This is a genomic window from Tumidithrix helvetica PCC 7403, assembly GCF_965232925.1.
Classification (GTDB): Bacteria; Cyanobacteriota; Cyanobacteriia; order Pseudanabaenales; family Pseudanabaenaceae; genus Tumidithrix; species Tumidithrix helvetica.
Genome location: NZ_CBDDRA010000006.1, coordinates 115343 through 173013 on the forward strand (window position 1 = coordinate 115343; position 57671 = coordinate 173013).

Genomic DNA, 57671 nt, shown 5'->3' on the forward strand with positions numbered 1-57671 from the left:
CGATCGTTGCAGGTAGCTGCTTAGCAGGTATTGGTGGTGCTAGTCTTTCGCTTTACTATCCTGGGATTTGGTCTGAGACCATCTCTAGCGGACAGGGTCTGATGGCTGTGGGTCTGGTGATTTTTGCCAGATGGAATCCGATTCAGTGTTTGTGGGCAGCTTTGTTGTTTGGGGGAGCCCAAGCGATCGGTCCTGCGCTGCAAGCGGTCAGAATCAATGCTTTTCCCTACCTGTTCAACGCCGCTCCCTATATCTTTACGCTAATTATCATGATTATCACCTGCTCGCCCAAACGAACCCTTGCAGGTTCGCCGGGTGCTTTAGGTACAAATGAATAATCGTTTTGAGTAGGGGCAATTCATGAATTGCCCCTACTCAAAACCCAAATCCAAAAACTGAACTCCGTAATTCCGAATAGATTATGTTTGTTGAAGCCGATCCCTACCCCTATCCCTACAATGGCGATCTCAGACCAGAGAATACCGTCTTTTTGATCATCGATATGCAAACGGACTTTTGCGGTATCGGTGGCTATGTAGACAAGATGGGGTATGACATTTCTTTAACCCGCGCCCCGATCGAGCCGATTAAAAACGTGCTCAAAGTCATGCGCGAAAAAGGCTTTCATGTGATGCACACGCGTGAGGGGCATCGTCCCGATCTCTTGGATTTGCCTGATAACAAACGGTGGCGATCGCGTCGCATTGGTGCAGGCATTGGCGATCCTGGTCCCTGCGGCAAAATCCTAACTCGCGGCGAATTGGGTTGGGAGATTATCCCCGAACTTGCCCCTTTACCCAATGAGGCAGTGATCGATAAGCCGGGAAAAGGCTCGTTTTATGCCACCGATCTGGACTTGTTACTAAAACGTAACGGCATTCAAAATATTATTCTGGCAGGGATTACCACGGATGTCTGCGTGCATACGACCATGCGAGATGCCAACGATCGCGGCTATGAGTGTTTGTTACTGTCAGATTGCACCGCAGCCACCGACTATGGCAATCACCTTGCCGCTTTAAAAATGGTCAAAATGCAGGGTGGCGTATTTGGAAGTGTGTCTGATTCTGAAGCATTAATTACAGCGATTACCTAAGTGAGGCGATAGATTGAATATATTAGATTAAATGCATAAACTGAAAACGATACTGAAAACGATTCAGTTACGAGATCGCAGTGGTTGGAGGGAGATTTTTTAACTAAAGGAGAAAAGCAATGTCAGGCAGTATACCCAATGAATCAGCAGATTTTGTGAGTCAGATGACGAGTGAGGTTGTAAGTCCTGTAACGACCAGTTCAGAGACTAGGGCAACAACAAATCCATCCGATCTCCCTCCAGAAGTTGAGGTTGTCAATCTGACCAAGCGGTTTGGTAATTTTACTGCTGTCGAACAAGTTTCTCTCAAGCTAAAACCAGGAACCTTTCATGCACTACTTGGTGAAAATGGGGCTGGTAAAAGTACTTTAGTCAAATGCATCATGGGCTATCACCCAGCGACGCTTGGTGAGATCTTGATCGATAAACAATCCCGTGAAATCCATAGTCCTCGTGATGCTTGTAAATATAGCTTGGGTATGGTGTATCAGCACTTTACCGTCGTGCCAGCCATGACCGTAGCTGAGAACTTGCTGCTCGTGCGACCTGACACGCCAATGGTAATCAATTGGGCAACTGAGTTTGCCAAGTTGGAAGAATTTATGGCGACCTCACCCTTCCAAATCGATCTGAACATGCCCATTTCTCAACTGGCTGCTGGACAAAAGCAAAAACTAGAGATTCTCAAACAACTTTATCTAAAAAACCGCGTTTTAATTTTAGACGAGCCTACCTCTGTGCTTACGCCTCAGGAAGCCGATGAAGTTTTAGGGCTATTACGAGAAGAAGTTACGGCAGGACGCTTAAGCGTGCTTATGATTAGTCACAAGTTCCGCGAGATCATGGCATTTGTGGATGAAGTCACCGTTTTGCGCAAGGGTAAATTTGCAGGACATGGCTATGTCAAAGACCTCACCGTTGCTGACATGGCAGCGATGATGTTGGGCGAACAACGCGACCCCAAAGAAGTTGCGAAAACCGAAACAAATCCTGAAACACCAGTTCTAGAAGTCAGAGAATTGTGTGCCAATAAAGACAATGGTTTTCCGGCTTTAGAAGGATTAGATTTAACCATTCGTGGTGGAGAAATCATCGGAATTGCTGGAGTATCTGGGAATGGGCAGAGAGAACTGGTGGAAGTCCTTTCTGGGCAGCGCCCTCCTACGGGTGGTCAGATTTTAGTCAATGGCGAAGTCTATGGTGCAACAAGGGCAGAGATGCAAAAGCACCATGTCTATGCCTTACCCGAAGAACCCTTGCGGAATGCCTGCGTCCCCCATATGAGCGTCGCTGAAAACCTTGCTCTACGAACATTTGACCGTCCTCCACAGGCGAAAGGCATCCTGTTAATATTTAAAGCCATTCGCGATATGGCAAAAAACCTGATCGGTGTGTTCTCCATCAAAACTCCCTCCCCTGACACCCCAATTGGAAACCTGTCAGGTGGAAACGTGCAACGGGCTGTGTTAGCGAGAGAACTTTCGGCAAACAAGATTAATCTCTTGATTGTAGCGAATCCTGTGTTTGGACTAGATTTCAACGCAGTAGAGTACATTCACGGACAGCTCGTGGAAGCTCGCAATCGTGGGGTGGCAGTGCTGCTTGTCAGTGAAGATCTCGATGAAGTTCTCGCTTTATCCGATCGCTTTATGGTGATCAGTGATGGTAAATTTACCTATGAGAGCACACCAGCGGAAGCTGATTTTGCCACCATTGGTCAAAAGATGGCAGGACATTAAATTTAAAATAAAATTGTAATGCTAAACCTAGAACGAGCTTTGATTTTCAAAGATCTATTCAACATCCAGACGAACCATCACAATCTACCTTGGCAGACCTTTCGCGAAGGTGTAGACATCTATCGATTGTACGGAGATGGCACAGCAGCGGGAGCTGCACTGCTACGTTATCAAAAAGGTGCAAGCGTTCCCACTCATAACCATTCTGGCTTTGAACATATATTTGTTCTGTCAGGGGAACAGACCGATCGCAACGGAACCCATATCGCAGGCACTCTGGTAATCAATCCCCCAGACTCTAGCCATAGTGTTTCCAGCGAGTCTGGTTGTATTGTTTTGGCAATCTGGGAAAAACCCGTCGTGATGCAAGCAGACCCATAATATCCCTTAACTAACTACCTCTATGACTTCAATCGCGGCTCAACCCTATGATTACGAACTTCCTACTTCAGGGAAGGTTGCCTTGGTAATTATCGATATGCAACGGGATTTTTTGGAACCTGGTGGTTTTGGCGATGCCTTAGGAAATGATGTTAGTTTATTGCAAGCGATCGTTCCCACCGTAAAGAAATTGCTAGAAGCATTTCGGAAACTCGGACTCCCTGTAATTCATACGATTGAGTGTCACGCTCCCGATCTGTCAGATTGTCCACCCTCAAAGTTACATCGAGCCAAATCTGGCTTAAAAATTGGCGATGAAGGCCCCATGGGAAGAATTCTCGTCGTCGGAGAGAAAGGGAATGGCATCATTCCAGAACTGGAACCTAAAGAGGGAGAGATCGTAATCTTGAAGCCCGGTAAAGGCGCATTTTGTCGTACCAATTTGGAATCAATTCTGCAAGAGAAAGGCATTACACATCTTCTGTTTACGGGAGTAACTACGGAAGTGTGCGTCCAGACAACGATGCGTGAAGCCAACGATCGCGGCTATGAATGCCTGATAATTGAAGACGGTACAGAGAGCTATTTCCCAGAATTTAAGCAAGCAACTATTGCCATGCTTCGCGCTCAAGGTGGAATTATCGGCTGGACAGCGGATGCTGCATCTGTCCTGCGATCGCTTGGGGCATAAGCTCTAGCACATGCATTCAGCCTAGTTCGCAGGGGCAAAATAATTTCACATCAATTTCTTAAGTAACTCGACAAATGCTGCCTTGATGGCTCCATCAAGGCAGCATTTGTTCTATCTATCAACAAATCTGTAATAATTGATACATCTGTATTACAAAACTGTATAAGTAAACAAAGAACTAAAAGAGTCAATAGTCGCTATTCAGGATAATATCAATGATATCAACTTACATTACCCACACGTTCAGTTTAGGCTTTTTTACATAGGTGTCACGAAATCTTTGACACTTGCAAAATGTAATCTTAGGGCGATCTTGTTGTAAAGCAACAGCTCTATTACTCTGAATTTTTTTCATGAGTGTGGTAATTTTGTCGCCTCTTTCTGTTAGAGAGCGTGATTTTGACTAGCCTCACAGGAATTGCCCATATTCTCTCTCTATGACATGACAAGTTTGACATGAAGATTTTGCTCGTAGAAGACGAACAATCCTTAGGAGAGTTGCTCAAGAAATCTCTCATTTCCAGTCATTATACGGTGGATTTAGCTACGGACGGGGAAACAGGATTGGAGCTAGCTGGATTACAGAAATACGACTTGGTGATTTTAGATATTCAGCTTCCCAAATTGGATGGACTCAGTATTTGCCGAAAACTGCGATCGCAGGGTTTTGCTTTGCCAATTTTGATATTAACCAACTGTGGCTCTAGCCAAGACATCGCCGCTGGACTGGATGCGGGAGCTGACGATTATCTAACCAAGCCCTGCAATATTACCGAATTACAGGCAAGAATTCGAGCTTTGTTGCGCCGAGGAAATCTAGAAACTACTTCCACAATATTGACTTGGGGAAATCTTTCTTTAGATCCCGCATTACCCCAAGTGACTTATCAACAAAAGATTGTTGCCCTTCGCCCCAAAGAATATAGTTTGTTAGAACTCTTTCTACGTCATCCCCAGCGAATTTTTAGTCGCGATGCCATTATCGATCGCCTCTGGACAATCGATGATGTTCCTACGACCCATGCTGTCACTAATTTAATTAAAGATTTACGTCACCGATTGCATACAGCAGGAATGACGCAAGAACTGATTGAAACAGTCTACGGGATTGGGTATCGAGTCAATCCTCAGCCGCAGGATGCCCCAAAAGATAGGGAAATGGAGCTAGGCGATCGGCAGAGATCGAGAGAGAAAAATTCACCAAAAAATTCAGTATTAGAACTTATCCCTCAGGAAATCGCTAAGATTCAGGAAAGATTCGCCGACTCTCTAGATCGGCGAGTTGAAATTTTGCGATCGGCAGGACGAGCGCTGCAAACAGGCGAATTGACTGCCGAACGACGAGCTGCCGCCCAAGCAGAAGCCCATCGGCTAGCAGGGAGTTTGGGAACCTTTGGCTATCCAAGAGGCTCAGACCTAGCGAAATTGATCGAATATTTGTTAATGGGCCCTACCACGCCAGAAAGCCAGCATTCGGTACAGATGAACCAACTAATACTTGAATTGGAGCAAGAATTAAATAAGCCCCCCAATGCAAGAATGTTGAATTCAACGACCGATCCGTTGGTGCTTTTTGTTGGAGACGATCTCAATTTTGCCGATGCGCTATATAAAGAAGCCGTGGAGCGAAAATTCCAATTTGCCTTAGTGGAAGAGGAAAAAATCTTACATTGGCTGACAGAGAAAAAAACAGCAGCTGTTGTGCTTACGCTCAACAGTTCTTGCCCTGAAATGGATGGACTTTCTTTACTACGAGTCTTAAAGCAGCAGTTCTCAACCATCCCAGTACTGACCCTCGCTCCCGATCGCCAAAGCGATTCCTCCATTGATTCGATCCAAGAGAGTCTCCACCAACGCGTCCAAGTTGCCCGCTTGGGAGGCGATCGCTATCTACCACTGCCTGTCCCCCCCAAGCAAGTATTTGATGCGATCGCCCAAATGCTACCGCAACCAGCAAAACCTGAAGCCAAAGTCATGATTGTGGACGATGACCCCATGATTTTGGCTTACCTATCCAATTTACTGCGATCGTGGGGAATGCAAGTGACTTGTTTAGAGAATCCCAGTCAGTTTTGGGGCATCTTGACCGCGATCCAACCTGATTTGCTGCTGCTAGATCTGGAAATGCCTACTTTTAACGGTATCGAACTATGTCAGGTCATTCGCCAAGAACCCAAGTATGACGATTTAGCAATTTTAGTCGTTACCGCCCATACCGATCGCGCCTCTATACAGCAAGCATTTGCCGCAGGAGCCGATGACCTCATTAGTAAACCCGTGGTAGAGCCAGAGTTGGTAAACCGCGTGCTGACTCAGATCGAACGCCTGCGCCTGCGCCAACAGCAAACCTATGAATGGCAAAAACAGGCAACCATCGATACCCTGACACAAATTACCAATCGCCGTGCCTTTAACCGATATCTCCAGCAATCGTGGCAACGCCTCCAATCCAAACAGTTACCGCTCTCCCTAATTTTGTGCGGTGTAGATGAGTTCAAACTCTATAACGATTTCTACGGGTATCCCGCTGGAGACCTTTGCTTACAACAGATTGCCAGCACAATCGTGCAATGTATCAAACTAACTACCGATCGGGCTGCTCGCTTTGGCAGCGATGAATTTGCGATCCTGCTACCTAATACGATGCTAGAAGGTGCTTTAAGTATTGCCGAACGCATTCAACAGGCGATCGCCCAGCTACAAATTCCCCATAGCAACGCTGCCACCCACCCTTATGTCTCGCTGAGTCTAGGAATTACAAGTACTGTTCCTGCCACAGATAAAAAATCCTGTGACGATATCATTAACGCTGCCTGCCAGTCACTTTATGCTGCCAAGGAGAAAGGTCGCAATACCTATTACCTATACTCCCTATAGTGATACGAACGCTCATGACCCCATCCCTTTTCCTAAAACGTTTCCATCTTGACTCAGGCGTAATTTCCTTGCGGTGGGTGTTAATTATTTTCTTTGTGCTGCAAACGGCGGGCACAGTAGGACTAGTAGGCTATTTGTCTTACCGTGGCAGTCAACAGGCCATAGAAGATATGGCAGATCAGGTGATGGATCAGGCAACCCATCGCGTTCGCGATCGCCTCAATATCTCCCTGCAAACACATCAGCAAGTCGTAGCGGTTAATCAATTCGCTGCCCAACAGGGGCGTCTCGACCTAGAGGACTTTGAGCAATTGCGGGGCTACCTTTGGCAACAGATACAGTTATCACCATCATTGACCTCTACAATTTTTGCCAACGCACGGGGAGAGGAGGTTGGCTATACACAACTGCTCAGTCAAGAGATTGTCGAGCAAGCCAAAAAAGTATCTGGAGAAAATTTAAAGAGCGGTATGCCGATCCTAAATGAGGTTAAACCTGCACACTCAACCCAGCGGAAATATTATCTAGTTGACGAACGCGGCAAAGCCAAAAAATTAATTTATACGCTGCCGATCGATAATCGGACAACACCGTGGTATCAAGCAGCGACAACTACCCAAAAACAAAGCTGGTCGCCAATTTATGTTTACCGATCCGTACCAAGCATGGGTATGAATGCTGTAGTACCTGTCTATGATGCCGCAGGAAAATTTGAGGGTGTTTTTACCAGTAATGTGGGGTTGTCTGAGATCGGGACTTTTTTAAACAAGCTCAACTTCTCACCTTCAGGGCAAACATTTATCCTCGATCGCGCTGGCGATCTAGTTGCTACCTCCACATTAGAAATTCCTTATATCAATCAAGACAAAGGAAATCCGACCCGTTTACCTGCAATCCAAAGTCAGGACGCTCGCACAAGAGCGATCGCCGCACAAATACAGCAGCAATTCGGAGCACTAGATCGCATCAAAACAGAGCTGCATTTTAAAGTCCCCATGGATGGAACTACGCTATTTGCTGAGATCGTTCCCTACCGCGATCGCTACGGCTTAGATTGGTTGCTGGTAACGGTAGTTCCAGAGTCTGACTTTATAGCAAAAATTCAAGCAGATACAAACTGGACAATTCTCTTATGCGGACTGACACTCTTGGTTGCAACTGGAATCAGTTTGTTAATAGCACATTGGATTTCAACTCCGATTTTGCGACTGAGTCGTGCCAGCCAGTTTTTGTCGCGTGGAGTTTGGCAGGAGCCTTTGTCAGAAAAAATCGCGATCGCTGAGTTAAACGTTTTAGCAAAATCCTTTAACCAGATGGCGAATAAGCTCCAAAAATCCTTTCAGGAATCGGAAGAGAAATTTGCGAAAGTATTTCGCACCAGTCCAGATCCGATTACGATTGTCAATATTTCAGACGGCTCTTATCTGGCTGTAAACGACCAATTTCTTGCCCTTACTGGTTACACCCATGCCGAAATTATCGGTCATACCGTGGATGAGTTGAATTTCATCGCTCGACCCGAACAGGGAGCGGAAATTTACCACCTACTCCAAACTCAGCAAAAAACTCGCAATTATGAAGTGGATTTGCGGATCAAATCAGGCCAGATCGTAACTGGATTGCTATCTTCTGAGTTGATCGAGCTAGAAGACCAGATGTTCTCCATTTCCGTATTCAAAGACATCAGCGATCGCAAACGTCTAGAGACATTCCTCCGTCAGTACGAGCGCATTGTTTCTGCCACCACCGATGGGATTTCCCTCGTCGATCGCAACTACATGTATCGGGTCGTTAACCAAACCTACTTAAATTGGGACAGAATCCAGAGCGAACAAATTGTTGGACATTCTGTGAGCGAGATGCGTGGTGAAGAGATCTTCCAAGCAGTAATTAAACCTCAGCTCGATCGTTGTCTTGCTGGAGAAATCGTCCAATACGAGGCTTGGTTTGACTATCAAGATACAATCCGTCGGTTCGTAAGAGTAACCTATTCACCTTACTTTGAACTGGATGGTGAAATTTCGGGAGTTGTTGTCAATACCCACGATCTAACCGATCGCAAACAAGCAGAAATGGCATTGAGGGAAAGCGAAGAAAACTATCGGTTTATTGTGGAAACTTCAATAGATGGCATATGGAAGCTCGATCGCGATAGTAAGACTACATTTGTCAACCAAAGCATGGCAAATATGCTGGGCTACAACGTTGATGAAATGCTCGGAACATCTTTATTTGAGTTTATGGATGAGGAAGGTCGAGAGATTGCCATGAGAGGCATCGAAACTCGCCGTCAGGGTACACGGGAAATCCATGATTTTAAATTTCGGCGTAAAGATGGCTCTGACCTATGGGGCATTGTTTCCGCGAATCCTATTTTCGATGCATCAGGTCTATATGGCGGCGCACTGGCAATCATTACAGATATTACCAAACGCCAAAAGACAGAGCAAATCAAAGATGAATTTATTTCCGTGGTCAGCCACGAACTGCGTACACCGCTGACGGCAATTCATGGTTCCCTCGGCATTTTGGAATCTGGCGTTTACAGTAATCGTCCCGAAAAAGCCAAACACATGCTTAAGATTGCTTTAAATAACAGCGATCGCTTAGTGCGTCTAGTCAATGATATTCTGAACCTAGAACGGTTAGAATCGGGGAAAGTTCAATTAGCGATCGGCACCTGTCATATTTCCGAGCTGATGCGGCAAGCCATAGAGTCGGTGCAACAGCTCGCCATTCAGGTTTCTGTCACTCTAGACTTTACGCTCCTTGATATAGAAGTCCGAGCAGACTCTAATGCCATCGTTCAGACCCTCACGAACCTCCTTAGTAATGCCATAAAGTTTTCTCCACCCGAAAGCACGGTTTGGTTACGTGCAGAAATTAGAAATCCAATCTTAGAACCCTCGGCTCCCTACATTCTTTTTTCTGTCAAAGATTGCGGACGCGGCATTCCCGCCGATCGGTTAGACAAGATCTTCGATCGCTTTTATCAAGTGGATATTTCTGATTCTCGTCAAAAGAGTGGTACTGGTCTGGGGCTAGCAATCTGTCGGAACATCGTGCAACAGCATGGCGGGGAAATTTGGGCAGAAAGCACCTTAGGAAGAGGAAGTACGTTTTATTTCACATTACCGATCGCGCAAGAAAATATATAATCCATACCTTTTTCATATCGATGACAAATAAACTGTCTGGGACGCGATCGAAGCATTCCCAAATCTCCTAATTTTATTATTACCCCATCATATAAGCTTCTTACTTTTGTGGTTTATGGTTTACGCAATACCAATTCGATCGAGAATCGACGCAGATGGGCATATGGGCGTAAACCGACATCCAACGATGAAAGTCCCAACTCATTCGAGCTGTTATACCAATTTCTCTTGAAATTGCGACAGATCGGGTTTTGTGTTCCACGCGGAGCGCGGTCTTTTCAAAAAGATGCGTTGCATCACTTTTTGAAAATGGTATTAAGTTTATCGTTCAAATTGGCATAGCAAAGCGATCGCTAGCTGAGCTACTTAACCTCACACTGCGTTTGTAGCTTCTTTCAAGCAAGTACATTTTATTTTATATCCGCATCTAACGGAGAGAAGATCTATGACCAGACGTCTTTTAATTGTGGATGACGAACAGGATATCCGAGATGTCATTCAAGCATCATTGGAAGAGTTTGCAGGCTGGGAGGTAGTCACCACTGCCTCTGGTAAAGAAGGACTGCTCATCCTCAAAGCAGGACATTGTGATGCCATTCTTCTAGATGTATCGATGCCAGATATGGACGGGTTATCCGTGTTCGAACAACTGCAAACCGATCCAGAAACCCAAAAGATTCCAGTAGCCTTGTTGACAGCAAAAATATTGCCTAGCGATCGTCGCCACTTTGCCAAATTAAATATTGCAGGAGTGATCGACAAACCCTTCAATCCAGTCATCGTCTGGCGGCAGATTGCTGAAATTTTTGGATGGGATGTTTAGAAGATATTTTAAAAGTATCCGTAGTAAATCTTATAACACTCTGCCCCAAGCATGATTTTGCAGGCTGGTGAATAATTTAGTACTGGTAAATTTTAGTCAATCTTTATCATTCATATAAGTTTCTTATTTTTGCGGTTAATAAATTTTTGTCACTCATATAAGTTTCTTATTTTTGTTGGTTATGGTTAAAGGGTGATTGAAATCTTGTTATGAGGAGGGCAGTAGACAATATGGCTTGAAAATCTCTACTCGATCGAATTAGTAGGTGAGCAATGCAGAGTTTAGCAATGGAAGTAAATAGCGGGATTGGAAATATTAACCTTTCAAAAAAATCATCGCTTCGGTTAATCTTAGCTGAGTCTTCAGAATCAGTGAGTCAACCCCTTGTAGACGAGTTAAGGAAAGATAATCACGTCATCTCTATCTGCAAAAAATCAGGAGAATTATTTCAAACATTATCCAATCAAAAAACCGATATTTTGATGATCGGGACTCTAGAGGACTCAAGTTATCTGGAGGTCTATCGTCGATGTTCTGAGCAATTGCCAGGACTACGAGTTATCCTGCTATCACCTCAACCCGCTGTTAATGACTTTTTCAGAAATTGGGTAATTGCTAAAGGAATTTATGATGTTCTGAGCAGTCATGTTGACAGACTCTATATCTTACGAGAAGTCATTCAAAAAATCAGCACTGGCACTGAACCAACAGCAGAGCTTGCGACCTTAGAAACTAGCAAGAATGAGCTGGAAAACATTCCAGTTTCTACTAATAGCCCAACTGAACTTCAAGTCTTCGCTCACAAGCAGCCCCCATCAACGCCTAAGCCGATTTCACCTGTTGCAGTTCCTGCAACCTCGAAAACCCTTAGTTACGAGCAAGTTCTTTCTGCGCTAAATCAGATTACTGATTGCAGTATGAACTATTTTGGTGGAATGGCGATCGGGAATTATTGGAAAAAAGCTCAAGTTGCCACGATCGCTGAGTATCCTTGGTTGCAAAGTTGGGTTGTAGATTATCGCGGTGGAATCGCATATTTCAGCGAATCAATCCCCCAAGAACAAATTACATCCGAGCAGTTAAAAAGTTTGCAATTGTGGGTGGGGCTCTTTTTAAAGGAGTGCGATCGCATCATTGTGGACTACACCCAAATGCTCTCTCAAATGGGTGTCTCCGAGCAAGTTAAGCAAATCATTTCTTCCTAATCGCTGAATCAACCCAAGCGATCGTTGTATGAAAATAGGAATAAACCATGAAAACGCATTCTCTCACTGCCCCATCTAAAAGACAACATGAATACTGAGAATTCGCTTTTAGCTCTGCAAATTGATGGGCAATTAACGTCTACCCCAAAAGGAACTCGATTGCTCGGGGTTTTGCTAGCTAACAATATCAATGTTTTGAAAGCCTGTGGGGGACAGGGACGCTGTGCAACCTGCCATGTATTTATCCACAAGGGAATGGATAGTTTAACCCCACCGACAGAACAGGAACTCATGACATTGAGCTTGATGCGGATCGAGCAGTCTAATGCTCGTCTTGCTTGCCAGTGTATGGTTTTGGGAAGTGGAGTTTCCTTAGAAGTACCTAAGGGCAAATATGTTGACTCGGATACCGAATTAGAATCTCAAGTAGGGAAAAAAGCAGAGCAGTCCCTTATTCATCCTATTACAGGGGAGGTCTTGGTATATGAAGGAAAGCTGATCTTGCGAACAGCTCTGCAAAAAATGCAAACGGCGACTCAAGAATTCGAGCAAGAAATGAAAGTTTATTTAACACGCAATTCTAAAAAGGAGAAGTAACTTATGAAGGAAATCGGGAACTTACAGGCTCCACAAATATTCATGCATTCGTCTTTGGATGTGTGCCATTACAGTCGCTACACTTTTTTCGACTTTGACATGCAGAAAGGCGAAGTAAATGACTACCATCAGCAGCGCAATCTAATTGTTGGGGAAGACTTTATCGTTTCTCTGCTTAAAGGATTAGAACATGAAGTTGGTGAATCAGCTGGATTGCTACTTTACATGATCGGAGAAAATTGGGGTAAGCAGGATGCGATCGCTTTTGAGGGTTGGTTTAAGCAATACTATAACCTGACCTTAGAAACATCCAATCTTGCTTTTGCGATGGAGACATGGTGGTGGCCGCTCACTGCTCAAGGTTGGGGAACTTGGAGTCTAAATCTCAGTTCCCTCAAAGAAGGTTTTATCTTTGTGGATCTGTTTGATTCCGCCGTAGCGAAAACACTCGGCTATGTGGGTAAACCAGTATGTCATCTGTATGCTGGACTGCTATCGGGATTTTTTAGCGTCGTGTTTGCAAAGGGTTTGAGCAGCACAGAAATACAGTGCTATGCCATGGGAAATGAGTTCTGTCGTTTTTTGATTGGCTCCGAAAAGCGTATTCGAGCTACAGAATTTTGGCTTTCTTCAGGGGCAACCGCATCTGAAGTGGCAAATCGATTTATGGCGGAAGAAATTCCTGCTGAAAACGATTTATTGGTAAGAGATTAATTATTAAGGTGTATCAATCATGACAAGGAATCAAGAGCGAGGATCTACAGGCTTTTTAAGCTGGATTAAAGGGATTTGGGGTAGTTTTAGCAGATTTATAATGCGATTGCTTCGTCCAAAACGAGGTAGACGTAGCAGCCCAGAAAATTCCACTAAGCCTTTTCAAACATGCTCCCTTGTGGGAGTAGAACAATTCCATAATGTAGGCTCTTTAACAATTGGCAATCTGATGGCAAAAGTGCAGTGGCGTTCCTCAAAACAAATCCCTAAACTTTCTTCATCTTCAAGTGTTAAATCGGTTCGCAATCAGATTGATTGGGAATAAGTCTTGTGAAATCAGCCTAAATACTACGATTTTGTAACTGTCTCAAAATTACCGCAATAAAAACAGGAGCTAAGGAATTAATGATTACTTTATTAGAAGATGTGTTGAAGCGTTCATATGGCACCTACGTGAATGCTCAGGACTTTCAACTGTTAGACAATGTACTCTCTTCTTGGCAGTCTAGGAAAGCGGCTTACAATGCAGTAAAGCAAAAAGAAACGGAGATCGTTGAGGATGCGCTTAACTCTATGAGAAGCGGAAATCGCTCTGATTCTAAACTATTGGATGATCTGGGATCGGAAAAATGCCAGAGAGACTTGACTCTAGGATTGCGCTATTGTGCTCTTGCCATGCTATTACAAGATGATGAACTCCTCAAGGATCGTTTTCTGTATTGGCAGCAAAATATTTTATCGGCAATGCAACACAATTATCCAGGTTACAAACTTCTGGGACAGGCAGTAAAGTCCAAATTGCCAATTAAACAGGCAGAGTTTCTCGTCCCTTACTTGGATATGGCGGAAGAAATGATTAATGGCAAATGATGCAGCATGAGGTCTTTAAATTTCAATCTATCGTAAATGTAATTGGTACGATCGTTTTTAACAGGAGAGAAAAGATGAAACTAACCAACATTCAAAGTGAAGTAATTCCTTCCAATTACTTCGCGCCAAGGGCATATCTTCAATCTGAACCTTCTACAGGGTTACTATCTACCAGACAAGGAAATCGCTTGCTTGCAGTACCCTCACTGTTACTCGATAGCATTCAAAAAACTTTGTTATTAGAGGCAGGAGAAGCCGCATCAATGGCTTTTTATACGTTTGGTTTTGGTTGGGGCAAGTCCTTTTATGAAAGAGTTCGCAAAGAGATCGAACTCTATTACGAAACATCCATTTCGCTGATGAATGCCCCTGAATTTTTTGCTACCCTTCAGCAAATCTGGGGAGTGCATGGGTTAGGGAGAATAATTGTCGATTTTTCCTTTGCCAAAGAAGGGCTTTTGCTTGTCACCATTGAAAACTCGGGTATATCGACAGTTCAAGAGGCATCAGTATCGAAATCGTTCAGTTTAGAGGCAGGATTGCTAGGAGGATGGTTTTCTGCTCAAACTCATCAAGATTTAAGTGCTTGTGCTACTGACTGGTTTTCTCAGCCTCAACGCACCCAATATCTAATCGGGGCAAAGCCACAAATTCAACAAATTGAGGAAAAACTTATTACTCAAGGCATGAGAACTACAGCTATCTTAAAAAAAATTAGCTAAAACCCTCTAAGGCTTCAATTGAGAAGTCATAAGACGAACATCTCATTGAGATAAATGATTTCGTTCTAAAGCCCTTACTTATCTCCATATATAGTTAAATTACTCACTCAGTATAAGTTCGCCGAATCTGAATGATTCTCCAACCCTACGAATCTATCAATCAGGTATGTTCCATCAGTAGTTTTTCTCCTTTCTAGAATTATCGGGACAATTCATAAATTGTCCCTCCACACAAATCTAATCGGATTGCTATAGCTTTGCTCAACAATCTAAACTTTGTCAAACCTGAGTATTGCTTCCAGTCAAATTTTGGGAAAACTCATTTTTGGTTTTATCACAAATGTAATTGAAATTTGGGTGAGGTTAAATTCATGACCAATCAACTCGGTCATATTTTGATAGTTGACGATAATCTGCAGAATCTCAAAATACTATCTGAAATGTTGATAAGTCAGGAATACAGAGTCTCTGATGCCAATAGCGGAAAGGTCGCACTACAAAAGGTTAAAAGTGACCCACCAGATTTAATTTTGCTAGATATTCGTATTCCCGACATGAGTGGATACGAAGTTGGTTTTCTACTAAAGGAGCAAGAAAACACAAAGGATATCCCTATAATTTTCTTAAGTAATTTAGATAGTCCACTAGATAAACTTGAAGCATTCTCATCTGGTGGAGTGGACTATATTAGCAAACCTTTCAATCTTATGGAAGTTCTAGCTAGGGTAGAGGTTCACTTGCAACTGCGATGTCTGCAAACGCAACTTAAGGAGAAAATACATTTTTTAGAAACTCAAAATGCAATTTTACAGTATGAAGTTTGCGATCGCCTAAAATTTGAGTATGAGTTTTATGAAGAGCTAAAAACTGCCATTGAACGAAAAGAATTTCAGCTTTATTACCAACCTATTGTAGATTTTAATACTGGTAAGGTTTTAAGCTTTGAGGCACTTTTGCGATGGAATCATCCCAAGCGTGGCATAGTTCTCCCTGCTGATTTTATCCCTTTTGCTGAAGCTACAGGGCTAATTAATCTGATTGGTGAATGGACGATCGAAGCAGCGATCGGTCAACTCAAGTTATGGAATTGTCAATTTCCTGAAAATCTTGATTTAGCCGTTAGTGTTAACGTCTCTGGCTATCAGCTACTGGATAATTCTTTATTTGAGTACACAAAAAAGGCTTTACATGAAAGTGAAATTCACCCACACAAATTGCAACTAGAAATTACTGAAAGTGTCTTAATCAGAGACCGTGAAACTACAGTAGAAGTTTTAGAGAAATTCAAAAAAATTGGACTGCAACTTTATCTTGATGATTTTGGTACGGGCTATTCTTCTTTGAGCCTATTATACGATCTTCCAATCGATGTCTTAAAAATAGATCGCTCGTTCGTTCAAAAAGAAGAATGGATTATTGTCAATGCAATTACTAAACTAGCAACAGCTTTAGATAAAGATATTATTGTGGAAGGCATTGAAACCTTAGAGCAGCTTACAACTCTTATTAACATGTCTTGTCACAGAGGACAGGGATATTACTTTTCTAAACCAGTGAATGCTGCTAAAGCAACCGAAATAATTAGTGAGTGTTTAATAAAACCACCTTTGGAATTGTTTTGTCCGCCTTTTACAGTTTTAGACAAAGAAAGATTGAGAAAGGGAGGATCTATTGCTAGTTGAATTTTTTGCGATCTTGCAACTCTTTCAGTTAAGGCTCATCAACCCTCTATGCGTTCTATTGTCGTGATTTCAAGCTAAAAAAGCAACCTCGTGAGCAGTATTGGCGATGTTTTTTGAATATAAATCAGGTACTAAAAAATGGAAAAAAAAGTTCAAGTATTTAGACCTAATGGAAAAATGAATCATGACAATTGCAAAGAAATTTACGATCAAATTCAAACCCTTAGTAAGACTGAAGATTTCGATTATTTTATAATTGACATGCAAGATGTTACCTACATTAACACCTATGGCTTAGGAGCAGTTTTGGGGGCGTTGCGACTTTCAAGACAATTCGGATTTCGGTTAATTCTTTGCTCGATTATTGCCGAGCCAGTTAAATCTTTCTTTCAGTTAACAGCAATGGATAGAGTGTTTAATATCTATTCTAATATTTCTGAATTTCACAGCACCTGTTCGAGAAATCAGTAAATGATAGTGCATCAAACAGGTCTAGCATTTCTCTTTACAAAAGCGGGCAGGTATCTCTGTAGCCATTTGGCAATCGGAAGTCCCGTTCTTTCTATTGTGTATATACAGTACACACAAGTCAAAAAACCTGCGATCGCAAGCCCTAAAGTCCTTGCTATACAAGATTTCTAAGGATTTGACCCCTATTTTTAATAATTTCGCATTATTGAGAATAGTAAACGAGAAATCTAAGGTTTCAAGAACCCAAAATTGCTCGATCGCTTTCAGCTCCTCTGGATTTCGCTGTCCGTCTAAAAAGTTAAGCCTGCTAGAATTAGGCGCTATTGACGAAACCAACCCAGAAGATCGAATCGCGATCGCCTGAAAATCCCAGCCACTCGTGCATTTAACTATTTTTCCTTATTCTGCCGCAACCAAGCAGACAAATCCGCCAGAGAGGTAAACCCTAACAGAGCCTCACCTAAATTTTCCAGTCGATCGGTTGACAATTGTTGGATAGTTTTTTGTGTCTTTAACGAGATCGCACCAAATTTAAACTTAAGCAGCCTTAGAACGAGAATAGCCTCTCCTTTCTGCAAACCTTTGCGCTCACCCTGTTGCAAACCCTTGCGCTCACCTTGTTGCAAGCCCTGTTGCAGACCCTGTTGCAAACCCTGTTGCAAGCCCTGTTGCAAACCTTCGAGCAAAATATCTTGATAAATCACTGATTCACGCATCACTTCACTCCGCAAAATCTGTCTTATAGAATCTTTTCCTAAAACCAAACCAGCCAGCACTGCCGAAGCAGCCATTACATTTCCGCGTATATTTTGTTCGACAATCTCCTCAGATCGGTTGGCAACTTGCCTCAGTACTTCCAGACGTTCGGAACTGTTAGCTAGTATAGCAAACGGCAATAGCCCAGGCGATCGCAAAAAAGTCTCTACGGGTTGCTCCCATAGCCTAATCACCTCAAACTCATGCCGCAAACCAGAAATCTCAAAACAAGTATTAAATACCGAGCGCGACTTGGTTGCTTTCAAATAAATCGCGATTTGGCGCACTGCTTTCTTGGGAAAGCGATTGTAGATTCTGATGCGATAATTTGCCATCCGAGATGGAATTTCTATGTCTGGTTTCGTTTGAAATTCGATGTGGAGTATCAGCTCTTGGGAATCTAAGAGAATGAGCGAATCTGCACGAATTGGTTCGACATTTAGCTCGGTTGGACTGAGTTGGGTAAAAGCGATCGGCTGACCGAGCAGCCACGTAGCTAGGTCGGCAGAGAAGTTTTCAGCAAGATACTTACAGACGTTGTCGTACATGCGCGGAATTTTAGCATCGCGTTGCACGCTTATTCGTAGTTCGTCTTCGTCGTTTTTCGGTGCGATCGCCTGAAACTTTCTAGCCACCCGTGCAGTATTGATTGATTCTATATGTTTGGCAAAAGCATAATTAGCGATCGCTGTGTAAAACTGATGAGAGCTGAAAAATTTATGCCGATCGCACTGTGTAAAATACTTCTTTATAGAACTAAGATTCATGAGGTCTTATGAGCTACTGCCTCAATTCTACTTGCAACAAACAAAATCCAAGCGATGCCAAGTTTTGCAAGCATTGTGGCTGGAGACTCTTGTTAAGGGATCGATACAGAGCCGTAAAAAAAATAGGGCAAGGTGGTTTTGGCAAAACATTTTTAGCCGTCGATGAAGATAAGCCTTCCAAACCCCTATGCGTAATCAAACAATTCTTTCCAAGTAATCAAGATCCGAGCAGTGCCACCAAAGCCGCAGAGCTTTTTGCACAAGAAGCATTAAGGCTCGATGCTTTAGGAAAGCACGCTCAAATACCCGAACTTTTCGCATATTTCGAGCAGGATAAAAATCAATATCTCATTCAAGAATTTATTGATGGTCAAAATTTAGCGGAAGAGTTGGTACAGGAGGGAGTATTTTCAGAAACGAAGATTTGGCTGCTTTTAAATCACATATTACCCGTCCTGCAATTCATTCATGAGAATCAGGTAATTCATCGAGATATAAAGCCAGAAAACATGATTCGGCGTTCGGACGGACAGATTGTATTAGTTGATTTTGGTGCTGCTAAATTTGCGGCAGGTACGGGTTTCACAGCAACAGGAACGATTATTGGCAGCGCAGCCTATACCTCACCCGAGCAAGCAAGGGGTAAAGCGAACTTTAGCAGCGATCTGTATAGTTTGGGCGTGACCTGCCTGCATCTATTGACAGGAATCGCTCCATTTCAACTGTTTGATAATGCTGAAAATGACTGGATTTGGCGCGATTATCTAACAGTTCCTGTGAGTGATTCCCTAGGCAAGATTTTAGATAAACTCGTTCAGCCTGGAACCAAGAAACGCTATCAATCAGCCGAGGAAGTAATTCAAGATATTCGTCCAGAACGATATGCAACGGGTTCCGATCGAGAACCAACTGCTTCTAGAAACAAAGCATCATTTCCCTATACATTTAGAAATTACTCATCGGGATCGATCCTTCTGAAAGGGGATATAGAATCGGTAAGTAAGTATATTGAAAACCATCCTCAGTGGTTGCCTCAGTGTATATTGCCTCTAAAAGCTAGAGCGATCGGAGCGAATGCCTATTCGCTAAATATTGGCAAGATTGGCGCACTGGGTTACGAAATCGATCCTACTGTAAATTTATACATGACTCAAGATGGAAGGGGTAATTATCAAATAAAAACACAACCCATCCCTGCCAAAGATCCTAATGGCTATGAAGTCAGTTTTCATTCTAAAATTAAGCTGGTCGAGCATTCAACTAGAAAAGCAAATATTAAAACTACACAAATAGAATGGGATCTAACGCTGATCGCTAAACTCGATTTTCCAATGTTCGTAATGATTCTTCCCACGTCTTTGGTTCAAAGGACTGGGGATGCTATTTTAAATCAAGTTGTTAAACAAGTTTCAGATAGCTTCTCTGAGAAAGTCAGTCGGGACTTTCGTCGTTACCCAAGCTACAACCCTAGCTCTTGAATGGGTGATGTAAGTCCATTCGCTCTGAAAATCCTGTCGCTATTCTTGAGGAATCTGAGAAAAACCGCTAAAGAATTACGACCATTTCATAGAGATTGAAATTAAATTTTGCTGGCATTGTAGCGAACTTTGAAGTGAATTCCCAAAATCGAGGGGTGATGCACAATTAATCGCGTACGATCGCATACTTGCTTACAAACCCTTTCGCATCCAACTTAATCAGCAAAACAGCATCAAAGTTTATCGCCCGTCCATCGAGACCGATCGCAACATAGCTCGATCTTGATTCCCCCAACCAATAGATAAGATCGTATCGATCTTTGAAATCTCGATCTTTGAAATAATTACTGGGAGTTGGGTTTCCTAATAGTACTAGAACCTGCTGCCGTGACAATCCTTCCAAACGACGCGTGCGAACTAGATCGTCAGCCATGGACAAACGCGGATAGGGATACTCAGCAATCATTGAAAGTTCTTTCCAAACCGTAGAATTGAACTGTGATGGTGGCTGTGAAAATGGGGCTGCTTTTGTAACAATAGCGTAGCTGCTTACAATCCCTTTGGTGTCAAACCTAATCTCCAAATTATTGGTAAACTGCATCACCCGCCCCACCGCATTCATAACGGTATAGCTGCTTCTTGTGTCTGGACTTAGCCAATACTCAAAAGCCTCAGGATCTGCGGATAAAAGGTTACCCGTACTAGTTGGGGTTCCCAATAGTTCTAAAACCTGCTGGCGCGACAATCCATCTAAACTACGCGTGCGAACCAGATCTTCCGCCATTATCAAACGGGGATGAGGTTCTTTATCTATCAACACGAGATCTTTCCAAATGGTAGTATCGAACTGCGATTGTGGTAATGGGAATGGATGTGCTGTAGTGACATTGGCACGAACGCTATCAACAGAAAACGTTTGAGTTAATGAAATGAGAAATGCGATCGCACCTACTGCACCAATCGTTCGCCAACTTAGCATCCTTTAAACCCCATCCCTAGAATCACAAACAAATCAATTATATCAGCCTAAAAAAGTATGGAAGAAGTTGATGTCAGGTAGCATCATTGACGATTATTCCCAAGGATTTTGATTTAAAAGAGCCTCAATATCTGTCGAGAATGGGCAAATACTAGGAAACTTTACTTTTGGATAATCTCCAGAAACCTTTTTTAAGCTGAGTTCCCAAGCCCGATCGCAGGCTTCAATCCATTGTGTCTTTAAACTGGGTGAGTCATCTAGTAATAGTTCTATTTGGATGCGTTGCTCGCGAATTGTCTGTTCCCAACCGTTATATTCACGCGGCATCTTGACGTACAATCTTTTGAGAATATGTTCTAGCAAGGTCAATAGACTGCTTTTCAATTCTTTCTTTTCCGATCGCCCCAAGGACTCTATCTCCTCAATTAAATTGTCAAGATCTACGCGATCGAAGTCTCTAGTCTTAAGTAAATGGATTGTTTCTTGTGTCCAAAGCCAAAAATCGCGATCGTAAAGTGGCAACTGGCTAAAGGTTTGTGTCATGGTTGATAACCCTCTTGCTTGCAAGCGATCTTCTCAACTACTATATTAACCTTAAATACACATTGTCTCGGATCTTGCATTTATCGTTCCTAAGACAATTTATATTGCCTCATATCCTTCCTAGTTGTCTGAGCTGATTTAAGGCTTTCTCAGCTGCTTTCTTTTCAGCTTCTTTTTTGCTTTTTCCTTTACCCTGTCCGAGAAGTTCCCCTTGAACTTTGACTTCTATAGTAAATTCCTTTGTATGATCCGCTCCAGTTTCTTTAACTACTGTATAAACTGGTAAAAGAGCCGAAGCCTTAAGTTTCCCTACATCAATTTGTAATTGAATTTCTGGCTTAACTGGTTGCTTTTGTGCCCACTCTTGAAGTCGATTTTTAGAATCGGTGTTAGAGCGAACTACCACTGTTTCTTCAGGAACAGATTCAAACAGTTTTTTCACAAAGCTATGGACAGATTCAATTGCATGAGTTCGACCATTTGCATTTCTTTGATCCAAATAGTAAGCCGCAACAAGTGCTTCAAATGTACTGCTGAGCAAATTGGGATTCTGAAAACCTCCTTCTTGAATCATCCCTTTTCCCAATCGCATATGAAAGTTTAAGTTTAGGTCGGAAGCAAACCTTGCCAGTTGTTTTTCATCTACCAATGCAGAACGGCGTCGGGTCATTTCATCTTCTCCCATTTCAGGATACTGATGATGATCGTAGAGATACTCGGCGCTTAAAAAAGACAGGATCGCATCACCCAGAAATTCCAAACGCTCATTATGTCCTTTTTCTTCAGGATGCTCGTTTGTATAGCTGCTATGGGTAAGCGCACGGTGAAGTAGAGAGGTATTCTCAAAGTCAGGAATCTTTTTCATGGCGTATCTCCTTAATTAAGACAAAAATGTTTGGGACAATAGACTGAGCAAGCTATCGATTCAATTGAGTAAGAGGGGAATTACTCTCATCGAATCTCCTATAGTTTGCGTTTGCACAATTCCATCTCTGGCAGCAGCAAGAATAAACTGATTGAATTTAGAGAAATTCGTGCCATCTTGTTTGCAGATAAATGAGACCCCTCGATAACTAGGAAAGTTTTCTCTCATCAATCTATCAATAAAATTCAACTTTGCCTGTTTACCTTCTTGGACAGCCATCTTGACGACTTCTTTCAAGTATTCAAGTGCTTGATAGTATGAGACATAAGGTTCAGATCAAGTCGTGCTATTTGCAGGTAATTTCAAGTCATCAATAAAATGAAACTCATCAGCGATCGCTTTGAGATCTTGTTTGACATTGCCGCGAGTTGCAACAACAATTACCTTAATACCCTGCTTCTGCAAAGCTCTCACAGAAGGAGTGAAATCACCATCTCCCGATACTAGAATAACTACATTAGGAGGGTACTCTAAACCATCGAGTAAATTAGCTTTCAGTCGATCGTCCGCACTATTTTTCAGTGAGGAAGGAACATCTTCAAATTTAAAGCCAAGACCTTTAAATTTTTTTGGGATTTGAGTTTGACATTTGCACTCCGAGTTGAAGTAAATCTTCTTCTCTCGCAAAGTTCCTTTACTTTTAGCCAAATCAATCAAAATTGTGGCTTGATGTCGGTTTAGTCGAACGTTCTGAATGTCAACGGACATAGATACATTTGGACTCATGTCTTTACTCCTGAATTTTATTTTCAGGACAGCCAGTAAGTACTTATAAGGAACGAGCAGAAGGATACAAGATCATTCTCTGCTCTTTGGGTTGAAGTCTCAGAAATACGAAGATTAATTTCCTAAAAATCCGTTCGATGAATTACCTGTTCAAATATTTGTATATTTACTAAATACTTAAGCAAGTGATTAACCAAACCACCTTTAGAAAAGAAATCATCCTATAACTGAGACTACATCAATCCAAACAAGTCAGTTTTTTTAGCTGTCTTACATAAACAATAGCACAACAATCCATGAACTTGCCAATAGGCTAAACAAAAATATTTTTGAGACCGATCAGCTTTTAGCCTTAAATCTTGATGCTCAAAATAAAAAGCCAAAAGCCGATCTCTTACTCTCTAAACTCCTTCTCTGAGTTTGTCTAGAATGGAACGATCTTCTAGCGTAGAAGTGTCGCTGGTAATTTCTTGACCTGCGGCAATGGTTCGCAATAGGCGACGCATGATTTTACCAGAGCGGGTTTTAGGCAGAGCTTCGGCAAAGCGAATTTCGCTGGGGCGGGCGATCGCGCCAATTTCATTGACGACATGTTGCTTTAAGGCTTTTGCCAAGGCTTCATTGGGTTCCTGAGCACCCTCTAAAATCACAAAAGCGAAGACATCTTCACCCTTGACATCATCGGGCCGCCCAACTACAGCCGCCTCCGCAACACTGGGATGCGACACCAAGGCTGATTCAATTTCCATCGTGCCCAAGCGATGCCCAGCCACATTGATCACATCATCGACACGACCCATGATCCAAAAGTAGCCATCCTCATCACGTCTAGCGCCATCTCCAGCAAAATAGACATACTTCCCATCTTGAGGGGGAATATGTTCCCAATAACTCTTGCGGAAGCGATCTGGATCGCCGAAAACAGTACGCATCATCCCGGGCCAAGGATGTTTAATCACCAAATAGCCACCTTCGTTATCCGCCGCAGGCGTGCCATCAAGATCGACGACATCTGGAATAATACCAGGGAAGGGAAGTGTTGCCGAACCGGGCTTTGTAGGAACCGCACCGGGTAGGGGCGTAATCATCACGCCACCAGTTTCGGTTTGCCACCAAGTATCGACAATTGGGCAGTTCCCGCCACCAATGACTCGTTGATACCACATCCATGCTTCAGGGTTAATCGGTTCGCCCACAGTTCCCAAGAGCCTGAGCGAAGATAAATCTCTAGACATGGGCAGGTGTTCGCCCATTTTAATAAAGGTGCGGATCGCAGTAGGAGCCGTGTAGAACACATTTACCCCATATTTTTGAATCACATCCCAAATACAGCCGGGGTTAGAGGCACGGGGAGCACCTTCATACATCAGGGTGGTAGCTCCATTCGATAGTGGACCATAGACAATGTAGCTATGCCCCGTAATCCAGCCCACATCTGCGGTACACCAATAGACATCTGTATCTTTTAGATCGAAAATCCATTTAGTGGTCATATGCGTGTAGAGGTTATAGCCTGCGGTCGTGTGAACCACACCCTTGGGCTTGCCTGTGCTGCCACTGGTATAGAGAATGAACAGCATATCTTCGCTATCCATTGGCTCGGGTGGACAGTGTGCTGACATTCCAGGTTGAAGTTCGTGCCACCAATGATCGCGACCGGGTTGCATTGAAATTTCCTGATTGGTGCGCTTCACCACCATCACATCTTTAACACTCGGTACAGCGCCATCTGCCAAAGCTTTATCGACTTGGTCTTTAAGCGGTACGATCGCATCTTTACGCCAGCCACCATCAGAGGTAATCACTAGCTTGGCTTGACCGTCTTTGAGCCGATCGCGTAATGCTTCAGCACTAAACCCCCCAAATACGACAGAATGGGTTGCCCCAATGCGGGCACAGGCTAACATGGCGATCGCCGCTTCGGGAATCATGGGCATATAGATGCCGACGCGATCGCCTTTTTGAACGTCTAGTTGTTTGAGCGCATTGGCAAATTGACAAACTTCGCGATGCAGTTGCGCGTAAGTCAGGGTACGAGAATCCCCAGGTTCGCCTTCCCAAATCAAAGCGGCTTTATTTCGTCGCCATGTCAACAAGTGGCGATCGAGGCAGTTGTAAGTAATGTTGATTTTGCCCCCGTCAAACCACTTGGCAAAAGGCGGTTGCCAATCCAAAACCGTATGCCATTTCTCAAACCAATCTAGTTCGGTTTCGGCTAGCTCTGCCCAAAATTTTTGCGGATCGAGTTTGGCTTTTTCGTAAAGTTGTTTGTATGCCTCAAGGCTATTCACATGAGCGGCTTTGGCAAATGCTTCGGATGGTGGGAATAACCGCTTTTCTTGCAAAATGGATTCGATCGTGGGCTGTGACATATAACTAACTGAAATATTTATAGTTTTTTTGATACGGATATAGCGATCGCGGTTGATTGATACGACTTTTGTGAGCCAAGTAAACTGCCTGACCCCGAACAGCCAAAATGGCTACCCTACAGAATTTCAGATCTGATTGCTATATAACCATGTATTTGAGTATCGCTCAAAGTAGTTACCCTGAAGCGATCGCCTCAAAAAATGCCATTTTTTTTAAAGATTGCTCAATCTTTTCAGAATACTCAGGACATCACAGAGATCGTCTAGGCTACGAGTTCCAAATAGTCTCGATGTTGCATACTGGGGTGGTGTTGCATGAACCAACTTCACAAACAGAAAACTTCCACCTGATGTAATCATGCCAAAACTAGGATGTTCGGGATGTCGACTTGCCAACATATAGGTTAAAAGTTGTGCTAACCCTTCCTCAACGGAGAAGGAAACTTTTTTGGACTCAATCACTAAAATCCAAAACTCCTCTCTTAAGACCAGGGCATCCAAACTTCCTGTAATGATGACATCTCGATCGGCAACAGCTATTTCAATTGACTTTTCGCTTCTGACATAAAAAGGTTGCAAATAAAATCCACCAATAAATAAAATCGGGTCGAGAATCGACATTCTCACCACATCTTCTAATAAGGGTGGGTAATTGAGTAAATTGAGGAATCCTTGTCTAACCTTGTCGAGTTGTTGTTTTTCTGATTCAGTAACTTCGGGTAGATGACTTTGCCATTCATGAAAAAATTGCCGATCGTCAACCAGTTGAATGCCAAAGCGATCGATCAGATTTCGTAGCGTAATGTTTTTGGCTTGCAGTGTTTGTACCATACTTTATTCCACAACTGTTTGTATGATACTTCTAGTTCCTTTGGCTTGCCTACGCTATGCTTGAATACATAATATCGCTGATCGTTCTTGCTTCTATCTTTGCCCTGTTTAGCTTAGGTCTAAATTTACAATGGGGATTTGCAGGCTTAGTAAACTTTGGGCATGTCGCCTTTATGACGGTAGGAGCCTATACTACTGTTCTTTTGAGTTTAAATGGTGTGCCTTGGTTTATTGCCTTTGCGATCGCCACTGCCCTTGCGGCATTACTTGGGCTTTTGATCGGGAGTACGACTCTGAGGCTACGCGAAGATTATTTGGCGATCGTCACCATTGGGGTCTCGGAAATAGTCCGCCTCTTTGTCAATAATGAAGCATGGTTAACTAAAGGGACTAATGGCGTTCAAGATTATCCCTTACCTTTTAAAGGTTTAGTACCCACAGAATACTACTCGCTCCTGTTTGCTAGCTTTTTGTTAGTGGTTTTAGCTGTACTCTATTGGCGATTAGAGTGGTTGGTGCGATCGCCTTGGGGCAGAGTCTTAAAAGCCATTCGTGAAGATGAAGAAGTTGCTAAGGCTTTGGGCAAAAATGTGTTTTGGTACAAGCTACAGGCTTTTGTGATTGGCGGCGCGATCGCGGGAATGTCTGGAGCTTTTTATGCTTGGCAAATTACCACAATTTACCCTAACTATTTCATTCCATTAATTACGTTTCAAGCATGGACAATTGTGACTATCGGCGGAGCTGGCAACAATCTTGGTGTGTTGCTAGGTGCAGCGATCTTCCAGATTTACAGCGTGCTACCACGTTTTTTACCCGAGCAAACCCAGATATTTTTGGGTGGCGGAAGGTTAGAAGCGATTCAACAAATGCTGATTGGCTTGACGTTAATCTTGCTGATGGTGTGGCGACCTCAAGGAATTTTGGGCAACAAGGACGAACTAACGCTTAATCGCTGAGTTAATCATTGGGTATTTTGGGATGGCAATTTCGCCTAGGCGATCGTCTAGGGGCCAAAAGCGAAATACCGCACGACCGACAATATTCTGTTTGGGTAAAAAGCCCCAAACATGGGAGTCATTACTATTATTGCGATTGTCGCCCATCACCCAATAGGAGTTAGGCGGTACGGTGACAACTCCCCTAAAGTTGTAGTTGGGCGGCTCGGCAATGTAGGGCTCTTCGATCGCGATATCATTGACATAGACCTTACCTGCTTGAATGCGAATGCGATCGCCAGGTAACCCAATCAACCGCTTGATATATGCCTTGGAAGTATCTTCGATAAAGGGTGAGGCGGGGGGATAAAAAATCAGAATCTCACCTCTTTGTGGTTGGTTAAATTGGTAAGAAATCTTATCAACAATGATGCGATCGTGAATCTGCAAAGTCGGCTCCATCGAACCAGAAGGAATGAAGCGCGGCTCCACAATAAATGTGCGTAGCAAGAATGCTAAGACAAAAGCGATCGAAACAATCCGAATGGTTTCGGCATGTTTTTGCCACCAAGGCTTTAAAGTCTTTTGTGCAGGTGATTCTAGCTGGCTGTTTGAAGATTTACGATCTGAAGTCATGGAAAATTAGAACTCGAACGATAGATAATTTGGCACGATTATTTTGTTGCAGGGAGCGCATAGGTTGGGGCATCTAAACCACCTGTGCGACTATCAAATGGCCAATAGCGATAAAATGCCCGCCCAACAATATTCTCTTCTGGTAAAAATCCCCAAATATGAGAATCTTGGCTATTGTTGCGATTGTCACCCATCATCCAGTATTTACTGGGTGGTACGGTAAAGCTCACTTGTTTGTTAACGAGGCTAATCTGGTTAGGCTGAAAACATTCTGGACACTGTGATGGCTCAGAAGGCAGAGAATAGGCAGGTGGTGAGGCAATGTAAGGCTCTGATATTGCATTCCCGTTGACAAAGACCTTGCCATCGTGAATGCTGATCCGATCGCCAGGCAGACCGATCACGCGCTTGATATAAACCTTGCTTGTATCTACCCCTGGATAGGGCGGCGGGTTAAATACAATAATTTCACCCCGCTCTGGTTTACGCCATTTGAAGGTGAGTTTGTCAATGAGCAAGCGATCGTCGATCTGCAAAGTTGGCTCCATCGAGCTAGATGGAATATATCTGGGTTCTACGACAAATATTCGGACTCCCAATGCCAATAGCACGGCAACAAAGACAGTAGGAGAATTGTCTGCTACAACTTTTTGCCAGTTACTTTTTGAATCAAGTTCAAGAGACTGACTTTTTAAATCTTCTTTGGATGGGTCGCTGGGTTTATCGGATGACATAAGTATTGCTTGTGTTGCCTTACATTCTATTTCCTAGCTTGCAGTTTTCCCCGCAACTAGAATTGTCTGATCGCCAGCAAGATCGAATTCTTGATGAATTGCCCTAAGTGCAGTCTCAGCATTGCTTTGCCTGACGACACAGCTAACTTTAATTTCAGAGGTTGCAATCATCTCAATATTAATCCCTGAACTTGCCAGAGCGTTAAACATGCGGGCGGCGATGCCCCCTTGTTTAATCATTCCCGTCCCTACAATACTAACCTTAGCGATCGCATCATCACTGACGACATCTCCACCCCCAATTGTTTCTGCCACCTGTTTGAGCGAGGCTTCCGCCTTTTGTAAATCGCCGATCGGCACAGTAAAGGCAATTTCATTCACATCGCGATCGGACTGAGACTGCACGATCATGTCAACCGAAACATTTTGCTGGGCAAGGTACTCAAAGATTTGGGCAGCCACACCGGGGCGATCGGGTACTTGGCGAATCGCTAAGCGGGCGCGGTTTTGATCGAGTGCCACGCCTCGAACGGGCGATGGGTCTCGATCGCTATCGTCTATAGGTAGATAGGACATCACGGGGACTTGAAAAGCCTCGGCGATCGCGGCAACCGCAGCATCTCCATCCGCCGCCGCTACGACACAGCTAACTTTGATCTCAGAGGTAGAAATCATTTGGATATTAATCCCCGCGTTGGCTAGAGCTGTAAACATCTGGGCAGCAACACCAGGTCTGCCAATCATGCCTGCGCCAATAATGCTAACTTTGGCGACATGAGAATCGACAATCACGGCTTTTGCCCCTAACTCAAGGCTACGTGTGACCAATTCGGCTATCTCAAATTCCCGATGGGGCACAGTAAAGGCAATGTCATTGACATCGCTCGGATCTTGGACTGCCTGAATAATTAAATCAACATTAATATTTTGTAAAGCCAAAGAATGAAATAACTGGGCGGCGATACCTGGGCGATCGGGCACTTGTAGCAAAGCAATTTTGACCTGATCGAGATCGACGGAAACCCCGTCTACAAAGCGGTTGACTTCTAGTGCCATGCGATCGCTTTGATTTTCGCTCAGATTTACCAAATGGGGCGATTTGACGAGTGTGCCTGGGTCATCTACCCAACTGGAACGCACAGCCAACTTCACACCAAAGTTTCGAGCGATTTCTACGGCTCTGGGGTGTAAGACCTTTGCCCCCAAGCTAGCCAGTTCTAGCATCTCATCACAGGTAATCTCATCTAAAAGTTTGGCATTAGGTACAATGCGCGGATCGGTGGTGAGAATGCCTGGTACATCCGTATAAATTTCGCAGAGATCGGCGTTTAAAGCTGCCGCGATCGCCACCGCCGAAGTGTCCGATCCCCCACGACCGAGGGTGGTGATTTCGCGTGTAGGCTGTCCTGTGGCGCGATCGCATGCCACCCCTTGAAACCCTGCAATAATCACAACTTTGCCCTGACTGAGATATTCTTGTATCCCCTCAGTTTCTACATACAGGATGCGAGCGCGGGTATGACAGGGTTCGGTGACGACGCGGACTTGCGAGCCTGTAAGCGCGATCGCAGGTTGTCCAATCGCCTGTAATGCCATGCTTAGAAGTGCGATTGTCACCTGTTCGCCTGTAGAGAGTAAGACGTCCATTTCCCGATCTAAAGCCTCTTGAGTAGGAGAAGCCTTCTCAGAGCGATCGCAGCAAGAATTATTTTCAGATGAGCTTGTGGTGGTTACTGCGTTAGCTAATTTAATTAAATTATCTGTGCTTTTACCCATCGCAGAGACGACAACAACAACCTGATTTCCTGCATCTACAGTTTGTTTAATGCGATCGCGTACTGCTTTAATTCTTTCGGGATCGGCGACAGAAGAACCACCATATTTCTGAACAATTAACGACATTGGTTACAAAATCTTGAAAATCAACTTATAATTTGACAACTTTTGCTAGCTAGCTCACTACGATCGTGATGCTGAATCTCGATTTAGGGTAGATAACTAAAATCACGCAATACGAACGATCATACAGTTCTTTCGCGATCGAAGAATTGCCATTATTTAAACCTATGTTAGATGCTAGTAAAGACTTTATTTAAGGTGCGTATGCTTGGTCTTCACTAATTAGTTTGTGGGGATCGGTGTTCGACAAAATTTTAAAATTGTTTGTAAATTTACTCCAGTGATATTATGTGATTGTGATGGAGTGATCGTGTACACAAAAAGGAATTAGCTTTTATGGTCATGGGGTCTGTTTCTCCAATTGTTCTGGTCATTTTAGACGGCTGGGGATATCGGGAAGAGACGGACGGAAATGCTATCGCTGCCGCCAATACTCCTGTTATGGATAGTTTGTGGCGTAGTTATCCAAGCACTCTCCTGCAAGCTTCTGGTAAAGATGTTGGATTACCCAAAGGTCAAATGGGTAATTCTGAGGTTGGGCATTTAAATATTGGTGCAGGGCGGATCGTACCGCAAGAATTGGTGCGCATTACGGATGCTGTTGAGGATGGCAGTATTTTGGCAAATCGTGCCTTGAAAAATGTTTGTGAATCAGTCAAAGCCAGTGAGGGTAAGCTTCACCTCATCGGTCTTTGCTCAGATGGTGGCGTACACTCCCATATCGATCATTTAATTGGTTTATTAGAGCTTGCCAAGGTGCATGGGATTGCCGATGTCTGTATCCATGTAATTACTGACGGTCGCGATACGTTACCTAACTCAGGGGTAGGCTACATCAAACAACTGGTTGACTGTATTGAAAAGCAGGAAATTGGTCGAATTGTGACCATTAGCGGTCGATACTATGCCATGGATCGCGATAAGCGTTGGGATCGCGTCCAAAAAGCTTATAAGGTAATGACCAACAACCAGATTACAGCTGAGACAACCTCCCCAGTTGCCCTGCTTGAAGCTACCTATGCCCAAAATATTACCGATGAATTTATTTTGCCTGTGAGACTGGCAGAAGGCGCAGTAGAGGCGGGTGATGGCGTGATTTGTTTTAATTTCAGACCCGATCGCTCCCGTGAAATTACGCAGGTATTCATGGCAGAAAATTTCTCTGGGTTTGAGCGTGAAAAGATCTCACCCATCCATTTCGCCACCTTTACCCAATACGACGCTACCCTACCTGTAGAAGTCGCCTTTCCGCCGCAAAATCTCGATAACATGCTCGGCAAAGTCGTCGCTGAGCATGGTTTGCTCCAGTTTCGTGCCGCTGAAACTGAGAAATATGCCCATGTCACCTACTTTTTTGATGGCGGGCAAGAGGAACCCAGCAAAGGTGACGATCGCACGATCGTCAACAGCCCCATGGTTCCTACCTATGATGAAACCCCTCCAATGTCAGCCACCGAGTTGACCGCAGTCGCGCTCGATGCCATCCAAAAACGTAAATATTCCTTGATCGTGATTAATTACGCAAACCCTGACATGGTCGGTCATACAGGTAACTTTAATGCCACGATACAGGCTATTAGCCATGTCGATAAGTGTTTAGGCGAGCTGATCGAAGGGATTACCAAAGCAGGTGGTACTGCTCTAATCACAGCCGATCACGGAAATGCTGAATGTATGTGGGACGAGCATGGCAACCCTTGGACAGCTCATACGAGCAATCCTGTACCTTTTATTGTGGTAGAGGGCGAAGGTCTAAAGATTCCAGGTCATGGTGGTGATGTACAACTCAGAGAGTCTGGACGACTTGCCGATATTGCACCGACAATTTTGGATATTCTGCAAATTCCTAAACCCGAAGAAATGACGGGAGTTTCCTTGCTTGAGCCTTCAGACTATGAAGTGCGCCGCTCTAGAACCCCCGTGCGTCTTAAGGTTTAGTTTGGGTTGAATTCCTTGAAACTGGCTAGATTTTGAATTATGGATCGAGTCGTACATCAAGGAATTTTCACGAACCAATTTTTACTAAGTAATTTCGACAATCACAGGTGTGTGATCGCTGGGTTGGGGAAGTTTTCTGGGTTCTAGATCGATGGTGCAGGCGATCGCGCGATCGTACAAAGCCTCAGTCAGAAAGTGATAGTCAATTCGCCAACCCTGATTGCGCTGAAATCCTCCCGTCCGATAGTCCCACCAAGAGTAATGCCCTCCCGATTGGGTGAATTTACGAAAAACATCTCTAAAGCCTAAATCTAATACAGCTTGCATGGCTTCCCGCTCAGCATCGGTTGCCATCACTTTGGTTTCGCGCTTGGCAGGATTATGGATATCAATGTCCTCAACAGCGACGTTAAAATCTCCACAGATTAAAATCTGGCTAGGCTCATCGTCTTGGTCTAGGAGTATTTTTAGATATTGCCGCAATGTCTCAAGCCATCTGAGTTTGTAGTCATATTTATCGCTATCAAGGGACGAACCATTGGGAACGTACATATTCACAATTCTGACTTGGTCAATTACCCCCGTAATCAACCGTCTTTGTTCGTCTAAATCGCCTAAATCGCGCTCTAAGACAGCCGTAAATCCCATTTGGACATCAGAGATCGGTTGTCGAGAAATCATCGCCACACCGTTGTAAGACTTTTGTCCGTAGATGTAAGTGTGATAGCCTAACTCGGTAAAGGCAGCTTGAGGGAAATCAGCATCAATGACTTTAGTCTCTTGTAAGCACAGCAGATCTACTTCGGGATGAGTTTTTAACCAATTTGTCACCTGTGCTAAACGCGTCCGCACCGAATTCACATTCCAAGTCGCTATTTGCATGAAAGCTCAACTCCTAACAATTCCCTATTTGTACCTTTAAAAATATAACCGTGTCAGTGAATCCACTTGTAAGACCTTTTTTGAAATGGGCAGGAGGGAAAAGGCAACTCGTTCCTGCGATCGTTCCTGAAATCCAAAAACACGCTCCCAAGGGGAAGCGTAAATATTATGAACTTTTCATTGGCGCAGGTGCAATCCTATTGACTTTGCAGCCTAAAAATGCCGTTATCAACGATAGCAATTCCGAACTGATCAATTGCTATGAAGTAATTCGTGACTCGGTGGAAGATCTAATTGATTTGCTAAGAGCGCATAAAGATAAAAATAGCGAAGATTACTACTACGAAGTCAGAGAGAAAGATAGAGTTACAGAATATATTCGTTCGATTTCTAAAGAAGAAAGAGCAGCAAGAATTATCTACTTAAATAAAACCTGTTATAACGGTCTATTTAGAGTTAATTCTCAAGGTCAGTTTAACGTTCCATTTGGAAGATACAAAAACCCTAGCATTCTAGACGAAGCTGTATTAAGAGGTGTAAGTAACTATCTCAATCAGAATCAAGTTGAAATCCTGAATATGGATTTTGAGATTGCTGTTAAAACTGCAAAAAAAGGTGACTTTATCTACTTCGATCCTCCTTATGACCCAGTTTCAGACACAGCTTCATTTACTGGATATGATGTAAATGGATTTAATAGAAAAGAGCAAGAGCGGCTGAGAGATGTAGTTGATGGCTTAACAGATAAAGGATGTAAAATCCTACTCAGTAATGCTTGTACTGATTTCATCCTTGATTTATATGGAAACCCCCAAAAGTATAAAATCGAGAAAGTTTCAGCTAATAGAGCCATTAATTCTAATTCTCTCAAACGGGGAAAAATCGAAGAGGTATTAATTAGAAACTATGAGTAGCTCTAAAGAAAAAACAAGAAATGATCTAGCATGGGAAAAGATTTTTGAGCAATATCAGGTTTTAGATGAAATCAGTAAAAATCGATTCTATGAAATCGAATCTTCTCTTATTAATGATTTCAGAGAAAGTAGATTAATGGCAAAATTCGATCATCGTGTAAATCTGCCTCAAATTTTTCGAGAAAATCATTTATCGATATTACCTATTTCCCGTTCCAAATATGTAATTGGTGATTTTGATACGCATTTTGAGGTGAAATACAGTAGTAAAGCTGAAACAGTCCCAGTAGAGTTTCAGTCAAATATTCAGACCTTAGACTATAAAAAGCTATATTCCGAAGCATCAATGATTCATAGTGCATTTATCACCAAAATGATAGATGATTTAGTCTGTGAACCGACTATCCAAACTGTTTCAGGGAGAATGTCTACAGAGGACTTCAGCTTTAATATCAGAAGTAGTAATAATAAACCACATCAAATTGAGGTACGGAATTCACAATGTGAAATAGATGCAGGTTTTGAAAGCGAAAATTATTTTGTTTTGATTGAAGCTAAAAGAGGTAGTATAGATGATTTTTTGATTAGACAGTTATATTATCCATATAGGCTATGGCTATCAAAGACAAGCAAGAAAGTTATTCCAGTCTTAATGACTTATTCATGTGATATTTTTAGCTTTTTTATTTATAATTTTAAAGATGAGCTTGAATATAATTCGATTGAATTAGAAAAGCAAATAATTTTTGAAATTGCGCCTGAAAAGATAACCCTAGAAGATGTTTCAAATGTTTTTTCTCATGTTAATCCAACCGTAAACCCTCAAGATATCCCCTTCCCTCAAGCTAATAATTTCAGAAGAGTAATCGATCTTCTAGATCTACTAGCTGAAAAAGATTTAACTAAAGATGAGATTGCAGAAAATTATCAGTTCAATTTGAGACAGTCAGACTATTATGCAAATGCAGGTGCATATATCGGAATGATTGATAAATCTAAGAACTCTATTGACAATAAAACTTTCTTTAAACTGACAAATGAAGCAAGAAGTATTTTAAGAAAAAGCCACAAATCCAAATATTTAGAACTAGTCTCTAAAATCCTTGAGCATCGTATTTTCTATCAAGCTTTTAAACTAGCAATTGAAAATGGTTATATTCCTTCTATAGAGGAAATTGGCAAGATAATTATTGAATGCGATTCAAAAATTTCTGGTGATACTGTAACTAGGCGAGCTTCTACAGTTAAAAGATGGTTATTTTGGATATTATCTGAGATAGAAGTGGATTAGTTTCTCTGTAACTCAAACAAGTTGTTAAAAGATTGCGTTGCTCAAAATTGAAAGTATCTGTTGTCTGCGAGTGTTTATGCCTAGAGCGAACGGATACCCAAGACAATTTCTTTCATCCTATGCGCTCCAATAACGTGGATTAGCTCTTGAGTGATACACCAGATCAGCAGCAGTAGGACAAGCCAAATTTGAAGCGCCCAGAAGTGAAGCCGTCCTAATTCTTCCAGTGCAGAGGCAAAGTTTCGAGAGGAAATAGCATGTTCTATGAATTGAAAGATAAACCCGACAAACGAGTATAGTAGGGTCTTCCACCCCACGTTATAAATGATAGGGATCTTGGGGAAAGGCTCAAAGAAAGGAAGATACCCAACGAGCAGTACCACCTTCGCTACAACTAGTGATCCGATGGTCGCACTAGCAAAGGTAGAAACCTTGATACCATAGTCCTGAAGCATGAGAGCTTTTGTGAATGCTAGGGTATTGAACGCGATGAAAAAGTAAAGCCAGACTGGGAGCAGGTGGCGGATCTTGCTTACGATCTTTTTACCTATTTTTAACATGGAACCACTATTCAGGCTTGAGTTTCAGATAGCAATTGTATCAAAAGGCTACTCCTTGCGTTCAAACTTCAGCTCAAATGCCTAAACACAGATAAATTATCTCAAAATTCCAAGGTTCTAAATAGCTCGCTAACTGGAACCTTAAAATTTAAAATCAAATCTTCTCCATCTAAAACATCATCACTTCGCAGTAAGCGATCGGGTTGAGGACTATGGTATACCAGCACATATTTTTCATCTGGATGAATTACCCAAATCAATCTAGTTCCACTCTCGAAGTATTCTTCAATCTTGTTGTGAATTTCCTCAAAAGTATTTCCAGGTGAAATAATTTCGATGGCTAAATCGGGCGCACCATCAAAGAACCCTTTTGGCAATCGTTTTAGACCAATCAATCGCTCTTTACTAACAAAAGAAACATCAGGCGATCGCTTGTTTCCTCCTTTCATCTTAAATGCTGTACTGGAGTCACAAGCAACCCCAAGATTATGCTGTCTTACAAATATCTCGATTAAACCACCTAGGAATATGCCAATATTCCCATGTTCCATGCCTGAATTGCCCAAGTTTACCAACTCCCCATCTACAATTTCGTAGCGATCGCCATCATCAGCTAGAGCCATGAACTCTTCGTCAGTCCAAACTTTATTCTTTATTGTTTTTAAGGTAGATGTCATATCTGTTCTAGTCCTCTTGACTTAGACAAGGCAATTTATTTGTGTGACTAGCTCGGTAATTTCTCTTGTTCCTTGTGCATCTGTCTGAGCAATTAAGCGAGTCTCTATTTCTGGTTCTAATTGTAATGATATCGTCATAATTAATGCCCTTTAACAGTTTATTTAACATTCAATTCTGTAGCAATTCTATTTTTTGAACTGCTGAAGCTTTATAGATACACCTAAATATGGTTATTACTAAGCCAGTCTATAAGACTGTAAATTTTTTCTAAATACGCAGGGAACGTAACTAATAATGCGTAAAGATGCTCTCTTTCTATAACTCTTCCAGACGGGTGTCCCGCATCATTTCTGTGACTTCTAATAATGGCGAAAAGACCAGTAAGATAGTTGTCTAGGTTCTCTTTTATATCAGATGGTAAAGTTTGATTTATTTTTGTTCTCAGAATGTTTTGAAATTCATCATGTTTTCTCTTGATCGAAATAGTATCTGTCTTTTTTTTGAAATCATCTTTATCTGTTTGATTTGATATTGAATTTTCGCAGGCATCAATCAATAGTAAAATAGCCTTCTCAGAAGCACATCCTAATGTAATAACCGAAGATAAAAGGCAATGAATTCGGAAGGCTTTTAAGCTCTCTTCCAAATAGGCAAGTATTACATTATCATTAGATATAGCTTTCACTCTAGCCAAATACTTATCTGGATCATAGGGTTCGGGTGGCTGGCTTCCAAGCTTGGATCTTCCATACTCTGAAATATGATACCAAGAGAGGCTATTTTCATTTGCATTGCCAATTCCTCGACCAGGGCGGATTATACCCTCTATTATTAAGTCCCAGATAATATCTTCAATCCAAGCTTTGTACTTTTGGGGGAGTTCGTATTGTGGATTCATGTGCTGAGTTCCATCCCCAGCATGAGGATCTGGAGCTAGTCCTTTTGAAACAACCAATCTTGCTATGTTGAGATAGAGACTTGTTGTTTGCCCACCACCTGAAGATTCTAGGTTCTCAAGGATTAAAGTTCTTGTTTGGTCGTAAGAGATTTCTAAATTAACTTGGGTCATACATCTCTACTCAAAAGCCCTGCAATAGATATTTGCTAACTCAATTGAAGCATACTACTTCTTGATAATTAACTATCAACGTCACCCCAATACTGAAAGATCAAACTGAATCAAATTGCTTTGTGGTCTTTAAGAAAATTCACACAACTCTTAGACGAGTTAGAATTGGCAAGCCAACTTTTAAGAGAAGTACGTTTTGACTATAGTGCTTGACCAAACTGAAAATAAAATTACTAATGATATTTTCACGATCGCAGACACAAACGGTAGTGCCTTGCCATTCATGCAACCAGAAAGCTTCGATCTACAGCTACCCGACCCAGAAGACGAGCAAATTGCCGATCGCGAATTTCATGAGTCCTTAGATCGAGCTTGGCAAGTGTGCGATCGCTTCGATTTGCAAACCGATATTTGGCGGGGCAGAATTTTACGCTCGGTACGCGATCGCGAAAAGATCAATGGTGACAGTCGGGGTAGTGGCTTTTTGCAGTGGTTACAAGAGCGCGAAATTAGCAAAAGTCAAGCCTATGCTTGGATTACCCTCGCCAATAGTGCCGATACGCTTGTGGATGGGGGCTTTTTAGAAGCCGATGACGTCAAGCAGTTTAGCAAACGGGCATTTGTCGAAACCGCTCAAGCATCTCCTGAAGTGCAGCAATTGGTCAGCGAAGCCGCACGAAACGGAGATCGGATCACGCGACGCGAAGTCCGACAACTTTCCGATGAATGGACGGCGATGTCCTCAGAGTTGCTACCGATCGAAGTCCGCGAAAAAGTTTCAGAACACACAATTCCCTCCCGATATGTTGCCCCACTGGTAAGGGAACTAGAAAAACTGCCCGAAGCCCATCAAGACTCCATTAAATATGCGATCGCCGAAAACTCTGACATTGACAATATTCGCCAAGTCACAGCCGAGGCACAGCGACTGAGTAAATATCTTAGTACCAGCACGCAAGTACAGGCACTAAGCCAAGACGTCAATCTAGAGCTAGCCCTAGAGGAAGCCCTGCGCATCGGGTGTCTCAAATCTACCGCCGATCTCGTTAGTAATGCAGCGCAGCTAGAACAAACGATCGCCAAGCTCTATACCACTTGGAAACGTCTGACCAGTCTTGCCGAACAGGTCTATACCGAAAGCGGCGCTAGCACGCCCCACCTGCGATCGCTGCTCAGCAATTTAGAATCTCTGTCTAGCAATCATTTAGAAGTGCAACTTGGAGTAGAGTCATCTGCCCGCTTGATTAGCCTGCATATTCAAGATGATGCGATCGAGGAGGATTCTTCGTCAGATCGTGACTACGCGTAAGGAATAATAGAAAAAGTAAATTATTGATGTCCAAGCCGATCGCATTGATCTCAAAGCGAATTTGGCGTTACGTTAAGCCTTGAATGTCTAGCCAATCACAATTTTCTAATTTTCGCGATCGCGTTGCCCGCAAAGACTTTTTGATCACTGCCGAAGTCTCGCCGCCCAGTGGTGCTGACCCTCAGCATATGATCGCCCAAGCCCAATTGTTAAAAGGTCGGGTTCACGCTGTTAACATTACAGATTCTAGTCGTGCCGTGATGGGGATGAGTCCCCTTGCTGCCTCAGTAATTTTGCAGCAACAGGTGGGCATTGAAACCATCTGTCAACTGGCTTGCCGCGATCGCAACCGCATTGCGCTTCAGGGTGACTTATTGGGATCTGCTGCACTCGGCATTACAAATGTTTTGGCATTGACAGGCGACCCTGTAAAAGCAGGCGATCATCCCAAAGCTAGATCCGTATTCGATCTAGAAGCGGTACGGTTACTACAACTGATCGATAAACTCAATCATGGCGTCGATCATAATGGCAAATCGCTTTCTGGAGGTGGCACAGATTTATTTGTGGGGGCGGCGGTCGATCCTCAGTCACCCAGTTGGTCGGGGCTTCAGCGACGGTTTGAACGCAAAATCGCCGCAGGCGCACAGTTCTTTCAAAGTCAGCTGATTACTGATTTCGATCTGTTCTCGAAATTTATGACCCAAATTGGCAATCGGTCAGATAAACCCGTCCTAGCAGGGATTTTCTTACTAAAATCAGCTAAAAATGCCCAGTTTATTAATAAATACGTGCCTGGTGTCCATATTCCAGACATAATTATCGAGCGCCTCGCCAAAGCCGAGGTTCCCTTACAGGAGGGCATCGCGATCGCGGCAGAGCAGGTCAAAGCAGCACAACAGATTTGCCAAGGGGTTCACCTCATGGCAGTCAAAGCTGAGCATTTAATTCCTCAAATTCTCGATTTGGCGGGTATTCCGCCCATTGTTTGAATGTTGAGGATTTACAGAAGGGGTTAAAGTAGATTTTAAATTTACTTTACAGATCGGTTAACGTAGAAAGGTATTTAGACTAAAATCTATGGCTCGTCGTAGATATTCATCCACCATCAACCCTCCCACGAACACATCGAGTACCACGAGTACTGGCATTAAACTAGCGATCGCTGGGGCAATCTTTGCGGTCGGCTTGGGCGTGGGCGCTGCCCTTTCGACACTCAACCCAACGGCACGTACTGTCGATGCGATTCGGCTCGATAATCTTGCCCCTAGTCGTGACTTTTGTAATAACTACGGCTCTTCGGCAATGGTGATGACCACCCGCGTGTATGTCACCCTTAATCCCTTTAATGTGTTTGTCAGTCAGGCGGATTCGGTGCCTGGTTGCGTAGTTCTACCCCAAAACTGGAACCTATTGCTACAACAAAATGCCATTAGCAATAATGACATTCAGCAATGCCGAAACCGCATGAACACGTTTGGCTTTACAGGTGACTTGACAGGCAAGCCCCGCGTAGACTGTGTCTATGAAAGCAAAGACGCTCAAAAGCAATTGACCGAAGGCGCACCACCCATCCCTAAACCCACACCATAGGTATGTATAGATTTTCGTAATTCAAGGCAGGGGCGATCGGCTTCTGAAATCTCGAATTGGACAAGATGCTCATCTTGCCCAACCTAAGCTACTGGAACTTGCAAGGTCCTTTGCTCCCATTAGGACAGATAGTTTCTCCATTGGTTTGAGGTTGTTTGTCAGGATCGATCTTAATATCTGTGAGATCTGCACCTTTTAAATTTGCACCGCTCAAGTTGGCTCCATTAAGAGTTGCACCAGTTAGATTGGCGCTGCTTAAATTGGCACTGGTTAAATCAGCCCAAGACAGTTTAGCTTCCGTTAAATTAGCATTCTTTAAATTTGCCGAATTTAAATTAAAGCCTGAGAGATTTAAACCAGTTAAGTTCCGACCCGCCTTAGGCTCATTTATAATTTGCCACATTAATAGATCTTTAGACTCAAATTTTGTTCTATCTGCTCCTTTTCCTATTTTTGTCTCAGCTAGACTAGCTCCTTCAAGATTCGCACCTAAAAAGCTCGAACGGGTTAGGTCTGCTCCATGCAAATCAGCAAAAGGAAGTTGGGCATTTTTAAGATTAGAAGCGACGATACTAGCTCTGATCAATCTAGCCCCTTTGAGATTGGCTTTGGTGAGAGTAACGCCATCCAGATTGGTCTCTACGAAATTAGCTCCCTTGAGGCTTGCACCTTCTAGATTTGCCCCTGAAAGATTTGCCTTACTAAAGTTGACATCATCCAGTTTGACATCCTTGAAATTTGCCCCTGAAAAATCTTGACCGCTAACATCCTTGAGTAATTGCACTTTTAATCCCAGCTCAATAATGGGTCTTTTTAAAAATAAAAAGCCTACATAGAGTAGCCCGATCGCACCCAGTCCAATCACTGGGAACTTGAGATATTTTTGCCACAGTGTCTCAAAATCAACAGTAGGTATTTGCCGTTTTACCTTAGCAGGGGGAACTTTACTATTTGGGACATCTTCCGATCGCGATAGGGGACGTTGAGATGGTAACGCACCACTATTATCCGTTCGCGAGGCGAATTGAGTGGAACGAGTATTTCCTGCAAAGCCAGACATGGTTGGCTGGGGCGATCGCCTTGGTTCTCTCGTATCAATATTTGTCGAACTGGCACTGGTGTCAAACCGATTTCTAGTAGGATCGCTAGCAGGCTTGCCGCTAGAAATTTGCGTGTTCATATCTAACAAGCCAGTCCAGTCATCATTATCACTACCAAGATCCAACTCATCAAGACTTGGAAGTGACAAACCCTTAGGCTTTTTGCGACCCCGATTGGTATTTCCATCAGAGTATGGAGAACCCGTAGTTTGCCCATATTGACTCGGACTTTGTGAAGGGGGCCTATTGGGATTTAAAGTAGTAGCTCGACTGCGATCCCCATCTGACAAATTAGAAGAGGTAAATAAACTATCTGTCATTTGTTCGTCAGAGTCTAATAGCCCCGACCATTCTTCTTCAACATCAAAGGGAAGAGATGGAAGAGATGGCATTCCTCTTGACAAACCAGTGTTTGCAGCGTTGGAAATATCTGAGCGTCTTGCCCCTCCTGATATTTCAGAGCTATTTATTCCCTCTTGACGAGGAGGACTAGGGATCGGTTTTGTTGGGGGCTTTGGTGTAGACTTACGACTAGGTAAAGGCGGTAAAGGCATGGGCATTGGTGCCCTGTAGGGGGAATCTTCACTGGAATCATTTGATTCAGGAATAGGTGGAGGAGGAGTACGATCAAAATCAGAATCAGTCATCCCACCACTCAATGGAAGATGATGATTCATAAAGTCTGTGTCAACATTATCAAGATCGAAATCATCGAGGAAGTCACTTTTTCCAGTTTCTATAGCCGTTGTCATGCGATCGCTATCATCATGAGTGATTTGTGAAGATATTATAGGTGGTGCTGGAATACTAGGTTGATAAGAATTTTCTACTTGTGGGGAAGGCACGACTGCGGGCTTCGGAATTTTTTGACTGGCTATATCTGTAAAACCACTCATTCGATTGGCTGCTTGTCGTAAATCATCTAGATCGTCAAATTCGTTTTCTAGGTCGTCTATTTGGGTTTCAACATCTGAGCGACCGATCAGTGCTGTATTGTCTTCATCAATATTGAGGTCTTTAAAGGAAGCATCTTCAAATCCAAGATCGTCAAATGCTGAATCATCCGTGTTAATTGCGTCTAGATCGTCAATAACCTCAGTGATATCTGGAGGTAACATGGCAGTTAAATCTGAAGGAACGTTCAAAGCATCATTGCGATCTATTTCTGCTTCAAAAAGATGATTTTCGTCAAACGAATCATAAGTATCATTTGACTCGACCGCACCAAACTCGATATCTGAAGAGGAGTCATTATGAAATTCCGTCTCAAGTGCAGGTTCAAACCCCTGCTGAAATTGAGGGTTTAACTCCGAATCGGTTAAATCCGTAAAATCATATTCAAACTCAGATTCAGAGCCTAGATCTGTTAGAGAATTTGAGTTAAGATTTCCTTCGATAGAATCTTCAAGGTAGGATACTGGCTCTAAAGCTTCTAAGTTATTAAGATCGCTTTCCATTGAATCCCAATCTGCATTCGGATCGGAATAAGCAATGCTCTGTGCTGATTGTGCTTCAGACGAGATCTCATATTGAGGCGTCAGTACCTCTTCTGTTTGAAGGTTGAATCCATCATCAATATATCCTGAGGTGTCAACAATAAACCCCTCTAACTCCTGCTCGAGCTGAGCATCAAATTCAAGTTGCTCAGAAATATTTGCATCGAACGTCTCTAGTCCAACTTGTGGTTGAGCATCAAATCCATCAAGCCGATCCAAGGCATTAGGATCGAATTCCTCTAAATTTTGTTCAAATCCGTTCTCCAATTGTTCGGAAGCATAAGATGTAAATGAATCAAGCTCTTGGTCAAAAGCACGATCCTCATCTTGTTCGAAAACCGTTTCTAGATCTGCTTGAGGAGAGAATTGCTCAAGTTCGTAAGCATTAGCTTCAAGTTCGTAAGCACTAGCTTCAAGTTCATAGGCATTGGCTTCGAGTTCGTAAGCATTAGCTTCAAGTTCATAGGCATTAGCTTCAAGTTCATAGGCATTAGCTTCGAGTTCATTACCTTTTGAGCTTGCCCAGTCATCATTCATATCAGACATATCAGAAGCTATATCTGCAGCTACACCTGCGGTAGAAGCTCCTCGATCCCATGTGGCAAAATCATCCACTTGCTCGGAACTTAAATCAGGAGAATCAAGATTGGGAGATATAGACTCCATGCCAAAACTAGGTGAGCTTGCCCAATCATCATTCATATCAGAAGCCATATCAGCCGTAGATGCTCCCCGATCCCATGCGGCAAAATCATCCATTTGAGCTGGACTTAAATCAGGAGAATCAAGATTGGGAGATATTGACTCCATGCCAAAACTAGGTGAGCTTGCCCAATCATCATTCATATCCGACATATCAGAAGCTATATCAGCGGTAGAAGCTCCTCGATCCCATGTGGCAAAATCATCCACTTGCTCGGGAGCAAGATTCCCATCAGCAATTTCAGGACTGGATTCAAGACTTGAGGGACTCAACCAATCATCCGTCGATCCAAAATCAATGGTTGAACTAGGGGTAAAATCAGATCCTAGATCTAACGACCCCTCTAAAAACTGATTGGGCAGTGATTCAACCAATTCATTTGCAGAGACCGTTTCGAGAATAGTTGCATGTTCCAGCAATCGATCGGGATTGGATAACAGATTCTCATCTAGGAAATCTAAATCAACATCAGATTCCGTCTCTAGCGCCATTTCAGGCTCAGTCTCGAAGCTAGCGTTTTCTTCTTGCTCCTGAGAATTAGGTTCTTTATCAAATTCCAGATCGAAGTTTATATCTCCAAAATCCTCACCTCCAAGGCTTTCTAGAGAAGAAGTCCCAGAACCCATTTCATTAATAACATCTTCAGGAGTATTAATTAGGTTGTTTGTTCCGTCAAACTCTTCATTAGCCTCTGCATCTAGATTTCCTAGAATATCTTCGTCAAAACTAAGATCGACATCCAAATCAAGTTCTTCTAAGAGAGCGGAAGAAGCTTCGGGGATGAGTTCATCTCTTATATTTTCAGGAATATCTAGTTCGTTTGCTAGAGCAAACTCTTCTTGGACATCTTCATCAAAATTAAGCTCGGCATCTAGATCGAGCCTCAGAACCAATTCAATGTCTTCATCTGCTTCATTAGATTCAAGACTCAACTCGCTGACAAGTTCGCGATCCTCAGGCTGCTCTAAAAGTTCATCGTCAAGCTCTTCGGAAAGATTCCATTCATTTGTTTCGCTCAAATCTAAGTCAAGGCTATTTGACGCCCAATCATCGGGCTCAACTTTATCTGTATCAAAATTTATTGCCCCTAATTCGTTTTCTAAATCAAGATTTGAGGCTTCATCGTCTATTGATAACCCGTCTAGATCTAGATCGAAGTTCCGATCGTCCATTGATAGTTCTAAATCGCCAAGCCCCAAATCATCTTGAGCCAAAAATCCTTCTAAGAGTTCGGGAAATGCGTCATTAGGTTCGTTAGTATCAGAAAATGAAAAGTCTAGGGATTCATTTTGGGGCGATTCTGGTGGTATGGCTGGCTGATTTCTAAGTTTGAAATCTGTATCGTCCATACGAGTTTTTAAATCAGTAACAATCAGCCAATCGATATCCCCAACATTAGAGGATTTAGGATCGGGTTGCATAGTTGCTTGGGACGTATTTAGAGGCAGTTCACTACCAGATGTTATGTGAGCGGTAATTCCCGTAACTGGTTCATCTAGTCCTATAGACTGAAGCCAATCAATATCTTCTTGATCGTCAGATAAGATCTCGTTTAAACTCTCGATCGCAGCGTTTGATGAATTTTTTTGCTTCTCCTGCTTGGCAGGATTCATTTTCGTACTGAGGTCTGACAGGATCAGCCAATCGATTTCTTCTGCCTCAGAGTTTCCTGCTGTGTTTTGGCTGGGATCGTTTGACCCTCGTCCTTGATTGGGTTTGTTTTTATCTTGTGGCATGAGTCGATCCTTCAGCGTGATTGTTACAGGAGTTTAGCTGCACGAGATTCTAGCGTCTAAATCTTGAATTTCACTGCAACTTTAGCTATCAGTTTTTCAAGGTTTTTACTTAACCAACGACTTTTAAAATAAGCATAATATCAGGTATTAGAAAATTGGCAATTAAAGGTTGAGTTTGTAAACGCTATCAAATCACTATTATTCAGCCTGTAGGGAAATTTAAATCTAGCAAAGATTGTAGTAAGACCCTTGCTCCAACAACTAAGCAGAAAAAACTCTACCTTATAAACACTTTCTTTACCCTCACTTGATATATTATATGGATTTTTTTTGTGAAACTACTTTTGAAGGCTCAAGCCCTTTGAGATGGCTGTTAACAAAGCTGGAGGCATCAACATAGCACTGAAGGGACTTTCAGAAGTTAGCTGGCGAAAAATTGCTTGCTGGTAAATAATTAAAAAATTGTGTCGAAGTCGCGATCGCTTGTTGTCACAATCTTAGGCGTATGCAATCAGCACTTGGTGCTGATTAAAAGAAAAAATAATGAGCGGAAATCATCTGATTCCCGCTCCTATTCTTAGATTTAATTAGGTTAAATAAATTGCTCTAAAGATTTGGTTTATAGGTAAAATCTTAAAATTTTGGCTGTGGACTTATGCAAAGATTTTCATGCTGGAATATTAACGCCGAAGATTTGCTAATTCTTGCAGTGATGCCAACAGTTCGATCGCTACATAGACAATTTCTTGTGCGGGATTTAAAACAAATTTCCAGGCTACATTTACACCAAACCAAGCCGTTTTGACGCGACCACTAACGCTAACCTGCACTAAGTCATTCTCGATCGCGATGCGCTTGTTAATCTGTCGAGGATATAGCTTTAATCCCTGTGCTTCTTGAGCCAGATAGGCAGCGATCGCTGCTTCTCCCACAACCAAACTCTCAAAAGGGGGATGCAATGCGCCATTTACCGCAAACAAAGCAGCAGTCGCTTGAAAATCTCCCATGTTGAGCGTGTCAAAATAGCGTTGTATAGTCGGCTCAAAATAAATAGCTATTGGCTCTGCCTGTCCTGTGCTCGAACCTAAACTTAAATCTGGGGTTGAAGCGATCGCTGTAATCATAATTGAATCTAAGCTTCTAACTATCTAGGCTAATTGAATCTATTAAAAAATAATTCCTTTTGAACTTTAGAAGCAGGTTAATTGCCTGCTTCTAAAGAAAATCTAGTTACGATCCATCGTTTAGGACATTTAAGCAAAGGGATCGTACCCCATATCTACAACTGCACTACGGAGAATCGTAATTTGTTGACCAAAGTCAAGGGATGCAATTGTTCCAAGTAAGCGCTGGACATCTTTACTCGCCTGGTAGTTACTAGGCATTGGCACAACAATACCTTGAGTCATCAGTTCGGCTAGCACATACCAAAAGCCTAATTTTGTATTGGTGCTGAGAATGCCATACGCACGAGTATCAGGGGTATCTACTTTGTTCACGAGATCGCGCATGAATTGCAGTTGCTCTGCATAAGTCATTTTCTTGACCTTATCGATCAAACCTGATGCTAGGTGCAAGCGTGCAGCACCAGGAGCCGCAGGAGTAATAGACTTACCACATTCAGTGTATGCGTACCATAAAATTGCCAATCGATCGTCAGCCGTAAGTTGCTTAAACAACTGGGTCGTTGCCGAGACTTCATTGACTGACTGTAGGCTAGCGATGAAACTTTGGGTTGAGTCTGTGGTGTATGTCATAACTATGCCGTTTGATTTCTTGGGTGAGCTTTTTTTCGTTGTGAAATTAATATAACCAGGGGTTATTCTTTACAAATCTACACATAGACATATATCACATCCCTAACTTTTGACAGAGATCTCTACTCAATACTTTAAAGCCTTATTTTTAAAGGGTTTTACTTTAAATTCTAGAAATATTTTTATGCGCATTTCTCAGGAGAAATCAAGAATCTACGAATTTAAAGGCTTTTTATGGTTAAGGAGTACTTATATGACCTCTTGCTTTTGTAAATTATTGCTGAGATATAAGTCTTTTTTATACATATAATAAAGAAATTATAAGAATTGCAAAATTTGATTGATATTTTGGGCGGTTTAACATTAGTATGCATGTGTGAAGTAAATCTTCCTTAAGACAGAATTAAAGATTTAGCCTTTATCTCTAAAGTCAGAATCTGTGTAAATTTCTTTTTTAAAGCCTGTTTAGATATTTATATGACCTATACCTTTACCCTTGCTCCCCGTTACCGTTTAGATGATGAGTCTGTCTGGCTAGAGGGAATCGATCCATCTCGTCATTATTGGATTGCCATAAATGGTGAGGCTAAGATGACTGTGGCGATCGCTGGATTCGCGGCAGAGTCTTTCGAGCATTTTAGAAATACAATCTTCAGTTTTAGAGCTTTGCAAGTGGGGGAAAAGCTGATGATCGATCGGGCTGCAAGTAATTGCGTAATTCATTGTGTGGGGCAAAATTGCTATGCGATCGCTGACGCTGTAAATGGTTCACCCGTATGGCACTTATTCGATCTAGAAACGCTTGAAAGCCTATTAATGACCGCCCATCCCAACTGGCTGTGTTCTGACAAAGATCTCGAGCTTGGTCGCAGAATGTTGGCGATGTCTTGGCAGCAACCCGTCGCAGCTTAACAATTGGTATGTAGGGGCACCATGAATTGCTCCTACGACTCTATAAAGAAGAAAGAATCTTTCATTCGTTATTAAGGATCGCCATATAAGCGATCCTTAATCGTTTGTGAGTGTAGTAAGGGCTTCTGCCCTTGCAAGCAAGATGCTAGCGCTACAAATGAGTGACTACTCATGAGGGATTGCTATAGTGGAATACTTTACCCAAGTAAATTTTTTTCTCTTAACAAATCAAAACTGACTAACTTTCCTAGATTTGCAAGAAATTCTAATCGTCTATTTTTAAGAGCGAAACTATTAGATTGTCGAGAAAAAATCATAAAAACAAAGTTAGAAAGAAAAGAAGAAGAAATGATTCTTTCCATTGATATAGAGTAGGAAACCCTCGGAGATATTATGAAGTAGAGGGTGAAATTTTAGGAGATTTCCTGCAAGGTAATTATATTAATGAATCTTGAACGATTTTCCGATCTTTCTGTAAGGGTTTAACCCTAATCGTAGCAACACTCTGTTTAAGATCTGCTATATGTTAAATGGAGTGAATGCTTAATGGTTTAAGCAAAATCCTAACAGTATGCAAGAAGCGATTAAAACTTTGGTTAGTGCAGAACAAATGTACTTATTAGAGTTTATGTTCGAGCAAGCCAGAGACATTATTTTGATTACGACTTCTACGCAAGAAGATCCAATCAATACCGCCTTTCATTCTCCAATTGTCTATGCAAATCCTGCATTTACCAAACAATTTGGTTGCACCCTTGCAGAAACAATAGGGAGTACTCGAAATATACTTCAAGGCGATCGCATCCATGCCGTATCGGTCACAAGCTCATTACCGCCGATCCAAGTCGAACTGCACTGCGATCGCCAAGATGGCTCTATATACTGGGGCGAATTGAACTTATCCCCGATTGCCAATCAGGTGGGAGAGCAGACCCATTGGTTAATCGTCGAACGTGATATTACAGAAAAAAAACAACAAGAAGTTCTGCTAAAAGAACAACTTCAGCAAATTACAGCATCTTTTCAAGCCAATGCGAGCGTCCTTGCTCAAGTAGAGCAAACCCTGCAAGACAAAAAAGACTTTCTCCAGTTATTTATGGATAACATCCATCAGCAAATTTTCTGGAAAGATCGCAACTCGGTATTTCAGGGATGCAATAAAAACTGGGCAAAGGCTGCAAAATTAGAAAGCACCGAGTTTATCATTGGCAAAACTGACTACGATCTGCTGCCAAACCGCGAAGTCGCTGATAATTATCGCGATCAAGATCGGCGCATTATGGAGAATAATACGCCTGAGTTACATGTAATTGAAACCAAGCAAAAAAAAGATGAGAAAGGTCAGCAACGCTGGCTAGATGTCAGTAAAATCCCCTTTCATAACTCAATGGGTGAAGTCGTAGGGTTGCTCTGCACGATTGAGGATATTACAGAACGAAAACTAGCAGAAGATGCCCTACGGGCAAGTGAAGAAAAACTTCGCCGCATTTTTGAAAATGCACCGATTGGAATTGTGCTCTGTACTGTGAATGGTTTATTTGTAGAAGCAAACCCTACTTTTTGTCATATGTTGGGTTTTACAGAAGCAGAATTAAGGGAATTAACCTTTCAGGAAATTACCTATCCATCTGACTTGCATCAGGAACTAAGTTACGTGCAGAAGTGTCTGCAAAATGAAGTTCATCAGTTTCAACTTGAAAAACGATTTATTAGAAAAGACAAACAAAAAGTTTGGGTTAAGCTTTTAGTTTCCATGATTAGAGATGAGTCCGATCGCCCTCTCTACAGTTTGGCAATGGTCGAAGATATCAACGACCGCAAAGAATCAGAGGAAGCTTTAAGACAAAGTGAAGAACGCTTTCGCAAAATCTTTGAAGAAGGTCCCCTTGGAATGGCAATTATTGGCTTTAACCAAAGGTTGATTAAAGTTAATCATATGCTCTGTCAAATGTTTGGTTACACTGAAGTAGAGCTAATGAGTCGTCCCTTTAACTCCCTTACCCATCCTGCGGATGTGGTTAAAGATGCCATACTCGCAAAGCAACTTTACTATGGCAAAATTCCTCAATATCAAATTGAGAAGCGGTGTATTAAGAAAAATCGTGAAGAAATCTGGGTATTGCTCACTGCCTATGTAGTGCATGACAAAAACGGTAAAACCATGCACAGCTTGGCGATGATTCGCGACATCACAAAGCAAAAGCAAGCACAGGAGTTAATTTCAGCATCTTTACGCGAAAAAGAAGTACTGATCAAAGAAATTCATCACCGCGTTAAAAATAATTTACATGTCATTGCAAATCTACTAGATTTGCAATCTCAGTATATTGAGGATGAGCAAATCTTGAGTTTATTTAGTGATTGTCAAAATCGAATTCATTCGATGGCGCTAATTCACGAACAACTTTACCAGTCTCCCACTGTAGGAGAGGTAAACTTTAGCGAATACATTCAAAGCTTGATCGATAACCTTTTTGATTCTTTTAGTACCCATGCCTGTGACATCAAACAGGAGATTGATGCAGAAGCAATTACTTTAAATATGGAAACCTCAATTCCCTGTGGCTTAATCATCAATGAAATCGTCTCTAACTCACTTAAGTATGCTTTCCCAAATCATCAAAGTGGTTTGATTAGAATTCGCTTTTATGCTGACTATAATACAAGTGATAGAGTACTGCATTTAATCGTGCGTGATAATGGTATCGGCATGAATAAAGATTTTGATTGGCAAAATTCAAGTACGCTAGGTTTGCGCTTAGTCCGTATTCTTACTCGTCAGTTAGAAGGCACCCTAGAACTAGATACAACCGCTGGAACACAGTTTCACATCAGTTTCAGAGAGCTGAAATATAGAGAAAGGTTGCATACTCATGACTAAAGCTAAAATCCTGATCGTGGAGGATGAAGCGATCGCTGCGGAAAACTTATCGGTACGCCTGCAACAACAGGGTTACACGATCTCAGGTATCGTTGACTCAGGCGTAGAAGCAATCCAGTCCGTAGATCGACTACAGCCCGATCTCGTACTGATGGATATCATGATCAAAGGTGACATGGATGGCATTAGTGCGGCAGAACAAATTTACGCTCAACATCAAATTCCAGTTGTTTACATGACAGCTTTTGCCGATGAAAAGACCCTAGAACGAGCCAAGCTCACCGAACCATTTGGGTATATTGTTAAGCCATTTAAGATTCCAGAGTTACGTGCTGCCGTAGAAGTGGCGCTCCGCAAATATCAATCTGAAATGCTAACACGTCAATCGCTAGAACATGCACGCGCCATTAGTAATCTCAGAGCGGAACTAGTGGCTTTAGTTTCCCACGAATTTCGCAATCCGCTATCCTCCATTCGGATAGCAGCAGATATGTTAGAAGTGCAAGACCGAGTTTGGTCTCACGATGAAAAGAAACAACGATTTCAAAGGATTCGTAAAGCCGTAGATCGCTTGTCTGGCTTTCTTGATAATATGCTCACGGCAAGTCAATCTGAATCAGGAAAATGGGAACCTTCGCCTAGCTACTTCGATCTAGAGAAATTTTGCCGAGAATTGCTTGAAGAGTTAAAACTCATCTCTTCGGATAGTCATACAATCATGTTCATCAAGCATTTTAGTGAAGCTCACCTCGATCGCAGGGATCGCGATAAACATCAAACTTCTTTGAAATATCAACAAGTATTTAGAGATTCTTCGGTTCCACCCGTGTTTATGGATCAAAAAATGTTAGGGCATATTTTGATCAATCTGCTATCTAATGCGATTAAGTATTCCTCCTATGGAAGTGCCGTAGCATTAGAACTAGAATATGTACTCGATCCTGACCATCAGTCTTTTGCTTCCGATGCAATTTATTCTAATCCTAGCCAAGTTCGCATTCATGTTCGCGATCAGGGTATTGGGATTTCTGCTGAAGATCGAGAACGCGTGTTTGAGTCTTTCTTTCGTTCTAAGTATGCGGGAAATGTTACGGGGTTTGGGCTAGGCTTAGCAATTGTCAAAAACTTTGTGGACTTATGTAAAGGCACGATCGCAGTCGAAAGTGAAGTAGGCGTGGGGACTACATTTACCGTGACATTACCTTGGATATTTCAACCATGACCGAATTCGCGATGATTGGATTATCGTGTCATCTAATTGCTGTTGTTGGAGGGTGGAGCAGGCTTTTTACCGACATTTTTGATGTCAATAAATTTCCCAAGTAGGTCAAACCAAAATGAGGCTCCCATGGAAATTGCGATCGCGCTCACTAGCCACCCACATAATGTAATCACTGGAGCCGCAATTTCAATGCCAAATAACCAACGAATGCTCTTTTTTTGTTGTAGAGATGTTACGGAATCTCCCCAACCAATCGGTAAGGAAATTGCATCGGCAGCAAAGTTAATCCGATCGATCGTATCTCGATCTAATTTCTGAGGATTCTTTGACTTCTGAGCAGTTCGATCGGGAGAGTTATTAACTACAATACTTTCGGCACTCTGACTAATGGTTTCTCGTAAAATTCTATCTTTGCTTAAGCGATCGATAATATGGAATGTGTCAGCATTTGCGACCACAGCGATCGTAAAACCAAGGATGAGCGCTACCAGTTTTGCATTGCGTTTGTAAACTCCCGCAGCCCTGAGCATCGAGTGATCGAACCAGTTTTCAATATCATTTTGAAATTGAGAGAACTGTTGTTCGATATCTTCAACTTTTGCTTGCGATCGCTTGGCAAGATCGTAAATACTACTCTGTAAATAGGTTGGCAATTTCGGTAATTTATCAATTAACTTTTTGAGCTTGCGGCTAATTTCATTATTGCGAAAAGTCACATATAAAAGCAAACCTTGCGCAATATATTCAACGATGTAGGGATCTTTTTCTCTATAATGGGTCAAGAATTTTTCATCTTCTACAATTTTTTTAACATCATCAAATTTTCTGCCGTTGATTCGGGATAGAACTTTTTCGACTCTTGGATCTTGAAAAACCAGAATCATTTGAATGACGTCCAACAATGTAGGCGTTACTTGTTTGAGTAAGATCTTCTTATATTCAGGTGAAAGACCGTAGTATTTTTCTTCTGAGTCTTGGGCTTGAAAAGGGTCTTCAAATAGATCGAATCTTTGTTCTGCCTTGGCAGCTTCGGCAAATCGATCCAACGCCTCAGAAACATCGATCCTGTCACTATCTAGATCTTTGTATATCTCTTCTTTAGCATCTTTATACCAATCAGGTAGGTATCGACCCTCACCTACTCTGACTTCATCTAATTTGTCTTTTAATTGTTCTTCCAATTTAGAAAGAAGAGCTTCTAGCCTTAGCCTCGTAATTAACCGCGTTAAAATGGGTACTTGCAGCGTTTCAAGAAAACTACTTGTAAATGCCTCTTTTGTGACATAAGAAGGTCCACTCGAATTTCCTTGACCAAACACTCCTTCTCCCTCTTTTGCGATCGCTTCATCCGAAATATTTACGTTAGGCAGGATATTTGTTCCTTGGCGGAACCATTTCCGAAACAGTCGAAATACAAAGCCAAACATCTGACTGATTAACCGTGGGAACCTTGGCAAAAGACCTCTTGCCTCATGATTCATGTCTTTAATCTGTTGATGCGCATAAATCTGATTTGCTAATTCTCTGACTCTAGAAAATTCTTCTATTTCCCGATCGTTTCCAGACAAGAGTCCTTCTATGGACTCTTTTAAATGGACTGCTCGCCATTGCAGCACCGTCGTAATTAATTCTTGGATTTCTGAAGCAATTAAACTGAGGCTTAGATAAATAAAAACTAAACCAATTGCAATATCTAGAATTGGAGATAAGCCCATACTTTTTATCTACGATATTTTTTGTGATTTTGAACAGCCTGGCCGGAAATTTTTAGGGAAAATAGAAGGAATAAAGGAGTTGATAGTCTACTATATTTGTCGTGAAAATCGGCATGCCTCGATCGATTTTGCGATTAGTTCTTGGTAATATAGCAGTCACTTTGGCTTATTGCCTTCTGCGTACCATCACAACTATGATTAATATTTGTACTGTTACGCGCAAAAATAGGCTGTATCAGATCTGATACCATTTTCAAAAAATGATGCAACGCATCTTTTTGAAAAGACCGCGCTCTGTGCGGAACACAAAATCCGATCTGTCGCAAATTCAAGAGAAATTGGTATGAAATAGGTTCAGCGAGGGAAAAGCATGGGACAAGTCCTAGGTACAACTAAACTTTTAGGTGTGATGGGATGTCCTGTAACACATAGTCTTTCGCCCGTCATGCACAACGCAGCCTTGACGGTCATGCAGCTTGATTATGTTTATATTCCTTTACCTGTGGCGATCGACGACCTCACCGTTGCCGTGTCAGGTTTAAAAGCAGTCAGTGCATTGCAGGGCTTTAATCTCACGATTCCTCACAAACAAGAGATTATGCCGATGCTCGATCGAGTGGATGGGATCGCGCAGGCTGTTGGGGCAGTCAACACCGTCAAACGGGTAGAAGATGGGTGGGTTGGCACAAATACAGATGTCGCTGGTTTTTTAGCGCCACTCAAATCGCTTGCACTGAACTGGCATAGAATTCCTGCCGTAATCTTAGGGAGTGGTGGTGCGGCAAGAGCTGCGATCGCGGGTTGCTTGCAATTAGGCTGTTCTGCCATTCATATTGTGGGTCGTGACTCTAAAAAGATGAAACGATTTCACGGTCAAATGACTAGCCAGTTAAACGACTACAATCTGCGCGTTCATACATGGAACTCTTTACCGAATTTATTAGAAATTGCTGGACTCGTTGTAAATGCCACGCCAATCGGTATGGCGGAAGATCCAAATACGCCTATCTCGGCGGAAGATATGGCTTTGTTGCCTGAGAGCGCTATCGTCTATGACTTAATTTATATTCCTCGCCCTACAAGATTTTTGCAACTCGCTACTGCAAGGGGCTTAAAAGCAATGGATGGTTTAGACATGCTCTTACATCAAGGGGCGATCGCTTTAGAATTTTGGGTGGGTCAACCCGCCCCGATTGACGTTATGCAGCAGGCATTACTCAATCAACTAGCGTCACGCTCTTAAACATACTTAAACAAAATGACATTAGGCCATATCTTGTAGCTTCGTTCTGATTGCTTCAACCCGTTTGCGATTTACGCCCAAATCTGACTGACCTAAACGGGAAGCAGAGCGAACTTCAATCACCCCTCCATCCCGATTGAGATAGAACTCCACATCATCGACATATCCCATTAAAGCGCTGGTAAATTCTGCATAGAGATAATCTTCCGTTTCAGAAATTATTTTCGTTCTCTCTAGACTTTGAATCACGGTTTTTAACTCAGCGATCGCCTTTGTAGGATCGCCTTTGTAGCGAATCGGCTCGATTTTGTGCTCTAGATCTGAGCTTTGACTAGACACACAATTAGGCGAATTAGGACATGGGGATAGTTTCCCTGCTTGCACACCTAAGTTATTTGGGCGAGTACCAGAGAAAGAAAATAATGCCATAGGGATAATTTTATGGGGGGATAAGGGAATTGCCATAACTGGAGTGGCTAAACCAATCCAAGCCATTGTAATCATCAGAATACCGATTAAAGTTGTTAAACGCTTGTGCATAGAGAAGTATTTAGTGGCTATGGACTGGCTTAAATTATAGCTGTTTGCGATCTTGCTCCTCAAGAGGCTTGCGGCAGAGCCTTTGCATACAAATTTGGGTTTCTACAGAATTATTCCAAGCAATAGAAACGAAGCATTCGCAGTGATACTTGATCTTTTAAAACAAATATCTACAGGAATGCTTCGCCCTTATAGGGAATTTTAGTTAGAAAGCGGCAAGAGAATCATGCTGAACTGCCATAATTTAAACAGAGCAGATTCAATTCGATCGCTGAGTGTAACAGCAAAGATGCCAATTTCGGCATCAGGGGTAGAAGTAATCCAGTGACCGCGAGCGATACTGACTTCCACACAGTCGCTGTCCACCAAGTCGATCGCGATTTGATGCATTGCTTCTTGGTTGATTGCCATCACCAATTCCGTTAGCGTGGGCACGCCATTAGGTAACAGCATCGAAGCACTGCTCGTGCCAATGGCGATAGGTTGACTGGCACAGCGAGCGATCGCCACACGGGTATTGATAAATTCATCGATACCGATGTCGAGCTTCTCAACGTACAATCCATTTTCAGTAAAAATAAGCTTCAACATGTTTTTAGAAGCGTTCCTCGATAAGTGACGTTGCGAGAGATTTCAAGAGGTTTGATGTTCGCGCCAAAACTGTTCGGCAAAGCCAACGGTCGGATGCGTTGGGGCTTTAGGTTTTGAGCGCAGGGGCATATTGGCTTCAAGGGGCGTGCGGTTTCCTTTGCGCAGGTTGCATGGTTCGCAAGCTGTAACTACGTTTTCCCATGTGTGCGGGCCGCCTTGGGCGCGGGGAATAACGTGATCTAGCGTCAGTTTCTTGGTGCTACCGCAGTACTGACAAGCTTGGCGATCGCGACGGAGGATTTCACGCCGACTCACCGCTGGGATTTTCCAATGCCGTTCTGATTTGCCGATCGTTAACCGAATGTGTTCGGGCACGTGTAGTTCCAATCGCGGCGAGCGCACTTGCCAACCAACTTGACTAAATAAATCGAGAGGTTCAGCTCTACCTGTGACCAGAAGGGCGATCGCGCGTTTGATGTTGATACGGCTGATCGGCAAATAGTTTTGTGAAAATACCACTACAGACTGGCTGAGAACTTCTGGTTGGATTTGACCTGTGTATGTCACTGTTTTACTCCTCAAGTTATTCGTCAAATTTCTTAGCAAACTAAAACCCCCACTTTCTCTGTATGAAAGCGGGGGCAAGGGTAAGGGGGTTCTACCTATGCTTTATGTCGGTATGGCTGTCAGCCAATACCTCCCGCTTGTGTTGTGTGCTCTAATCTTGTCTATATCTAGATTTAGTGAATTCGGCGAATTATGGGGGCTGCGCTCTGAGCGATGGCGATCGGATTTTGCATATAGTTTGCTTTCAAAACTAGAGCTTCCAAAACTAGAGTTTCCAAAACTGGCGACTGCATGAAGTTTGCAGCTATCGTTTGTGCCTTTCGCAGTTCCTGCTCCCATACCCGTTTTGGTAATGGGGCAGCCC

At 42.6% G+C, this 57671-nt stretch carries 50 protein-coding genes (2 of these 50 running past the window's edge); 27 read left to right on the top strand and 23 right to left on the bottom strand.

Translation table 11 applies throughout. From position 1 onward, the window contains the following. The 15 genes from ACP2WE_RS07735 to ACP2WE_RS07805 form a co-directional block, all read left to right on the top strand. On the top strand, nucleotides 1-338 hold the end of the coding sequence (locus ACP2WE_RS07735) for an ABC transporter permease (protein ID WP_425214978.1). Its footprint begins 592 nt before the window's first position; 338 of the gene's 930 nt are visible here — the last part of the coding sequence; the start codon falls outside the window, past its left edge; its stop codon occupies nucleotides 336-338. Between the two features lie 83 nt (nucleotides 339-421). Beyond that, a complete protein-coding gene (gene biuH, locus ACP2WE_RS07740; RefSeq protein ID WP_425214979.1) occupies nucleotides 422-1096 on the top strand; it encodes a biuret amidohydrolase in 675 nt (224 codons plus the stop codon). A 119-nt stretch (nucleotides 1097-1215) separates the two neighbouring features. Further along, nucleotides 1216-2835, top strand: a complete 1620-nt coding sequence (locus tag ACP2WE_RS07745) for an ABC transporter ATP-binding protein (RefSeq protein WP_425214980.1) — start codon at nucleotides 1216-1218, stop codon at nucleotides 2833-2835. Nucleotides 2836-2853: 18 nt separating this feature from the next. Next, on the top strand, nucleotides 2854-3216 hold the full coding sequence (locus tag ACP2WE_RS07750; protein WP_425214981.1) for a cupin domain-containing protein: 363 nt from the start codon (nucleotides 2854-2856) through the stop codon (nucleotides 3214-3216). A gap of 22 nt (nucleotides 3217-3238) precedes the next feature. Further along, entirely contained in the window at nucleotides 3239-3907 is a 669-nt protein-coding gene (locus tag ACP2WE_RS07755) for a cysteine hydrolase family protein (RefSeq protein WP_425214982.1), read from the top strand. A 456-nt stretch (nucleotides 3908-4363) separates the two neighbouring features. Further along, nucleotides 4364-6784 carry a response regulator gene (locus ACP2WE_RS07760; RefSeq protein ID WP_425214983.1) on the top strand — a complete coding sequence of 807 codons (2421 nt, stop codon included), beginning with the start codon at nucleotides 4364-4366 and terminating at the stop codon, nucleotides 6782-6784. Nucleotides 6785-6798: 14 nt separating this feature from the next. Continuing rightward, entirely contained in the window at nucleotides 6799-9942 is a 3144-nt protein-coding gene (locus ACP2WE_RS07765; RefSeq protein ID WP_425214984.1) for a PAS domain S-box protein, read from the top strand. A gap of 445 nt (nucleotides 9943-10387) precedes the next feature. After that, nucleotides 10388-10765: a response regulator gene (locus ACP2WE_RS07770; RefSeq protein WP_425214985.1), complete on the top strand. Its 378-nt coding sequence runs from the start codon at nucleotides 10388-10390 to the stop codon at nucleotides 10763-10765. Nucleotides 10766-11037: 272 nt separating this feature from the next. Further along, on the top strand, nucleotides 11038-11970 hold the full coding sequence (locus tag ACP2WE_RS07775; protein WP_425214986.1) for a hypothetical protein: 933 nt from the start codon (nucleotides 11038-11040) through the stop codon (nucleotides 11968-11970). Nucleotides 11971-12057: 87 nt separating this feature from the next. Further along, nucleotides 12058-12567: a 2Fe-2S iron-sulfur cluster-binding protein gene (locus ACP2WE_RS07780; RefSeq protein WP_425214987.1), complete on the top strand. Its 510-nt coding sequence runs from the start codon at nucleotides 12058-12060 to the stop codon at nucleotides 12565-12567. Between the two features lie 3 nt (nucleotides 12568-12570). Beyond that, nucleotides 12571-13281 carry a V4R domain-containing protein gene (locus tag ACP2WE_RS07785; RefSeq protein ID WP_425214988.1) on the top strand — a complete coding sequence of 237 codons (711 nt, stop codon included), beginning with the start codon at nucleotides 12571-12573 and terminating at the stop codon, nucleotides 13279-13281. A gap of 405 nt (nucleotides 13282-13686) precedes the next feature. Next, complete coding sequence (locus tag ACP2WE_RS07790) at nucleotides 13687-14151, top strand: bilin-binding protein (RefSeq protein WP_425214989.1); 465 nt, start codon at nucleotides 13687-13689, stop codon at nucleotides 14149-14151. A gap of 74 nt (nucleotides 14152-14225) precedes the next feature. Then, complete coding sequence (locus ACP2WE_RS07795) at nucleotides 14226-14873, top strand: hypothetical protein (RefSeq protein ID WP_425214990.1); 648 nt, start codon at nucleotides 14226-14228, stop codon at nucleotides 14871-14873. Between the two features lie 371 nt (nucleotides 14874-15244). Then, nucleotides 15245-16555 (top strand): two-component system response regulator, encoded by a 1311-nt coding sequence (locus ACP2WE_RS07800; RefSeq protein ID WP_425214991.1) that lies wholly within the window; start codon nucleotides 15245-15247, stop codon nucleotides 16553-16555. 138 nt (nucleotides 16556-16693) lie between these two features. Beyond that, the gene (locus ACP2WE_RS07805; RefSeq protein ID WP_425214992.1) at nucleotides 16694-17026 is read left to right on the top strand and encodes an STAS domain-containing protein; all 333 of its coding nucleotides are present in this window, start codon (nucleotides 16694-16696) and stop codon (nucleotides 17024-17026) included. A 389-nt stretch (nucleotides 17027-17415) separates the two neighbouring features. On the opposite strand, the gene ACP2WE_RS07810 is transcribed toward ACP2WE_RS07805, so the two are convergent. Beyond that, the gene (locus ACP2WE_RS07810) at nucleotides 17416-18549 is read right to left on the bottom strand and encodes an Rpn family recombination-promoting nuclease/putative transposase (RefSeq protein WP_425214993.1); all 1134 of its coding nucleotides are present in this window, start codon (nucleotides 18547-18549) and stop codon (nucleotides 17416-17418) included. A gap of 8 nt (nucleotides 18550-18557) precedes the next feature. Between ACP2WE_RS07810 and ACP2WE_RS07815 the strand changes: the two genes are divergently transcribed. Continuing rightward, nucleotides 18558-20027, top strand: a complete 1470-nt coding sequence (locus tag ACP2WE_RS07815) for a protein kinase domain-containing protein (protein ID WP_425214994.1) — start codon at nucleotides 18558-18560, stop codon at nucleotides 20025-20027. Nucleotides 20028-20193: 166 nt separating this feature from the next. On the opposite strand, the gene ACP2WE_RS07820 is transcribed toward ACP2WE_RS07815, so the two are convergent. From ACP2WE_RS07820 to ACP2WE_RS07850, 7 genes are all read right to left on the bottom strand, one after another. Further along, nucleotides 20194-21006, bottom strand: a complete 813-nt coding sequence (locus ACP2WE_RS07820) for a hypothetical protein (protein ID WP_425214995.1) — start codon at nucleotides 21004-21006, stop codon at nucleotides 20194-20196. A gap of 93 nt (nucleotides 21007-21099) precedes the next feature. Then, complete coding sequence (locus tag ACP2WE_RS07825) at nucleotides 21100-21549, bottom strand: DUF29 domain-containing protein (RefSeq protein ID WP_425214996.1); 450 nt, start codon at nucleotides 21547-21549, stop codon at nucleotides 21100-21102. Nucleotides 21550-21658: 109 nt separating this feature from the next. Further along, entirely contained in the window at nucleotides 21659-22414 is a 756-nt protein-coding gene (gene rnc, locus ACP2WE_RS07830; RefSeq protein WP_425214997.1) for a ribonuclease III, read from the bottom strand. Nucleotides 22415-22474: 60 nt separating this feature from the next. Then, entirely contained in the window at nucleotides 22475-22693 is a 219-nt protein-coding gene (locus tag ACP2WE_RS07835; RefSeq protein ID WP_425214998.1) for a hypothetical protein, read from the bottom strand. Between the two features lie 57 nt (nucleotides 22694-22750). Next, complete coding sequence (locus ACP2WE_RS07840) at nucleotides 22751-23200, bottom strand: NYN domain-containing protein (protein ID WP_425214999.1); 450 nt, start codon at nucleotides 23198-23200, stop codon at nucleotides 22751-22753. Nucleotides 23201-23601: 401 nt separating this feature from the next. Next, complete coding sequence (gene acs / locus ACP2WE_RS07845; protein WP_425215000.1) at nucleotides 23602-25572, bottom strand: acetate--CoA ligase; 1971 nt, start codon at nucleotides 25570-25572, stop codon at nucleotides 23602-23604. A 213-nt stretch (nucleotides 25573-25785) separates the two neighbouring features. Then, nucleotides 25786-26403: a restriction endonuclease subunit R gene (locus tag ACP2WE_RS07850; protein WP_425215001.1), complete on the bottom strand. Its 618-nt coding sequence runs from the start codon at nucleotides 26401-26403 to the stop codon at nucleotides 25786-25788. Nucleotides 26404-26459: 56 nt separating this feature from the next. Between ACP2WE_RS07850 and ACP2WE_RS07855 the strand changes: the two genes are divergently transcribed. Then, nucleotides 26460-27362, top strand: a complete 903-nt coding sequence (locus ACP2WE_RS07855; RefSeq protein ID WP_425215002.1) for a branched-chain amino acid ABC transporter permease — start codon at nucleotides 26460-26462, stop codon at nucleotides 27360-27362. Here ACP2WE_RS07855 and lepB (ACP2WE_RS07860) read toward each other — a convergent pair. From lepB (ACP2WE_RS07860) to ACP2WE_RS07870, 3 genes are read right to left on the bottom strand one after another with little or no spacing between them, the layout of a single operon-like run. After that, nucleotides 27345-27977, bottom strand: a complete 633-nt coding sequence (lepB, locus tag ACP2WE_RS07860; protein WP_425215003.1) for a signal peptidase I — start codon at nucleotides 27975-27977, stop codon at nucleotides 27345-27347. The two genes, ACP2WE_RS07855 and lepB (ACP2WE_RS07860), sit on opposite strands and share 18 nt — an antisense overlap. Nucleotides 27978-28015: 38 nt before the next feature. Then, nucleotides 28016-28711, bottom strand: a complete 696-nt coding sequence (gene lepB / locus ACP2WE_RS07865; RefSeq protein WP_425215004.1) for a signal peptidase I — start codon at nucleotides 28709-28711, stop codon at nucleotides 28016-28018. Between the two features lie 33 nt (nucleotides 28712-28744). Further along, nucleotides 28745-30613, bottom strand: coding sequence for an aspartate kinase (locus tag ACP2WE_RS07870; protein WP_425215005.1), 1869 nt, complete (start codon nucleotides 30611-30613; stop codon nucleotides 28745-28747). A gap of 333 nt (nucleotides 30614-30946) precedes the next feature. Between ACP2WE_RS07870 and gpmI the strand changes: the two genes are divergently transcribed. Next, a complete protein-coding gene (gpmI, locus tag ACP2WE_RS07875; protein ID WP_425215006.1) occupies nucleotides 30947-32548 on the top strand; it encodes a 2,3-bisphosphoglycerate-independent phosphoglycerate mutase in 1602 nt (533 codons plus the stop codon). Nucleotides 32549-32632: 84 nt separating this feature from the next. On the opposite strand, the gene xth is transcribed toward gpmI, so the two are convergent. Then, nucleotides 32633-33430, bottom strand: a complete 798-nt coding sequence (gene xth, locus ACP2WE_RS07880; RefSeq protein WP_425215007.1) for an exodeoxyribonuclease III — start codon at nucleotides 33428-33430, stop codon at nucleotides 32633-32635. Nucleotides 33431-33474: 44 nt separating this feature from the next. Here xth and ACP2WE_RS07885 point away from each other — a divergent pair, with 44 nt between their 5' ends. After that, nucleotides 33475-34344, top strand: a complete 870-nt coding sequence (locus ACP2WE_RS07885; RefSeq protein ID WP_425215069.1) for a DNA adenine methylase — start codon at nucleotides 33475-33477, stop codon at nucleotides 34342-34344. Then, nucleotides 34337-35635, top strand: a complete 1299-nt coding sequence (locus ACP2WE_RS07890; protein WP_425215008.1) for a type II restriction enzyme — start codon at nucleotides 34337-34339, stop codon at nucleotides 35633-35635. Before ACP2WE_RS07885 ends, ACP2WE_RS07890 begins: the two co-directional genes overlap by 8 nt. 80 nt (nucleotides 35636-35715) lie before the next feature. On the opposite strand, the gene ACP2WE_RS07895 is transcribed toward ACP2WE_RS07890, so the two are convergent. From ACP2WE_RS07895 to ACP2WE_RS07905, 3 genes are all read right to left on the bottom strand, one after another. Further along, nucleotides 35716-36195 carry a hypothetical protein gene (locus tag ACP2WE_RS07895; protein ID WP_425215009.1) on the bottom strand — a complete coding sequence of 160 codons (480 nt, stop codon included), beginning with the start codon at nucleotides 36193-36195 and terminating at the stop codon, nucleotides 35716-35718. A gap of 101 nt (nucleotides 36196-36296) precedes the next feature. Beyond that, the gene (locus tag ACP2WE_RS07900; protein ID WP_425215010.1) at nucleotides 36297-36872 is read right to left on the bottom strand and encodes a Uma2 family endonuclease; all 576 of its coding nucleotides are present in this window, start codon (nucleotides 36870-36872) and stop codon (nucleotides 36297-36299) included. 221 nt (nucleotides 36873-37093) lie between these two features. Beyond that, on the bottom strand, nucleotides 37094-37942 hold the full coding sequence (locus tag ACP2WE_RS07905; protein ID WP_425215011.1) for a hypothetical protein: 849 nt from the start codon (nucleotides 37940-37942) through the stop codon (nucleotides 37094-37096). Nucleotides 37943-38225: 283 nt separating this feature from the next. Between ACP2WE_RS07905 and ACP2WE_RS07910 the strand changes: the two genes are divergently transcribed. The 3 genes from ACP2WE_RS07910 (at nucleotide 38226) to ACP2WE_RS07920 (ending at nucleotide 40844) form a co-directional block, all read left to right on the top strand. Then, the gene (locus ACP2WE_RS07910; RefSeq protein WP_425215070.1) at nucleotides 38226-39251 is read left to right on the top strand and encodes a hypothetical protein; all 1026 of its coding nucleotides are present in this window, start codon (nucleotides 38226-38228) and stop codon (nucleotides 39249-39251) included. Nucleotides 39252-39334: 83 nt separating this feature from the next. After that, nucleotides 39335-40243 (top strand): methylenetetrahydrofolate reductase, encoded by a 909-nt coding sequence (locus tag ACP2WE_RS07915; RefSeq protein ID WP_425215012.1) that lies wholly within the window; start codon nucleotides 39335-39337, stop codon nucleotides 40241-40243. An 88-nt stretch (nucleotides 40244-40331) separates the two neighbouring features. Further along, a complete protein-coding gene (locus ACP2WE_RS07920; RefSeq protein ID WP_330482155.1) occupies nucleotides 40332-40844 on the top strand; it encodes a DUF3172 domain-containing protein in 513 nt (170 codons plus the stop codon). 88 nt (nucleotides 40845-40932) lie between these two features. On the opposite strand, the gene ACP2WE_RS07925 is transcribed toward ACP2WE_RS07920, so the two are convergent. The 3 genes from ACP2WE_RS07925 to ACP2WE_RS07935 all read right to left on the bottom strand — a co-directional run bounded on the left by ACP2WE_RS07925 (nucleotide 40933) and on the right by ACP2WE_RS07935 (nucleotide 47636). Further along, nucleotides 40933-45879, bottom strand: coding sequence for a pentapeptide repeat-containing protein (locus ACP2WE_RS07925; RefSeq protein WP_425215013.1), 4947 nt, complete (start codon nucleotides 45877-45879; stop codon nucleotides 40933-40935). 680 nt (nucleotides 45880-46559) lie between these two features. Next, the gene (locus tag ACP2WE_RS07930) at nucleotides 46560-47003 is read right to left on the bottom strand and encodes a ketosteroid isomerase family protein (RefSeq protein ID WP_425215014.1); all 444 of its coding nucleotides are present in this window, start codon (nucleotides 47001-47003) and stop codon (nucleotides 46560-46562) included. A gap of 129 nt (nucleotides 47004-47132) precedes the next feature. After that, nucleotides 47133-47636 (bottom strand): orange carotenoid protein N-terminal domain-containing protein, encoded by a 504-nt coding sequence (locus ACP2WE_RS07935; RefSeq protein WP_425215015.1) that lies wholly within the window; start codon nucleotides 47634-47636, stop codon nucleotides 47133-47135. A 477-nt stretch (nucleotides 47637-48113) separates the two neighbouring features. Between ACP2WE_RS07935 and ACP2WE_RS07940 the strand changes: the two genes are divergently transcribed. The 3 genes from ACP2WE_RS07940 (at nucleotide 48114) to ACP2WE_RS07950 (ending at nucleotide 52651) form a co-directional block, all read left to right on the top strand. Continuing rightward, a complete protein-coding gene (locus ACP2WE_RS07940) occupies nucleotides 48114-48548 on the top strand; it encodes a hypothetical protein (protein ID WP_425215016.1) in 435 nt (144 codons plus the stop codon). A gap of 571 nt (nucleotides 48549-49119) precedes the next feature. After that, a complete protein-coding gene (locus ACP2WE_RS07945; RefSeq protein ID WP_425215017.1) occupies nucleotides 49120-51429 on the top strand; it encodes a PAS domain S-box protein in 2310 nt (769 codons plus the stop codon). Next, nucleotides 51422-52651 carry a hybrid sensor histidine kinase/response regulator gene (locus ACP2WE_RS07950; RefSeq protein ID WP_425215018.1) on the top strand — a complete coding sequence of 410 codons (1230 nt, stop codon included), beginning with the start codon at nucleotides 51422-51424 and terminating at the stop codon, nucleotides 52649-52651. Before ACP2WE_RS07945 ends, ACP2WE_RS07950 begins: the two co-directional genes overlap by 8 nt. A 32-nt stretch (nucleotides 52652-52683) precedes the next feature. Here the strand turns inward: ACP2WE_RS07950 and ACP2WE_RS07955 are convergent, their stop codons facing one another. Continuing rightward, the gene (locus tag ACP2WE_RS07955; protein WP_425215019.1) at nucleotides 52684-54366 is read right to left on the bottom strand and encodes a hypothetical protein; all 1683 of its coding nucleotides are present in this window, start codon (nucleotides 54364-54366) and stop codon (nucleotides 52684-52686) included. A 370-nt stretch (nucleotides 54367-54736) separates the two neighbouring features. Between ACP2WE_RS07955 and ACP2WE_RS07960 the strand changes: the two genes are divergently transcribed. Then, nucleotides 54737-55609 carry a shikimate dehydrogenase gene (locus ACP2WE_RS07960; protein WP_425215020.1) on the top strand — a complete coding sequence of 291 codons (873 nt, stop codon included), beginning with the start codon at nucleotides 54737-54739 and terminating at the stop codon, nucleotides 55607-55609. 21 nt (nucleotides 55610-55630) lie between these two features. Here the strand turns inward: ACP2WE_RS07960 and ACP2WE_RS07965 are convergent, their stop codons facing one another. The 4 genes from ACP2WE_RS07965 to ACP2WE_RS07980 all read right to left on the bottom strand — a co-directional run. Beyond that, complete coding sequence (locus ACP2WE_RS07965; protein ID WP_425215021.1) at nucleotides 55631-56149, bottom strand: DUF1499 domain-containing protein; 519 nt, start codon at nucleotides 56147-56149, stop codon at nucleotides 55631-55633. Between the two features lie 201 nt (nucleotides 56150-56350). Further along, entirely contained in the window at nucleotides 56351-56740 is a 390-nt protein-coding gene (locus tag ACP2WE_RS07970) for an alr0857 family protein (RefSeq protein WP_425215022.1), read from the bottom strand. Between the two features lie 42 nt (nucleotides 56741-56782). Next, on the bottom strand, nucleotides 56783-57307 hold the full coding sequence (locus ACP2WE_RS07975) for an HNH endonuclease (protein WP_425215023.1): 525 nt from the start codon (nucleotides 57305-57307) through the stop codon (nucleotides 56783-56785). Nucleotides 57308-57409: 102 nt separating this feature from the next. Then, nucleotides 57410-57671: the 3' portion of a hypothetical protein gene (locus ACP2WE_RS07980; protein WP_425215024.1), read on the bottom strand. It continues 116 nt past the right edge of the window; the window shows 262 of its 378 coding nt (coding positions 117-378); its start codon lies beyond the right edge, outside the window; its stop codon occupies nucleotides 57410-57412.

What these genes read in the sequence shown, in the direction of transcription:
- biuH (WP_425214979.1), top strand. Translation starts at nt 422, where the DNA reads ATGTTTGTTGAAGCCGATCCCTACCCCTATCCCTACAATGGCGATCTC.
- ACP2WE_RS07745 (WP_425214980.1), top strand. Translation starts at nt 1,216, where the DNA reads ATGTCAGGCAGTATACCCAATGAATCAGCAGATTTTGTGAGTCAGATG.
- ACP2WE_RS07750 (WP_425214981.1), top strand. Translation starts at nt 2,854, where the DNA reads ATGCTAAACCTAGAACGAGCTTTGATTTTCAAAGATCTATTCAACATC.
- ACP2WE_RS07755 (WP_425214982.1), top strand. Translation starts at nt 3,239, where the DNA reads ATGACTTCAATCGCGGCTCAACCCTATGATTACGAACTTCCTACTTCA.
- ACP2WE_RS07760 (WP_425214983.1), top strand. Translation starts at nt 4,364, where the DNA reads ATGAAGATTTTGCTCGTAGAAGACGAACAATCCTTAGGAGAGTTGCTC.
- ACP2WE_RS07765 (WP_425214984.1), top strand. Translation starts at nt 6,799, where the DNA reads ATGACCCCATCCCTTTTCCTAAAACGTTTCCATCTTGACTCAGGCGTA.
- ACP2WE_RS07770 (WP_425214985.1), top strand. Translation starts at nt 10,388, where the DNA reads ATGACCAGACGTCTTTTAATTGTGGATGACGAACAGGATATCCGAGAT.
- ACP2WE_RS07775 (WP_425214986.1), top strand. Translation starts at nt 11,038, where the DNA reads ATGCAGAGTTTAGCAATGGAAGTAAATAGCGGGATTGGAAATATTAAC.
- ACP2WE_RS07780 (WP_425214987.1), top strand. Translation starts at nt 12,058, where the DNA reads ATGAATACTGAGAATTCGCTTTTAGCTCTGCAAATTGATGGGCAATTA.
- ACP2WE_RS07785 (WP_425214988.1), top strand. Translation starts at nt 12,571, where the DNA reads ATGAAGGAAATCGGGAACTTACAGGCTCCACAAATATTCATGCATTCG.
- ACP2WE_RS07790 (WP_425214989.1), top strand. Translation starts at nt 13,687, where the DNA reads ATGATTACTTTATTAGAAGATGTGTTGAAGCGTTCATATGGCACCTAC.
- ACP2WE_RS07795 (WP_425214990.1), top strand. Translation starts at nt 14,226, where the DNA reads ATGAAACTAACCAACATTCAAAGTGAAGTAATTCCTTCCAATTACTTC.
- ACP2WE_RS07800 (WP_425214991.1), top strand. Translation starts at nt 15,245, where the DNA reads ATGACCAATCAACTCGGTCATATTTTGATAGTTGACGATAATCTGCAG.
- ACP2WE_RS07805 (WP_425214992.1), top strand. Translation starts at nt 16,694, where the DNA reads ATGGAAAAAAAAGTTCAAGTATTTAGACCTAATGGAAAAATGAATCAT.
- ACP2WE_RS07810 (WP_425214993.1), bottom strand. Translation starts at nt 18,549, where the DNA reads ATGAATCTTAGTTCTATAAAGAAGTATTTTACACAGTGCGATCGGCAT.
- ACP2WE_RS07815 (WP_425214994.1), top strand. Translation starts at nt 18,558, where the DNA reads ATGAGCTACTGCCTCAATTCTACTTGCAACAAACAAAATCCAAGCGAT.
- ACP2WE_RS07820 (WP_425214995.1), bottom strand. Translation starts at nt 21,006, where the DNA reads ATGCTAAGTTGGCGAACGATTGGTGCAGTAGGTGCGATCGCATTTCTC.
- ACP2WE_RS07825 (WP_425214996.1), bottom strand. Translation starts at nt 21,549, where the DNA reads ATGACACAAACCTTTAGCCAGTTGCCACTTTACGATCGCGATTTTTGG.
- rnc (WP_425214997.1), bottom strand. Translation starts at nt 22,414, where the DNA reads ATGAAAAAGATTCCTGACTTTGAGAATACCTCTCTACTTCACCGTGCG.
- ACP2WE_RS07835 (WP_425214998.1), bottom strand. Translation starts at nt 22,693, where the DNA reads ATGGCTGTCCAAGAAGGTAAACAGGCAAAGTTGAATTTTATTGATAGA.
- ACP2WE_RS07840 (WP_425214999.1), bottom strand. Translation starts at nt 23,200, where the DNA reads ATGAGTCCAAATGTATCTATGTCCGTTGACATTCAGAACGTTCGACTA.
- acs (WP_425215000.1), bottom strand. Translation starts at nt 25,572, where the DNA reads ATGTCACAGCCCACGATCGAATCCATTTTGCAAGAAAAGCGGTTATTC.
- ACP2WE_RS07850 (WP_425215001.1), bottom strand. Translation starts at nt 26,403, where the DNA reads ATGGTACAAACACTGCAAGCCAAAAACATTACGCTACGAAATCTGATC.
- ACP2WE_RS07855 (WP_425215002.1), top strand. Translation starts at nt 26,460, where the DNA reads ATGCTTGAATACATAATATCGCTGATCGTTCTTGCTTCTATCTTTGCC.
- lepB (WP_425215003.1), bottom strand. Translation starts at nt 27,977, where the DNA reads ATGACTTCAGATCGTAAATCTTCAAACAGCCAGCTAGAATCACCTGCA.
- lepB (WP_425215004.1), bottom strand. Translation starts at nt 28,711, where the DNA reads ATGTCATCCGATAAACCCAGCGACCCATCCAAAGAAGATTTAAAAAGT.
- ACP2WE_RS07870 (WP_425215005.1), bottom strand. Translation starts at nt 30,613, where the DNA reads ATGTCGTTAATTGTTCAGAAATATGGTGGTTCTTCTGTCGCCGATCCC.
- gpmI (WP_425215006.1), top strand. Translation starts at nt 30,947, where the DNA reads ATGGTCATGGGGTCTGTTTCTCCAATTGTTCTGGTCATTTTAGACGGC.
- xth (WP_425215007.1), bottom strand. Translation starts at nt 33,430, where the DNA reads ATGCAAATAGCGACTTGGAATGTGAATTCGGTGCGGACGCGTTTAGCA.
- ACP2WE_RS07890 (WP_425215008.1), top strand. Translation starts at nt 34,337, where the DNA reads ATGAGTAGCTCTAAAGAAAAAACAAGAAATGATCTAGCATGGGAAAAG.
- ACP2WE_RS07895 (WP_425215009.1), bottom strand. Translation starts at nt 36,195, where the DNA reads ATGTTAAAAATAGGTAAAAAGATCGTAAGCAAGATCCGCCACCTGCTC.
- ACP2WE_RS07900 (WP_425215010.1), bottom strand. Translation starts at nt 36,872, where the DNA reads ATGACATCTACCTTAAAAACAATAAAGAATAAAGTTTGGACTGACGAA.
- ACP2WE_RS07905 (WP_425215011.1), bottom strand. Translation starts at nt 37,942, where the DNA reads ATGACCCAAGTTAATTTAGAAATCTCTTACGACCAAACAAGAACTTTA.
- ACP2WE_RS07910 (WP_425215070.1), top strand. Translation starts at nt 38,226, where the DNA reads ATGCAACCAGAAAGCTTCGATCTACAGCTACCCGACCCAGAAGACGAG.
- ACP2WE_RS07915 (WP_425215012.1), top strand. Translation starts at nt 39,335, where the DNA reads ATGTCTAGCCAATCACAATTTTCTAATTTTCGCGATCGCGTTGCCCGC.
- ACP2WE_RS07920 (WP_330482155.1), top strand. Translation starts at nt 40,332, where the DNA reads ATGGCTCGTCGTAGATATTCATCCACCATCAACCCTCCCACGAACACA.
- ACP2WE_RS07925 (WP_425215013.1), bottom strand. Translation starts at nt 45,879, where the DNA reads ATGCCACAAGATAAAAACAAACCCAATCAAGGACGAGGGTCAAACGAT.
- ACP2WE_RS07930 (WP_425215014.1), bottom strand. Translation starts at nt 47,003, where the DNA reads ATGATTACAGCGATCGCTTCAACCCCAGATTTAAGTTTAGGTTCGAGC.
- ACP2WE_RS07935 (WP_425215015.1), bottom strand. Translation starts at nt 47,636, where the DNA reads ATGACATACACCACAGACTCAACCCAAAGTTTCATCGCTAGCCTACAG.
- ACP2WE_RS07940 (WP_425215016.1), top strand. Translation starts at nt 48,114, where the DNA reads ATGACCTATACCTTTACCCTTGCTCCCCGTTACCGTTTAGATGATGAG.
- ACP2WE_RS07945 (WP_425215017.1), top strand. Translation starts at nt 49,120, where the DNA reads ATGCAAGAAGCGATTAAAACTTTGGTTAGTGCAGAACAAATGTACTTA.
- ACP2WE_RS07950 (WP_425215018.1), top strand. Translation starts at nt 51,422, where the DNA reads ATGACTAAAGCTAAAATCCTGATCGTGGAGGATGAAGCGATCGCTGCG.
- ACP2WE_RS07955 (WP_425215019.1), bottom strand. Translation starts at nt 54,366, where the DNA reads ATGGGCTTATCTCCAATTCTAGATATTGCAATTGGTTTAGTTTTTATT.
- ACP2WE_RS07960 (WP_425215020.1), top strand. Translation starts at nt 54,737, where the DNA reads ATGGGACAAGTCCTAGGTACAACTAAACTTTTAGGTGTGATGGGATGT.
- ACP2WE_RS07965 (WP_425215021.1), bottom strand. Translation starts at nt 56,149, where the DNA reads ATGCACAAGCGTTTAACAACTTTAATCGGTATTCTGATGATTACAATG.
- ACP2WE_RS07970 (WP_425215022.1), bottom strand. Translation starts at nt 56,740, where the DNA reads ATGTTGAAGCTTATTTTTACTGAAAATGGATTGTACGTTGAGAAGCTC.